General features: G+C 66.2%; 64 protein-coding genes and 1 tRNA gene. 48 read left to right on the top strand and 17 right to left on the bottom strand.

Features of this window, described 5'->3' with window-relative positions; translation table 11 throughout:
- Positions 1 to 560 (bottom strand): protein-disulfide reductase DsbD domain-containing protein (locus GJ693_RS00725; RefSeq protein WP_268893140.1); only part of this gene is annotated, 560 nt, incomplete at its 3' end.
- A gap of 122 nt (positions 561 to 682) precedes the next feature.
- Between GJ693_RS00725 and GJ693_RS00720 the strand changes: the two genes are divergently transcribed.
- A complete protein-coding gene (locus tag GJ693_RS00720) occupies positions 683 to 1,777 on the top strand; it encodes a DUF4268 domain-containing protein (RefSeq protein ID WP_156254415.1) in 1,095 nt (364 codons plus the stop codon).
- Positions 1,778 to 1,858: 81 nt separating this feature from the next.
- Here the strand turns inward: GJ693_RS00720 and GJ693_RS00715 are convergent, their stop codons facing one another.
- The 7 genes from GJ693_RS00715 to GJ693_RS00685 all read right to left on the bottom strand — a co-directional run bounded on the left by GJ693_RS00715 (position 1,859) and on the right by GJ693_RS00685 (position 7,479).
- A complete protein-coding gene (locus GJ693_RS00715) occupies positions 1,859 to 2,620 on the bottom strand; it encodes an outer membrane protein (protein WP_197041846.1) in 762 nt (253 codons plus the stop codon).
- 234 nt (positions 2,621 to 2,854) lie between these two features.
- Complete coding sequence (gene rpsI, locus GJ693_RS00710) at positions 2,855 to 3,364, bottom strand: 30S ribosomal protein S9 (RefSeq protein WP_156254413.1); 510 nt, start codon at positions 3,362 to 3,364, stop codon at positions 2,855 to 2,857.
- Positions 3,365 to 3,375: 11 nt separating this feature from the next.
- Entirely contained in the window at positions 3,376 to 3,852 is a 477-nt protein-coding gene (gene rplM / locus GJ693_RS00705; protein WP_156254412.1) for a 50S ribosomal protein L13, read from the bottom strand.
- A 140-nt stretch (positions 3,853 to 3,992) separates the two neighbouring features.
- Positions 3,993 to 4,424 (bottom strand): NUDIX domain-containing protein, encoded by a 432-nt coding sequence (locus GJ693_RS00700; RefSeq protein ID WP_156254411.1) that lies wholly within the window; start codon positions 4,422 to 4,424, stop codon positions 3,993 to 3,995.
- Positions 4,425 to 4,434: 10 nt separating this feature from the next.
- Positions 4,435 to 4,794, bottom strand: coding sequence for a DUF2237 family protein (locus GJ693_RS00695; protein ID WP_156254410.1), 360 nt, complete (start codon positions 4,792 to 4,794; stop codon positions 4,435 to 4,437).
- Positions 4,791 to 5,828 (bottom strand): COX15/CtaA family protein, encoded by a 1,038-nt coding sequence (locus GJ693_RS00690; RefSeq protein WP_156254409.1) that lies wholly within the window; start codon positions 5,826 to 5,828, stop codon positions 4,791 to 4,793. Before GJ693_RS00690 ends, GJ693_RS00695 begins: the two co-directional genes overlap by 4 nt.
- Before the next feature lie 52 nt (positions 5,829 to 5,880).
- Positions 5,881 to 7,479 (bottom strand): M20/M25/M40 family metallo-hydrolase, encoded by a 1,599-nt coding sequence (locus GJ693_RS00685; RefSeq protein WP_156254408.1) that lies wholly within the window; start codon positions 7,477 to 7,479, stop codon positions 5,881 to 5,883.
- A 122-nt stretch (positions 7,480 to 7,601) separates the two neighbouring features.
- Between GJ693_RS00685 and GJ693_RS00680 the strand changes: the two genes are divergently transcribed.
- The 6 genes from GJ693_RS00680 to GJ693_RS00655 all read left to right on the top strand — a co-directional run bounded on the left by GJ693_RS00680 (position 7,602) and on the right by GJ693_RS00655 (position 13,448).
- Positions 7,602 to 7,970 carry a MerC domain-containing protein gene (locus GJ693_RS00680; RefSeq protein WP_156254407.1) on the top strand — a complete coding sequence of 123 codons (369 nt, stop codon included), beginning with the start codon at positions 7,602 to 7,604 and terminating at the stop codon, positions 7,968 to 7,970.
- Positions 7,971 to 8,026: 56 nt separating this feature from the next.
- Positions 8,027 to 8,494 (top strand): Fur family transcriptional regulator, encoded by a 468-nt coding sequence (locus GJ693_RS00675; protein WP_156254406.1) that lies wholly within the window; start codon positions 8,027 to 8,029, stop codon positions 8,492 to 8,494.
- Positions 8,495 to 8,627: 133 nt separating this feature from the next.
- Positions 8,628 to 10,559, top strand: coding sequence for a 1-deoxy-D-xylulose-5-phosphate synthase (gene dxs, locus GJ693_RS00670; protein WP_156254405.1), 1,932 nt, complete (start codon positions 8,628 to 8,630; stop codon positions 10,557 to 10,559).
- 50 nt (positions 10,560 to 10,609) lie between these two features.
- Positions 10,610 to 11,323, top strand: coding sequence for a hypothetical protein (locus GJ693_RS00665; protein ID WP_156254404.1), 714 nt, complete (start codon positions 10,610 to 10,612; stop codon positions 11,321 to 11,323).
- A gap of 83 nt (positions 11,324 to 11,406) precedes the next feature.
- Complete coding sequence (locus GJ693_RS00660; protein ID WP_235902518.1) at positions 11,407 to 12,561, top strand: multidrug effflux MFS transporter; 1,155 nt, start codon at positions 11,407 to 11,409, stop codon at positions 12,559 to 12,561.
- Positions 12,558 to 13,448 (top strand): EamA family transporter, encoded by an 891-nt coding sequence (locus GJ693_RS00655; RefSeq protein WP_156254402.1) that lies wholly within the window; start codon positions 12,558 to 12,560, stop codon positions 13,446 to 13,448. The genes GJ693_RS00660 and GJ693_RS00655 overlap by 4 nt, the downstream gene beginning before the upstream one ends.
- On the opposite strand, the gene GJ693_RS00650 is transcribed toward GJ693_RS00655, so the two are convergent.
- Entirely contained in the window at positions 13,424 to 14,056 is a 633-nt protein-coding gene (locus GJ693_RS00650) for a glutathione S-transferase family protein (protein ID WP_156254401.1), read from the bottom strand. The genes GJ693_RS00655 and GJ693_RS00650 overlap by 25 nt on opposite strands.
- Positions 14,057 to 14,096: 40 nt before the next feature.
- On the opposite strand from GJ693_RS00650, the gene arfB reads away from it, so the two are divergent.
- Together arfB and GJ693_RS00640 are read left to right on the top strand one after the other, a co-directional pair.
- A complete protein-coding gene (gene arfB, locus GJ693_RS00645) occupies positions 14,097 to 14,504 on the top strand; it encodes an alternative ribosome rescue aminoacyl-tRNA hydrolase ArfB (RefSeq protein WP_156254400.1) in 408 nt (135 codons plus the stop codon).
- An 85-nt stretch (positions 14,505 to 14,589) separates the two neighbouring features.
- Complete coding sequence (locus GJ693_RS00640) at positions 14,590 to 14,949, top strand: DUF883 family protein (protein WP_156254399.1); 360 nt, start codon at positions 14,590 to 14,592, stop codon at positions 14,947 to 14,949.
- 112 nt (positions 14,950 to 15,061) lie between these two features.
- On the opposite strand, the gene mce is transcribed toward GJ693_RS00640, so the two are convergent.
- A complete protein-coding gene (gene mce, locus GJ693_RS00635; protein ID WP_156254419.1) occupies positions 15,062 to 15,508 on the bottom strand; it encodes a methylmalonyl-CoA epimerase in 447 nt (148 codons plus the stop codon).
- A gap of 67 nt (positions 15,509 to 15,575) precedes the next feature.
- On the opposite strand from mce, the gene GJ693_RS00630 reads away from it, so the two are divergent.
- The 5 genes from GJ693_RS00630 (at position 15,576) to GJ693_RS00610 (ending at position 20,184) form a co-directional block, all read left to right on the top strand.
- Positions 15,576 to 15,947, top strand: coding sequence for a hypothetical protein (locus GJ693_RS00630; protein ID WP_156254398.1), 372 nt, complete (start codon positions 15,576 to 15,578; stop codon positions 15,945 to 15,947).
- Positions 15,948 to 16,059: 112 nt separating this feature from the next.
- Complete coding sequence (gene prsK / locus GJ693_RS00625; protein WP_156254397.1) at positions 16,060 to 18,171, top strand: XrtA/PEP-CTERM system histidine kinase PrsK; 2,112 nt, start codon at positions 16,060 to 16,062, stop codon at positions 18,169 to 18,171.
- Positions 18,168 to 19,529 carry a PEP-CTERM-box response regulator transcription factor gene (prsR, locus tag GJ693_RS00620; RefSeq protein ID WP_156254396.1) on the top strand — a complete coding sequence of 454 codons (1,362 nt, stop codon included), beginning with the start codon at positions 18,168 to 18,170 and terminating at the stop codon, positions 19,527 to 19,529. The genes prsK and prsR overlap by 4 nt, the downstream gene beginning before the upstream one ends.
- A gap of 45 nt (positions 19,530 to 19,574) precedes the next feature.
- A tRNA-Pro gene (locus GJ693_RS00615) sits at positions 19,575 to 19,651 on the top strand.
- A gap of 119 nt (positions 19,652 to 19,770) precedes the next feature.
- Positions 19,771 to 20,184, top strand: a complete 414-nt coding sequence (locus tag GJ693_RS00610; RefSeq protein WP_156254395.1) for a holin family protein — start codon at positions 19,771 to 19,773, stop codon at positions 20,182 to 20,184.
- Positions 20,185 to 20,186: 2 nt separating this feature from the next.
- Here the strand turns inward: GJ693_RS00610 and GJ693_RS00605 are convergent, their stop codons facing one another.
- The 3 genes from GJ693_RS00605 to argC are packed head-to-tail and all read right to left on the bottom strand — an operon-like array spanning position 20,187 to position 22,275.
- Positions 20,187 to 20,702, bottom strand: a complete 516-nt coding sequence (locus GJ693_RS00605; RefSeq protein WP_156254394.1) for a gamma carbonic anhydrase family protein — start codon at positions 20,700 to 20,702, stop codon at positions 20,187 to 20,189.
- Positions 20,699 to 21,241 carry a GNAT family N-acetyltransferase gene (locus GJ693_RS00600; protein ID WP_156254393.1) on the bottom strand — a complete coding sequence of 181 codons (543 nt, stop codon included), beginning with the start codon at positions 21,239 to 21,241 and terminating at the stop codon, positions 20,699 to 20,701. The genes GJ693_RS00605 and GJ693_RS00600 overlap by 4 nt, the downstream gene beginning before the upstream one ends.
- The gene (gene argC, locus GJ693_RS00595) at positions 21,238 to 22,275 is read right to left on the bottom strand and encodes an N-acetyl-gamma-glutamyl-phosphate reductase (RefSeq protein WP_156254392.1); all 1,038 of its coding nucleotides are present in this window, start codon (positions 22,273 to 22,275) and stop codon (positions 21,238 to 21,240) included. Before argC ends, GJ693_RS00600 begins: the two co-directional genes overlap by 4 nt.
- Before the next feature lie 110 nt (positions 22,276 to 22,385).
- On the opposite strand from argC, the gene GJ693_RS00590 reads away from it, so the two are divergent.
- Complete coding sequence (locus GJ693_RS00590; protein WP_197041845.1) at positions 22,386 to 23,030, top strand: dioxygenase family protein; 645 nt, start codon at positions 22,386 to 22,388, stop codon at positions 23,028 to 23,030.
- A gap of 5 nt (positions 23,031 to 23,035) precedes the next feature.
- Complete coding sequence (locus tag GJ693_RS00585; protein ID WP_156254390.1) at positions 23,036 to 23,515, top strand: GNAT family N-acetyltransferase; 480 nt, start codon at positions 23,036 to 23,038, stop codon at positions 23,513 to 23,515.
- Positions 23,516 to 23,575: 60 nt separating this feature from the next.
- Here the strand turns inward: GJ693_RS00585 and GJ693_RS00580 are convergent, their stop codons facing one another.
- The gene (locus tag GJ693_RS00580) at positions 23,576 to 23,830 is read right to left on the bottom strand and encodes a YjhX family toxin (protein WP_156254389.1); all 255 of its coding nucleotides are present in this window, start codon (positions 23,828 to 23,830) and stop codon (positions 23,576 to 23,578) included.
- A gap of 425 nt (positions 23,831 to 24,255) precedes the next feature.
- On the opposite strand from GJ693_RS00580, the gene GJ693_RS00575 reads away from it, so the two are divergent.
- Positions 24,256 to 25,386, top strand: a complete 1,131-nt coding sequence (locus tag GJ693_RS00575) for a sensor histidine kinase (RefSeq protein ID WP_197041844.1) — start codon at positions 24,256 to 24,258, stop codon at positions 25,384 to 25,386.
- A gap of 18 nt (positions 25,387 to 25,404) precedes the next feature.
- Here the strand turns inward: GJ693_RS00575 and GJ693_RS00570 are convergent, their stop codons facing one another.
- The gene (locus GJ693_RS00570) at positions 25,405 to 26,142 is read right to left on the bottom strand and encodes an outer membrane protein (RefSeq protein WP_156254387.1); all 738 of its coding nucleotides are present in this window, start codon (positions 26,140 to 26,142) and stop codon (positions 25,405 to 25,407) included.
- A gap of 221 nt (positions 26,143 to 26,363) precedes the next feature.
- Here GJ693_RS00570 and GJ693_RS00565 point away from each other — a divergent pair, with 221 nt between their 5' ends.
- Positions 26,364 to 26,999: a LuxR C-terminal-related transcriptional regulator gene (locus tag GJ693_RS00565; RefSeq protein ID WP_197041843.1), complete on the top strand. Its 636-nt coding sequence runs from the start codon at positions 26,364 to 26,366 to the stop codon at positions 26,997 to 26,999.
- Here GJ693_RS00565 and hemB read toward each other — a convergent pair.
- On the bottom strand, positions 26,986 to 27,981 hold the full coding sequence (gene hemB / locus GJ693_RS00560) for a porphobilinogen synthase (protein WP_156254385.1): 996 nt from the start codon (positions 27,979 to 27,981) through the stop codon (positions 26,986 to 26,988). The genes GJ693_RS00565 and hemB overlap by 14 nt on opposite strands.
- A 96-nt stretch (positions 27,982 to 28,077) precedes the next feature.
- Positions 28,078 to 28,749: a PEPxxWA-CTERM sorting domain-containing protein gene (locus GJ693_RS17425; RefSeq protein ID WP_235902515.1), complete on the bottom strand. Its 672-nt coding sequence runs from the start codon at positions 28,747 to 28,749 to the stop codon at positions 28,078 to 28,080.
- Between the two features lie 174 nt (positions 28,750 to 28,923).
- Here GJ693_RS17425 and GJ693_RS00550 point away from each other — a divergent pair, with 174 nt between their 5' ends.
- The 30 genes from GJ693_RS00550 to GJ693_RS00405 all read left to right on the top strand — a co-directional run.
- Entirely contained in the window at positions 28,924 to 30,048 is a 1,125-nt protein-coding gene (locus GJ693_RS00550; RefSeq protein ID WP_156254384.1) for a CaiB/BaiF CoA transferase family protein, read from the top strand.
- Between the two features lie 10 nt (positions 30,049 to 30,058).
- Positions 30,059 to 31,225: a deoxyguanosinetriphosphate triphosphohydrolase gene (locus GJ693_RS00545; protein ID WP_156254383.1), complete on the top strand. Its 1,167-nt coding sequence runs from the start codon at positions 30,059 to 30,061 to the stop codon at positions 31,223 to 31,225.
- Positions 31,222 to 32,355 carry a serine hydrolase domain-containing protein gene (locus GJ693_RS00540; RefSeq protein WP_156254382.1) on the top strand — a complete coding sequence of 378 codons (1,134 nt, stop codon included), beginning with the start codon at positions 31,222 to 31,224 and terminating at the stop codon, positions 32,353 to 32,355. The genes GJ693_RS00545 and GJ693_RS00540 overlap by 4 nt, the downstream gene beginning before the upstream one ends.
- Complete coding sequence (locus GJ693_RS00535) at positions 32,352 to 33,764, top strand: serine hydrolase domain-containing protein (protein ID WP_156254381.1); 1,413 nt, start codon at positions 32,352 to 32,354, stop codon at positions 33,762 to 33,764. The genes GJ693_RS00540 and GJ693_RS00535 overlap by 4 nt, the downstream gene beginning before the upstream one ends.
- An 87-nt stretch (positions 33,765 to 33,851) precedes the next feature.
- Positions 33,852 to 34,427: a hypothetical protein gene (locus tag GJ693_RS00530; RefSeq protein ID WP_156254380.1), complete on the top strand. Its 576-nt coding sequence runs from the start codon at positions 33,852 to 33,854 to the stop codon at positions 34,425 to 34,427.
- 64 nt (positions 34,428 to 34,491) lie between these two features.
- The gene (locus GJ693_RS00525; protein ID WP_156254379.1) at positions 34,492 to 35,805 is read left to right on the top strand and encodes a DNA-packaging protein; all 1,314 of its coding nucleotides are present in this window, start codon (positions 34,492 to 34,494) and stop codon (positions 35,803 to 35,805) included.
- 25 nt (positions 35,806 to 35,830) lie between these two features.
- Entirely contained in the window at positions 35,831 to 36,946 is a 1,116-nt protein-coding gene (locus GJ693_RS00520) for a phage portal protein (protein ID WP_408014517.1), read from the top strand.
- Positions 36,943 to 37,248 (top strand): DUF6127 family protein, encoded by a 306-nt coding sequence (locus GJ693_RS00515; protein WP_156254377.1) that lies wholly within the window; start codon positions 36,943 to 36,945, stop codon positions 37,246 to 37,248. The genes GJ693_RS00520 and GJ693_RS00515 overlap by 4 nt, the downstream gene beginning before the upstream one ends.
- Complete coding sequence (locus tag GJ693_RS00510; protein WP_156254376.1) at positions 37,245 to 37,682, top strand: HK97 family phage prohead protease; 438 nt, start codon at positions 37,245 to 37,247, stop codon at positions 37,680 to 37,682. Before GJ693_RS00515 ends, GJ693_RS00510 begins: the two co-directional genes overlap by 4 nt.
- The gene (locus GJ693_RS00505; protein WP_156254375.1) at positions 37,663 to 38,667 is read left to right on the top strand and encodes a phage major capsid protein; all 1,005 of its coding nucleotides are present in this window, start codon (positions 37,663 to 37,665) and stop codon (positions 38,665 to 38,667) included. Before GJ693_RS00510 ends, GJ693_RS00505 begins: the two co-directional genes overlap by 20 nt.
- A 124-nt stretch (positions 38,668 to 38,791) precedes the next feature.
- The gene (locus GJ693_RS00500) at positions 38,792 to 39,370 is read left to right on the top strand and encodes a hypothetical protein (protein WP_156254374.1); all 579 of its coding nucleotides are present in this window, start codon (positions 38,792 to 38,794) and stop codon (positions 39,368 to 39,370) included.
- Positions 39,370 to 39,600 carry a hypothetical protein gene (locus GJ693_RS00495; RefSeq protein WP_156254373.1) on the top strand — a complete coding sequence of 77 codons (231 nt, stop codon included), beginning with the start codon at positions 39,370 to 39,372 and terminating at the stop codon, positions 39,598 to 39,600. The genes GJ693_RS00500 and GJ693_RS00495 overlap by 1 nt, the downstream gene beginning before the upstream one ends.
- Positions 39,600 to 42,386, top strand: coding sequence for a hypothetical protein (locus GJ693_RS00490; RefSeq protein ID WP_156254372.1), 2,787 nt, complete (start codon positions 39,600 to 39,602; stop codon positions 42,384 to 42,386). The genes GJ693_RS00495 and GJ693_RS00490 overlap by 1 nt, the downstream gene beginning before the upstream one ends.
- Positions 42,387 to 42,398: 12 nt before the next feature.
- Complete coding sequence (locus GJ693_RS00485; protein WP_156254371.1) at positions 42,399 to 42,581, top strand: hypothetical protein; 183 nt, start codon at positions 42,399 to 42,401, stop codon at positions 42,579 to 42,581.
- A 31-nt stretch (positions 42,582 to 42,612) separates the two neighbouring features.
- Positions 42,613 to 42,981: a hypothetical protein gene (locus tag GJ693_RS00480; RefSeq protein WP_156254370.1), complete on the top strand. Its 369-nt coding sequence runs from the start codon at positions 42,613 to 42,615 to the stop codon at positions 42,979 to 42,981.
- A gap of 57 nt (positions 42,982 to 43,038) precedes the next feature.
- Complete coding sequence (locus GJ693_RS00475; protein ID WP_235902513.1) at positions 43,039 to 43,320, top strand: phage fiber-tail adaptor protein; 282 nt, start codon at positions 43,039 to 43,041, stop codon at positions 43,318 to 43,320.
- Entirely contained in the window at positions 43,320 to 43,865 is a 546-nt protein-coding gene (locus tag GJ693_RS00470) for a head-tail connector protein (RefSeq protein ID WP_156254417.1), read from the top strand. Before GJ693_RS00475 ends, GJ693_RS00470 begins: the two co-directional genes overlap by 1 nt.
- 5 nt (positions 43,866 to 43,870) lie before the next feature.
- Positions 43,871 to 44,203 (top strand): phage head completion protein, encoded by a 333-nt coding sequence (locus GJ693_RS00465; RefSeq protein ID WP_156254369.1) that lies wholly within the window; start codon positions 43,871 to 43,873, stop codon positions 44,201 to 44,203.
- On the top strand, positions 44,200 to 44,424 hold the full coding sequence (locus GJ693_RS00460; protein ID WP_156254368.1) for a hypothetical protein: 225 nt from the start codon (positions 44,200 to 44,202) through the stop codon (positions 44,422 to 44,424). The genes GJ693_RS00465 and GJ693_RS00460 overlap by 4 nt, the downstream gene beginning before the upstream one ends.
- Positions 44,421 to 44,807, top strand: a complete 387-nt coding sequence (locus tag GJ693_RS00455) for a DUF3168 domain-containing protein (protein WP_156254367.1) — start codon at positions 44,421 to 44,423, stop codon at positions 44,805 to 44,807. The genes GJ693_RS00460 and GJ693_RS00455 overlap by 4 nt, the downstream gene beginning before the upstream one ends.
- Positions 44,808 to 44,824: 17 nt before the next feature.
- Positions 44,825 to 45,232 carry a phage major tail protein, TP901-1 family gene (locus GJ693_RS00450; RefSeq protein WP_156254366.1) on the top strand — a complete coding sequence of 136 codons (408 nt, stop codon included), beginning with the start codon at positions 44,825 to 44,827 and terminating at the stop codon, positions 45,230 to 45,232.
- The gene (locus tag GJ693_RS00445; protein WP_156254365.1) at positions 45,229 to 45,531 is read left to right on the top strand and encodes a GTA-gp10 family protein; all 303 of its coding nucleotides are present in this window, start codon (positions 45,229 to 45,231) and stop codon (positions 45,529 to 45,531) included. The genes GJ693_RS00450 and GJ693_RS00445 overlap by 4 nt, the downstream gene beginning before the upstream one ends.
- Positions 45,531 to 45,722 (top strand): phage tail assembly chaperone, encoded by a 192-nt coding sequence (locus GJ693_RS00440; protein WP_156254364.1) that lies wholly within the window; start codon positions 45,531 to 45,533, stop codon positions 45,720 to 45,722. Before GJ693_RS00445 ends, GJ693_RS00440 begins: the two co-directional genes overlap by 1 nt.
- A complete protein-coding gene (locus tag GJ693_RS00435; protein WP_156254363.1) occupies positions 45,712 to 46,284 on the top strand; it encodes a tail tape measure protein in 573 nt (190 codons plus the stop codon). Before GJ693_RS00440 ends, GJ693_RS00435 begins: the two co-directional genes overlap by 11 nt.
- Positions 46,284 to 48,644, top strand: a complete 2,361-nt coding sequence (locus tag GJ693_RS00430) for a DUF2460 domain-containing protein (protein ID WP_156254416.1) — start codon at positions 46,284 to 46,286, stop codon at positions 48,642 to 48,644. The genes GJ693_RS00435 and GJ693_RS00430 overlap by 1 nt, the downstream gene beginning before the upstream one ends.
- 3 nt (positions 48,645 to 48,647) lie before the next feature.
- The gene (locus GJ693_RS00425; protein ID WP_156254362.1) at positions 48,648 to 49,448 is read left to right on the top strand and encodes a DUF2163 domain-containing protein; all 801 of its coding nucleotides are present in this window, start codon (positions 48,648 to 48,650) and stop codon (positions 49,446 to 49,448) included.
- Between the two features lie 10 nt (positions 49,449 to 49,458).
- Positions 49,459 to 49,881, top strand: a complete 423-nt coding sequence (locus tag GJ693_RS00420) for a peptidoglycan endopeptidase (RefSeq protein WP_156254361.1) — start codon at positions 49,459 to 49,461, stop codon at positions 49,879 to 49,881.
- A 357-nt stretch (positions 49,882 to 50,238) separates the two neighbouring features.
- On the top strand, positions 50,239 to 52,038 hold the full coding sequence (locus GJ693_RS00415; protein WP_197041842.1) for a phage tail protein: 1,800 nt from the start codon (positions 50,239 to 50,241) through the stop codon (positions 52,036 to 52,038).
- A gap of 16 nt (positions 52,039 to 52,054) precedes the next feature.
- Complete coding sequence (locus GJ693_RS00410; protein ID WP_156254359.1) at positions 52,055 to 52,543, top strand: DUF2793 domain-containing protein; 489 nt, start codon at positions 52,055 to 52,057, stop codon at positions 52,541 to 52,543.
- 149 nt (positions 52,544 to 52,692) lie between these two features.
- Positions 52,693 to 53,474, top strand: a 782-nt coding sequence (locus tag GJ693_RS00405) for an outer membrane protein (RefSeq protein ID WP_156254358.1), incomplete at its 3' end; no start/stop codon positions are given.

Genomic DNA, 53,474 nt, shown 5'->3' with positions numbered 1-53,474 from the left:
GCCCAGCTGGCGGTGGCGGCGAGCGGGCGCGGCAGCGCGGCGCGGCCCTCGGCGATCTGCGGCGCCATGGTGGCGTCGTCCGCCCCGTCGCCCACCACCAGCGGCAGCGTCAGCACCGCTTGTTCCGGTACGCATTGTTCGTGGCTGCACACCAGCCAATCGACCTGCACCTCGATGGGCAAGGCGCTGCCCGGCACCATCCCGGCCGGCACGGCCAGCTCGGTCAGCAGGATGTTCCGCTTTTCATAGACATGGTTCATCAGGCCCGACACCACCAACGTGCCCGGCACCGGATATTTCAGCTCTGGCGGGGCGGAGACGCCGGCCGGCAGTTTCCATTCCACCCGCGACGGCGCGCCGGCATCACCGGGGTTCAGCCAATAGGTGTGCCAGCCCGCCCTGGGGGTGAGCACGATGCCCAGCGGCACTGGCTTGCCGGGCGCCGGCGTGCGGCTTTGCGCAATCAGTTCCACCCGCGTGTGCGGCTGGTCGCTGACCGGCGCGGCGAGTGCCGGCACGGCCAGCAGGGTGAGGATGATGGAGAGCAGGGCGCGAATCATTGCCGGCCTTTTGACAGCCTGCACGCCCAAGGGGAAGGCCAGCGCCGATTGGCCGCCCCCAAGGCCGGCTTTTGGTCACGCGCAGCCTTGCCAGCCAATGTTGGCCCGTGCAGTCTGTAATCATGTTCAAGATTGATCGCAGCGCCAACCGAATCCAGCCGCTTTCCGGGCGCAGTTTTTCCGAACTTGGCTTTCGCGAGCGCGAACATCTTCAGGAATGGATAGTTCAGCAGCCGGATTGCCTTGGTGAACCACTGCTGATCATCCAGAAGGAATTTTCCGGCTTCGATGGCACGTCGGAACGGCTGGACGTGCTGGCACTGGATCGCAACGGCCAGATTGTCGTGATCGAGAACAAGCTTGATGATTCCGGCCGTGATGTTGTCTGGCAGGCGATGAAATACGCGTCCTATTGCTGGGAACTGCGAACCGATCAGATCGTCCAGGTTTATCAACGCTTTCTGGACACTCAGGGTGGAGGCGATGCCCGTGCGCGCATCGCAGAATTTCTGGATGCCAGTGATGTGGAACAATTGCTGCTCAACAAGGGCGCTTCGCAGCGTATCATCCTGATTGCCGCGCGGTTCCGCCGCGAGGTGACATCCACCGTGTTGTGGCTGCGCAACTTCAAGCTGCAAATCCAGTGCATCAAGGTGACGCCGCATGCTTTGGGTGACGACCTGTTCCTCAGCTTCGATCAGATCATTCCAGTGCGCGATACCCAGGACCTGATGATCGGGCTGGTTGGCAAGGCCGAGGAGGAATTGGAAGTTTCAGGCAATGAACGCCAGAGGGAGCAGATTTATCGCGCCTTTTGGGGCCAACTCGTGCCCGTCTTGCGGCAAAGATCGTCACGATTTACCAACGTAAACACGTCAAATCAGAATTGGATCAGCTCCAATAGCCGGGGTATTGGTCACAATCTCGCTGTTTCGGGCAACTATGGTCGGGCAGAGATATATATCGACACGCAAAATGGCGAATTGAATAAAATGATATTCGACCAGTTATTTGCAAGTCTGGCCTCCACGCCGGAGGCATCGGGTTTGGTTTGGGAGCGCCTCGATCATCGGCGTGCATCGCGCATCAAGCTTGAAGGCCCGGGCAACATCTATGACCGGGAGACATGGCCCGACATGATCAGCTTCATGGTTGAAGCCATGGTGAAGCTCGAAAATCTGGTTGTAGAACCCTTGCGCTCGATCCATCGCAGCTGATTTCCCCTTAAGGCGATTGGCATAGGACGCTGCCGGGAGCGGCTCCGGGCTGGACACAGCCACCCAGAGCCGCTGCGCCGATCAGAACCTGGCGATCAGGGCCACGCGGGCGGTGCCGTTGCGATAGGGCAGGCCCACCTGGTAATCGACACCGTTCAGGGCAGCGATGCCGCGCACGTTGCTGTTGCCGGTGGCCAGCACCGACTGGCGGCCCAGATCGGTGTAGAGATATTCGCCGCGCAGGCTGATGGCGCTGGTCAGCTTGAACTCGGCGCCGGCGCCGATCGTCCAGCCCCAGCGCGCCTGGTTGCGTTCACCGGTCCAGGCCACGGTGGGGGCGCCGTTCACCACCACATCGGCATTGCCGCGCGTGTCGGCCACGGCCACGCCGCCGGTGGCATAGAGCAGCAGGTCTTCACCCAGGGTGGTGCCCAGCCGGGCGCGCAGCGAGCCACTGGTGCGGATGCGGCGGCTGGCGCTGGTGGTCAGGCCGTTGGGCGCCAGATCCGGGATGGCCGCGCCGGAGAAGCTGGCGCCGCCACGGGTGGTACCGAACAGCACGTCGGCTTCGAGGCCATAGACCAGCGTGCCCGACGAGCCGTTCCAGCCGGCGAGCACGCCGCCCCGGAAGCCTTCATTGTCGTCGAGCGACAGCGATGACGGCACGGTGCCGGCCGGCAGCGCCTGGAAGGCAGCGGTGCCTTCGGTCGGCGCGTTCTTGGAACCGTGCAGCTGCAGGCTGGCCACGGCGCCGGCATAGACGCCGTCGAACTTGGTTTCAGCCAGAGCGGGGGTGGCGGCCAGTGCCAGTGCGGCGATGGCCAGTTTCGAAACATTGTTCATTGTGAAGGACATGAGACGCTCCAAATGGGGGGTTGGAAATGCGCCCGTGACCAAATTTTCCTGAAGCCCAGATGAACCGAAGAGGGCGTGCGACGAACCGATGATTTTGAACGACAAGCCGTTGTTAATGAACATAATATCAGTATTTCTGAACGGCCTGTCGCGTACCGGAGGCACAATGAAAAACGCCGGGGTGTTGCCACCCCGGCGTTGATCTTGAACCGATGATCCGGATCAGCGCTTGCTGAACTGGAAGCTGCGGCGGGCCTTGGCCTTGCCATACTTCTTGCGTTCGACAACCCGCGGGTCGCGGGTCAGGAAGCCGGCCTGCTTCACCGGGGTGCGCAGGGCGGGTTCATACTTGGTCAGCGCCTGGGCGATGCCGTGCTTCACGGCGCCGGCCTGGCCGGAGAGGCCGCCGCCAACCACGGTGGCGACCACGTCATACTGATCACGGCGCTCGGCCACGTCGAACGGCTGGTTGATGACCAGGCGCAGCGACGGACGGGCGAAATAGACGGTCTGGTCACGGCCGTTGACCGTGATCTTGCCGGTGCCGGGCTTCAGCCACACGCGAGCGATGGCGTTCTTGCGCTTGCCGGTGGCATAGGCGCGGCCCTGTGCATCGATTTCCTGCTCGCGCAGCGGAGCGGGCGGGCCGCCACCACCGGTGTGCGCGGTGTTGACCGGGGCTTCGGCGTCGAGATTGCCGAGATCGGCGAGGGACTGGCGATTGTCAGACATGCTCTACTTCCTCAACCAGCGATCGTGGTGTTCTTGCGGTTCATCGACTTGACGTCGAGGACTTCCGGCGACTGGGCGACATGCGGATGTTCGGTGCCGGCGAAGACGCGCAGGTTGCGCATCTGCTGGCGACCCAGCGGGCCGCGCGGCACCATGCGCTCGACCGCCTTGATGATGACGCGTTCCGGGAAACGGCCTTCCAGGATCTTGGCCGGGGTGGTTTCCTTGATGCCGCCGGGGTGGCCGGTGTGGCGATAATAGACCTTGTCGGTGGTCTTCTTGCCGGTGAAGCGCACCTTGTCGGCGTTGATGACGATGACATTGTCACCGCAATCGACGTGCGGGGTGTAATTCGCCTTGTGCTTGCCGCGCAGGCGGTTGGCGATGATCGAGGCGAGGCGGCCGACAACCAGGCCTTCCGCATCGATCAGCAGCCACTTCTTTTCGACTTCCGCCGGCTTGGCCGGCGCCGTGATACGGGTGAGCATGGCGTTGATTCCGTTCTTCAAAATGCGAAACGGCCGAGGCATTGCGGCCCCGGCGTCGGGCTGCCATATGGTGGAGAGCGGACTGCAGGTCAAGGAAAAACCGGGGTTTTTGGCCTATGGTATCCTGATACCGTATCGGTTCAGGCCCGATCCAACACCAACTTGAGCCGTTGCTGGAGCGGCGCGATGGCGTCGCTGGCGGCCAGAAATTCACCAACGGCAAGCAGTTGCGGGCTGTGGCCTTCATCCCCGAAGCGGATAGAGGCGACCTCGGCCCTGGCAATATGGGCGGCGAGGAACCAGCCGGTGCCGCCGGGCGGGTGCAGGGAGGGAAACGGCCGCGCCCACCACAGGCGCGATTCGGGCAGCCGGAGCCCGAACTCCTCGTGCAACTCCCGCAAAACGCAGCCAGCCGGGCTTTCATCGCCCTCGCGGCCGCTGCCGGGCAGATCGATCAGGCCTGGCCAGGGGATGCCGGGCTTGTGGTCACGCCGGTAGGTGAGGATGTGGCCGTCAACCAGGGCGGCCAGCTTGGCGCCGGCGAAATCGCCGCCGTCCCACTGTTGAATCACGGGGAAATGATCACAGGCTGTGGGCCTGAAGGTGGCCGAGCATCGTCACCTCGAGCGTCTTCTCGTGTGTCGCCTCCAGCACCACCTCCGGCGCGAAGCCGGCCACGCGCGCCTCTTCCCAGCGGCCGGCACACAGGCACCAGCGGTCGCCGGGGTTCAGGCCGGGAAAGCCATATTCCGGCCGCGGCGTCGAAAGATCATTGCCGACCGACCGGCTGAAGGCCAGGAACTCTTCGGTCACCACCGCGCAAACCGTGTGAAGGCCGCGATCGGCTTCATCAGTGTTGCAGCAGCCGTCGCGATACCAGCCGGTCAACGGGTCTTGGCTGCAGGCGGCGAGCGGCCCGCCCAGCACATTCCTGGCGGTCATGCCCGGCCCCTTCTTGCCCAATGCGCGGCCCAGACCGTCGCCATCACCAGCAGCGCCGCGCCGGCCTGGTGGGCAACGCCAAGCCAGACCGGCACGTGATTCAGGATCACCGAAACGCCCAGAACGAACTGTGTCAAAACCAGGCCAGCCAATGTTACAGCCGGCCACCCGCCGCCCGCTCGCCAGACACGGCCAGCCACCAAAAGGACACCAAGGGCAACGAACCAGGCCAAACTGCGGTGGATGAACTGCACGCTCACCGGATCGGCGACCGCGTCCATGGCGCCATTGAGGATGCCCGGCGGCACCAGCGCGCCCAACATCAAGGGCCAGGTGTCGCTGGCATGGCCGGCCCGCAGGCCAGCCGTGAACGCACCCCAGATGATCTGGACGGAGAGCAGCGCGGCGAGCGGCCAGACCCAGGCGCGCGGCCGGTCGTGGCGGGGTTCATCGCCGTCAATGAGATCGAGCGCGGTCCACAGGCAGCCGGCCATGATGATGAAAGCATTGCACAAATGCACCGCCAGCCGCTCAGGCGCGACCTCGGTGCGATCAACAAGGCCGGAAGCGACCATCCACCAGCCGATCGCCCCCTGCAGCCCGCCCAGCGCGAACAGCGCGAGCAGTCGCGGCTTGTAACCGGCTGGAATCTGGCGACGAATCCAGAACCAGAAAAGCGGCAGTGCAAAGGCCAGCCCGATCAGGCGGCCGAGCAGCCGGTGGACATACTCCCAGAAAAAGATGTTCTTGAACGCGGCCAGGCTCATGCCGCGGTTCATCAACTGATACTGGCTCGACTGCTGGTAGAGCGCAAACTGCTGATTCCACTCGCTTTCCGTCAGTGGCGGCAGCGTGCCGGACACGACATCCCAACGCGTGATCGAAAGGCCGCTCTCGGTCAGCCGGGTGATGCCGCCGACCACGACCATGGCAAACACCAGGGCCGCAATGCCGATCAGCCAAGCGGCAACGGCGCGTTGCCCTGCCTTGGGGCGGGTATCAGAACGGGGAAGGGAGGCGGCAAGACTGGCCATGCCGCCTCCCTAATCGCAATGGCGCCGCCGGCCAAGCCCGCGCGGCGTCGCATCAATCCTTCTTGTCGGGATCGACGTAACGGAACGGGTCGGTCATTTTCGGCTTGGTCGGCAAGGGCTTGGCTGGCAGCGGCTTGTCGGCATTGGCCGCTTCCCACAGCAAGCTGGCCAGGATCACCGAGGCTTGGCGCAGGTCTTGCGGGCGCAGGTGATCAAAGGTGTCGACGCTGCTGTGGTGGACAGTGGTCTCGTAATCGAGCGGGTCCTGGATGAACTGGAACGCCGGCAGGCCCATGGCGGCCATGAACTCGTGATCGGTGCCGCCGGTGGGGCTGGCAACCACCTTGTCGGCCCCCATGCTGGCAAACGGCGCCAGCCATTCCTGCAAGGTCGGCACGGCGGCAAAATTGCCCTCGGCGTGGATGCCGCGCACCTTGCCACCGCCATTGTCGATGTTGAAATAGGCTGCCAGCAGGTTGTAATCGGCTTTCTTTTCAATCGGATACTGATTCATCCGGAAATCATAGGAAAGCCGAGCCTTCACCGGATCCGGGTTGGCCGGCCGGCTGGCAAGGTGGCGCTCGATATAGTTGGAAGAGCCCCACAAGCCCTGCTCCTCGCCCGACCACAGCGCAAAGCGGATCGTGCGCTTGGGCTTCACCTTCAGCGCGGCGAGGATGCGTGCCGCCTCCATCACCACGGCCGAGCCGGCGCCATTGTCGGCGGCACCATCGGCGGCCACCCAGCTGTCGAGATGGGCGCCGGCCATCACGTAGCCAGCCTTTGGGTCACTGCCCATTATGTCGGCCAACACGTTGTAACCATTGGGATCGCTATCATCGAACTTGACCTGCGAATTGATGGTCAGCGTTACGTCACCCGTCTTGGCCAGGCGGGCGAGGCGGCGATAATCCTCGGCGGTCAACTCCAGCCCAGTCAGCTTTGGCGTGTCGCGATGCTGATAGCCTTCGCCGTGCAGCAGGCCATTGTCGCGATAGCTCATGCGCACCCAGCCCAAGGCGCCTTCCTTGGCCAGGAATTCGTCCAACTGCTTGCCGAACTGGATATATTTGAACCAGCCATCGCCATCATCCGGCGAGGTCACTGGCTGCTGATATTCGTCGAGCTCGCCGATCGCCTTGTCGTCCAGCCGCTCGAAACCGGGCTTGGTGGCATCGGCCGGCGTCCGTGGGAGGCTGATGGCCACGATCTTGCCTTTCAGCTTGCCGGCCCACTCAGCAAAATGCCGCGGCTTGCTCATCGGGGCGACCACCAACGGCGCAGTGATGCCGCCGGTCGGCGTGGCCGGCGTCCACGCCACCGGAATGGTGCGCAGGCTCATGCGGCGCGGCGATTCAAGCGTGACACTGGCGCCTTCGATCGACCAGCCACGGCCAAAATCAAAGCCTTCGGTGCGCACGTTGCTCAGGCCCCAGGTCTTGAACTTGTCCTGGGTCCAGCGTTCGGCCATCCGCATGCCGGGCGAATTGGTCATGCGCGGGCCGATCCGGTCCGTCAGGTAGGCAATGGTTTCGACCACTTCGCCGCGGTTCATGCCTTCATCCGTGATGCGCGCCACCATGGCGAGATCGGGGGCGGCAGCAGCAGGCATGGCGGCACTGGCCAGCATCAGGGCAACGAAAGCGCGCATCAGTCGGTCTCCAAGCGGTGATGCGCTTGGTCTAGGCCGGCGCTCCTGGCATGGCAACGGGGCCGGAATGCGTAACCGAAATGGCTTGCACGATACAATGTGATAATGTTACATCTCTTGGCATGACGAAGCTCGCCTCCAGCCTGCTCGACCGAATCGCCATCGGGCTGTCGGGCCTGTGCCTGCTGCACTGCATGGCGGGCTTCGTGCTGCTCAGTCTGTTCGCGCTCACCGGTGACTGGCTCGATCACAGCGTCCATGTCGTCGGCCTGGGTCTTGCCATGCCGCTGGCTGCGGTGGCGCTGTGGCGCGGCTGGCGTCGTCATGGTCGCCTGCCAATCGGCGCCTTGGGATTTCTGGGCCTTGCCATCATGGCCGCATCGCTGGCTGTGCGCCATGGCCAGATGATCGAAATGCTGGTCTCCATGGCAGGGGTCAGCCTGTTGGCCGCGGCGCACTGGCAGAATCTCAAGGCGCTGCGCACCGCCTGAGCCATGGGCTGACGCACCATCTTGCGCCGGCGGGGCACAAGCCTGATATGAACAGCATGGCACATCCCGCCCACAGCCACGGCCAGCACCACAGCCGCGCCGATCTCGCCGCTGCCGCTCAAGCCCGCCTGACCGGCGCCGGCGAACAATGGACCCCACTGCGCGCAACCGTGTTCGACGCGCTGGCGCGTTTTGACCGCCCGGTCTCGGCCTATGATGTGACCGATGCGGTCTCGTCGGCCGCCGGCCGGCGCATTGCGGCGAACAGCGTCTATCGGATCCTCGATCTGTTCGTGGCCAACAATGTCGCGTCGCGGGTTGAGAGCGCAAACGCCTTCATCGCCAATGCGCATCCTGATTGCCCGCATGATTGCATCTTTTTGGTTTGCGATCGGTGCGGCGGGGCGACTCATGTCGATGATGACCGGATTACCAGCGAAGTGCGCGCTGCAGCGCGGGCAGCGGGCTTCACACCGGTGCGTCCGGTGATTGAGGTGCGCGGCATTTGCGCCAATTGTGCCTGATTTCAAGGCGATATCGAACGAATGCTGGCATTGGACGGCGCCGCTGTCAGGCCAGCATGACAGTCTTGATGACAGCGCCTGCCATAATCGCTAAGGGCAAACCCTTAAGTCTTTCAGCACGCGAGCCGTCCTCATGAAGCTTGAAACCCCGCTTCTCGACCAGGTCAACATACCGGCCGATCTGCGCCGGCTGGAGCCTGGCCAGTTGCGGCAGCTGGCCGATGAATTGCGGCAGGAAATGATCCACGCCGTCTCTGTCACCGGCGGGCATCTGGGCGCGGGCCTGGGTGTGGTCGAGCTGACGGTTGCCCTCCATTATGTGTTCAACACCCCGGACGACAAACTGGTGTGGGACGTCGGCCACCAGGCCTATCCGCACAAGATCATCACTGGCCGGCGCGACCGGATTCGCACCCTGCGCCAGGGTGGTGGCCTCAGCGGCTTCACCAAGCGCAGCGAGAGCGAATTTGATCCGTTCGGTGCCGCGCACAGCAGCACCTCCATCTCGGCGGCGCTGGGTTTTGCCATCGCCAACAAGCTGCAGAACAAGCCGGGCAAGGGTATTGCCGTCATCGGTGATGGCTCCATGTCGGCCGGCATGGCCTATGAAGCGATGAACAACGCCCGCGAGGCCGGCAACCGGCTCGTGGTCATCCTGAACGACAATGACATGTCGATCGCGCCGCCCGTGGGCGCGCTTTCGGCCTATCTGTCGCGCCTGCTTTCCAGCCGCAAGTTCCTGGAATTGCGCGAATATCTGAAGCAGGTTTCGGGCAAGGTGCTGCCGCCGCCGTTGAAGAAGGCCGCTGCCCGGGTTGATGAATATGCGCGTGGTTTCGCCCAGGGCGGGGGCACGTTGTTCGAGGAACTGGGGTTCTATTATGTCGGCCCGATCGACGGTCATAATCTCGATCACCTGCTGCCGGTGCTCGAAAATGTCCGTGATGCCGCCGAAGGCCCGATGCTGATCCATGTCGTCACGCAAAAGGGCAAGGGCTATGCCCCGGCCGAGGCGTCGGCCGACAAATATCATGGTGTCGTCAAGTTTGACGTCGTGTCAGGCACCCAGCACAAGGCTCAGCCCAAGGCGCCGGCCTATCAGAACGTGTTCGGCGACATGCTTATCGAGGAAGCCAAGCGCGACCCGAGCATCGTCGCGATCACGGCCGCCATGCCGTCGGGCACCGGTGTCGATCGCTTCGCCAAGGCCTTCCCGGAGCGCAGCTTTGACGTGGGCATCGCCGAGCAGCACGCTGTCACCTTCGCGGCCGGCCTCGCTGCCCAGGGCATGCGGCCGTTCTGCGCGATTTATTCGACCTTCCTGCAGCGTGCATACGACCAGGTGGTGCATGATGTCGCCCTGCAGAACCTGCCGGTGCGCTTCGCCATTGATCGCGCCGGCCTGGTTGGCGCGGACGGCGCGACCCATGCCGGCTCGTTTGATGTCACCTATCTTTCGACCCTGCCCAACATGGTGGTGATGGCCGCCGCCGACGAGGCCGAGCTGGCTGATATGGTGCACACCGCTGCCGTTTATGACGCTGGCCCGATCGCCGTGCGCTATCCGCGCGGCGAAGGCACCGGCGTTGCCATCCCGGAAACCCGCACCCGCCTGGAAATCGGCAAGGGGCGAATCGTGCGGCAAGGGAGCAAGGTGGCGATCCTGTCGCTGGGCACGCGCCTGGCTGAAGCGTTGGCGGCTGCGGGCACGCTCGACGCCAAGGGGCTTTCGACCACCGTGGCCGACATGCGCTTTGCGAAGCCGCTCGACATGGCGCTGATCCGCAAGCTGGCAGCCACCCACGAAGTGCTGGTGACGATCGAAGAGGGCGCCATCGGCGGCTTTGGCGGCCATGTGCTGACGCTGGCCAGCGACGAAGGCCTGCTCGATGCCGGCCTCAAGATCCGCACGTTGCGCCTGCCTGATGTCTATCAGGACCATGACGCCCCGGCGAAGCAATATGCCGACGCCGGGCTTGATGCCGCCGGCATCGTGCGTTGTGTGCTCGACGCGCTCCGGCACAACAGCGTTAACGCCGTGGATGAGGGCGCGGTCCGCGCGTGATCCGCACAGCCGTCCTGGCCCTGTTGCTGGCAACACCAGCAGCGGGACAGGTGGACCGAACCTGGCACTATATCCGCAGCAATGACGATGGCAGCCTGCCCGAGGCTGTGCATGTCCATGTGCCCGCGGCAGGCCAACTGGCGGTGATGAAGGCGGTTTCGCGCTGCACACGCGCCGCGCTGGTGACCGCGAGCATCGATCAGGCCACCGGGCAAGCCAGTGAGCTGGTCGGTGGGCAACAGGGCCGCGATGGCAACCAGCAGGCCTTTGCCTGGTTCCGCGAGGATGGTGCCGGCCAGCTCACCGCCCGCGCCGCCCTGCCGGATGGCGAGCTCCGGCTGGCAACGCTGGTCGGCACGCGGCCCTGGCATTTGTATGATTTCGATTTCGCCAGCCTCACCCTGTGGCTGGCCAGCCGGCCTGACCGGCGGGCGGGCTTCCGGATTGGCCTGCCGCTGCTGCTGATTGCCCCTCGGGGACCAACTTTGGCAGACCTTGGGGCAATGGATGGACATTTTCTGGGCGAGACGCAGGCGATGGGCCGGCCGGCGCTGCTGTTCCAACTGCGCGGTCCGGCACTGGCCGGCAAGACCGGTACGCTGCTGGTGGATGCCGGGCAGGGCCATATCATCGAAGCTCGCCTGCCCATCCCCAACCATGATGGCTATCGCGATTTCCGCCTGCGCCTGACCGGTGTCAGCGACGGCGCGGCAGCGTGGGCGGAAACCCGTGCGGCGCACTGGCGCGGCTGCAGGGCCGGTTGAAACTCCCCTCGACCGGAACGCCGCCAACCCGTAAAGCCCGGCGCGTGCACGCACCCGCCGCCCCTTCATCGCGCCAACCGAGCTTGGGCGAGATCCTGCTCCTGGGATCACTGACCGCCTTTGGCGCGGTGACGATCGATCTTTATCTGCCAACCCTGCCGGCCATCGCGCGCGATTACGGCACGTCCGCAGCGGCGGTGCAGTTGACGCTCTCCACCTTCTTCGTTGGCATGGCACTGGGGCAGCTGTTCTTTGGTCCGCTCAGTGATCGGATCGGACGCCGGCCCACCATCTTGATCGGCTGTATCGTCTATGTTGCCGCCAGCCTGTTCTGCGCCTTGGCACCCAACATCGAGGCGCTGGTTGCCGGCCGCTTCTTCCAGGCGTTGGGCTGCTGTGCCGCCATGGTCACCTGCCGGGCGATTGTGCGCGACCGTTATGACCATCGCGATTCAGCCCGTATTTTCAGCCTGTTGATGCTGGTCCTGGCGATCGCGCCGCTGCTGGCGCCCAGCATCGGCGGCTGGATCGCGATAGCGGCTGGCTGGCATGCCGTCTTTTACGTCTTTGTTGGCGTTGGTCTCGCCATTGCGGCCGCGGTCGGTCTGCGGCTGGAGGAAAGCCGCTCCATCGCCACGGCCCAGGCGGCGCGCGGGCAGGATGTGCTGTCTGGCTATGCCAGGCTGCTCGGCCAGCGGCGCCTCATCGGCTATCTGCTGGTCGGGGCGGCCAATGGTGCCACATTGTTCAGCTATATCGCCGCCTCGCCGGACCTGGTGATCAATGTGTGGGGCTTTTCCGAAGGCCAGTTCGGGTTGGTGTTTGCCGCCATCGCTGTCGGCATCGTCGGGTCGAGCCAGGTCAACCGGGCGCTGCTCAAGAGGCGATCGCCCGATACCATTCTGGCCTGGGCAACATTGGGGGCAGCCGTGGCCGGGGCGGCGCTGTGGCTGGTTGTCGACGCACCGCTGGTGATCTTTCTGCCGGTGCTGTTCGTGGCGCTGTCGTCGAACGGTCTTATCGCGGCCAATGCCTCGGCCGGCGCGCTGAATGTCGATCCCCTGCGGGCTGGTGCCATTTCCGGTCTGATGGGCGGCGTGAACTTCGGCATCGGCGCCCTGGCATCAGCCTTGGGCGCTGCCATGCATGATGGCACTGCACGGCCGCTGGCGTTGAACGTTGCCGTGGCCTTGCTGGTTGCTGCCGTGGCGTATCACGGCCTCGCCAAGCCGCGATGAACGGCCAGGCGCTGAGCCCACGCGCGCTGTTGCTGGCGCTGGCGGTGGTGACCGTGTGGGGCAGCAATTTTGCCGTGATCGGTGCCACCTTGCACAGCCTGCCGCCGCTGCTGTTTGCGGCACTGCGCTTTGCCGCGGTGGTGTTCCCGCTGATCCTGTTTGTGCCGCGGCCGGCCGTGTCGTGGCGCATCCTGGTTGGCTATGGCCTGGCCATCGGCGTGGGTCAGTTCGGCCTGCTGTTCATCGCCATCAACGGTTATATTGCTGCTGGCCTCGCCAGCCTGCTGATCCAGTCCCAGGTCGTTTTCACGATCGCGATGGCAATGATGACCAGTGGCGAACGGCTGAAGCCCTTGCAGGTGGCTGCCCTGGTGCTGGCGCTGGGCGGCGTCGCGGTGATCGCTGGAAACACCGGCGGCGAAGTTACCGTTACGGGCATCGCCCTGGTGCTGGGGGCCGCTTTCGGCTGGAGCCTGGGCAACATGGCCCAACGTGCGGCCGGCAAGGTTGATATGCTGGGCTTCATCACCTGGTCGTCACTGTTTGCCGTGCCGCCGTTGGCCGGCCTGGCACTGTGGTTTGAGGGCTTGCCAGCAATCGAAGCTGCGCTCCATGCTACCACGCCAACGATCTGGGCTGCGATCGCCTGGCAGGCGGTGGGCAACACGCTGTTCGGCTATGGCGCCTGGGGCTGGTTGCTGGCCCGTTATCCGGCGACCAGTGTCGCGCCGACGTCGCTGCTGGTGCCAGTGTTCGGCATGGCCTCAACCGCAATCTGGCTGAACGAACCACTGCCGCCGTGGAAGCTGCTGGCCGCCGCGCTGATTATTGGCGGCCTGGCGCTCAACCTGTTGGCGACCCGTCAGCCCGGCAAACGGAAGTTGTAAGGCTCGGTCTTCGCTGCCGCGGCAATCCACGCCGGGCGCGACTGCAGGCGCTTGGCATAGGCCGCCACATTGGGGAAATGCGCGCCCAGGCCCTGCACCGTGGCGATTTCCGCAATAAAGCTCATCATGATGTCGGCGCCGGACAATTCGTTGTTCACCAGCCAGTCGTTGCCGCCCAGGCATTGACTGAAATAGGCGACATGGGCGCCAATCTGTTCCTGGATGCGCGGCTGCAGCGGCGCTGCAGCCTCGCCCAGGCGGGCCGTGTAAAGCGCCAGCAGGAAGGGCGTCATCGCCGAGCCTTCGGCAAAGTGCAGCCACATCAAATAATCCTCATGCGCGTCCGTGCCTGGCGTGGGCATCAGACGGCCATTCCCGTGCTTGCGGATGATCCAGTCGGTGATGGCGGCCGATTCGAAGATGATCTTGCCGCTCTCTTCAATAACCGGGCTCTTGCCGAGCGGGTGCACCGCCTTCAGTTCGGGTGGGGCCAGATTGGTTACGGCATCGCGGCTGTAATGCTTGATTTCATATGGCGTGCCCAGTTCCTCCAGCAGCCACAGGATGCGCTGGGAGCGGCTGTTGTTGAGATGGTGAACGATGATCATGGCAATGGCCTCCGCAATCGAATCGGGTTAGGCGCACATCATGGCGATAAGCATCCCGGAAGACGAACTGGTTGAATCGTTCGTGCGCTCGAGCGGACCGGGCGGCCAGAACGTCAACAAGGTGTCATCGGCCGTGCAGTTGCGGTTTGACGTGGTGGCGTCTCCCAGCCTGCCGGACGAGGTGAAGGAACGGCTGCTGCGGCTGGCCGGTCGGCGCGCCACTGGAGACGGGGTGATCGTGATCAGCGCCAACCGCTTTCGCGACCAGGTGCAGAACCGGGCAGATGCGCGGGCGCGGCTGGCGGAACTGGTGGAAAAGGCCTGCATCCGGCCGGTCGTGCGGCGGCCGACACGCCCAACGCTGGGCTCGAAGCAGCGTCGGCTGACTGCCAAGACAGTGCGTGCCGGCATCAAGGCAGGCCGAGGCAAAGTGACCCCCGATGCGTGACCGACAGGGAATCTACGCTCTTCAAATTGCCGCGGGTGCGCACTAACTTGGGCTTGCTGCCCCGATTGCCCGAAAGGAATTCCACATGGCCGACAACAGCGAGAATCTCGAGACTCTGCCGACCGTCACTGAATCCGTTGAAGCTGCCGCCAGCCGGATCGAAAAGCTGAAGGGCGAGCTGAAAGACCAGGCCGACAAGGCCATCGGTAAGGCCAAGGAAACCGCCACGGCCGCTTATGACAAGGCTGCCGCAAAGGCCAAGGAACTGGCTGATATCGCGCCGGAAAAGGCGCGCGAGGTCAAGGAACGCGCCCAGAAGGTCGCCGAGGAGGGCACCGCAAAGGTGCGCGCCACCGTGCAGGAGCAGCCGCTCGCCGCCCTGGGCGCCGGTATCGCGCTGGGTTTCGTCGTCGGCTGGCTGCTGAGCGGCCGCAAGAAGGACTAAGCACGCGAGCGCCGTATCGGCGCTGCTGATGGGGCCTGATCCAGCTCAAGGCGAACATGTCGGAGTGCGTGCCGACACGTTCGCCTTTGCCTGAGTGACGTTTGCTGCGGGCTTAGTGATGCCCTTCCGGCGGCTCCTGCATGAGCTCGACCAGAACGCCCCCCGTATCGCGGGGGTGAACGAAGATCACAGGCACGCCGTGCGCACCCATGCGCGGTTCGCCTGTGCCCAGCACCGTCGCCCCGCGCGCCCGCATCGCATCGCGCGCGGCAATGATGTCCTTCACTTCGAAACAGACATGATGCTGCCCGCCATTGGGGTTCTTCTTGAGGAAACCATGGATCGGCGAGTCCGCCCCCAGCGGCTCGATCAACTCCAGCTGGCTGTTGGCAACATCGATGAAGGCGACGCGCACACCTTGGGCCGGCAGGTCGAAAGCGGCACTGGAAACGGTGGCGCCGAACAGCCGGCCGTACATGTCGACGGCATCTTCAATCGACGGGCAGGCGATGCCGACATGGTTCAGGCGGCCCAGCAGCAGCGGCGACAGATCGGACATTTCGCGCAGTCTCCTCGATGGATCGGCTCCCCCTTGCACGGCCGCCAAAAGCCGGCAAGCTGGGGATATGGTCTATATTGTCATCAACGCCGTCCCCATCGGCCTTGCCACCTTGCTCGCTCTGCTGATCGCCCAATTCGTTGATCGGCCCAAGGGGCCGGTCAGCTGGATGGTTGCCTTCATTGCCTCTGCTTGGTTGGGCGCGATCCTGGCCGGCGCGTTGATCCTGGCGCCGCCCAAGGCGCCATTGTGGGTTATGACCATCGGTTCAGCAGTGGTGATCTGGGCCGGCTTTGTGGTGCCGGCGCTTGCGACGTCGCTGTTGATGGCCGGCCAACGCTGGGGCCGCGTCGGCCGGGCCAGCCTGTGGTGGCTGCTGGTGATGGTGGCGCAGGCCGTGGTGATGCGGCTGGTGGGCCTCACCCCGCCGCCTGGCTAAGCCAGCGGTGAGGGTAGCGCATGGCCGCCAACGGGTTTAGGTTGCGGCCCAGAATTGGGGGACCAGCCGTGTCGGTGGCGAGGGCAAATCGAATGGCGAAGGGGGCGCAGGCGTGATCGCGCTGAACGACGTCGGCCTGTTCAGCCATCTGCTCGCGCTGGTGGCCTATAGCGTCTTGTTCGTGGCGGCGCTGACCAAGCAGCGTCGTGGCGCCAATGTCTGGTTGGCCGGTGCGGCCCTGGCCACAGCCTTGTGGGCTGGTTCGTTCGTTGCCACGCTTCTCTTTGATCCCGGATTGCAGCCATGGATTTCACGGTTGCAGACGATCAAAGTGGGCGCCTGGATCTGCCTGTTGCTCTATCTGTTACGGCCCACCTGGCTGGGCGGCGAAGGCGAAGCGCGCTCGGCTTTCTGGGTGGGCGGCGTGCTCGGCTTTGTCATGGCCCTGCAGTTCGTCATCGATGTCACCGGTTCCAGCCAGGGAGCGCTGGTGGGCGAAGGCGGGGTCGTCTCCAGCCTGTTTCTCGTAATCCGTATTGCGGTGTCGGTCACCGGTTTGGTGCTTAGCCACAACCTCTATGCCGCGTCCGGCGGCGGCCAGCGCTCCGGCTTCCGCTTGCTGGCCATCGGCCTGGGCGGCCTGTTCATATATGATCTGAATTTCTACACGCTGGCTTTCCTGCTGCCACCGGCGTCGCCTGATCTCTACAACATTCGTGGTGCCGTGAATGCGGTCCTGGTGCTGTTGTTCCTGTTTGCCACACGTGACAGCTGGGTGAAGGGTGCCCGCGTTTCGCGCAATGTGGCTTTCCAGACCGTCGCCTTCTCCGGGGTCGGTTTCTACCTGATCGCCATGTCGCTGCTGGCCTATGCCCTCAAGCTGGTGGGCGGCGACTGGGGCACACTGCTGCAGGTCACTTTCTTGTTTGCAACCATCATGTTGGGCATGGTGGTGCTGGTGTCGGACCGGTTCCGGGCCTGGCTGCGCGTGACGATTGCGCGCAATTTCTATCGTTACCAATATGATTACCGCAACGAGTGGCTGCGTTTCATCGCCACCGTTTCGGCCCCAGGCGATGCCGAAGGCCTGCCCGAACGCGTGGTGCAGGCGGTAGCCAGCGTTCTCGATGCGCGCGGCGGCTGCCTGCTGGTGCCCGATGATGACCGTCTGCTGCCCATCGCCACCTGGCAGATGGCCGATGGTCCCCCGGAAGCGCTGGCGGCGGACAGTCCGCTCGTGGCCTGGGTCCGGCAGGACCGGGTGCTCGATCTGGACCTGCTGCGCGAAGGCGAACTGGCCGACGCGCCTGACTTGCCAGCCTGGCTGGCCACTGACCGGCGTTACTGGCTGGTGCTACCGGCTTTCAACCGCGATGCCCTGGCCGGCGTGCTGCTGATCGGCCGCAGCCTGGTGCCGCGCCGGCTGGGCTGGGAAGACGAGGAACTGCTGAAGACCCTTGGCCGCCAGGTCGGTTCCTACGTCGCCGAAAGCCGCGGCCAATCCGCGCTTGAGGAGGCCCGCCGCTTCGAGGAGTTCAACCGGCGCTTTGCCTTCATCCTGCACGACATCAAGAACCTCGTCAGCCAGTTGTCGCTGCTGGCCCGCAATGCCGAACGCCATGCCGACAATCCCGAGTTCCGCGCCGACATGGTGGCGACGCTGAAGGAATCGGTCGGCAAGATGAATGCGCTGCTGGCCTGGCTGTCGCAGCGGGCGCAAGGCACGCCAACCAGTGACAGTGACGTGGCGGTGGCGCGCCTGCTCTCCACCCTGGTGAAGGCGCGGCAGGGCGCCTGGCCCGCGCTCAGCCTGCACCTGCCCGATCTGGCGGAGCGGCTGCTGGTGCGCGGCGATGCGGCCCGGCTGGAACAGATGTTTGCCCACCTGCTGCAGAATGCCATTGATGCCTCGCCGGCCGGCGCACCAATTCGCATCGATCTCGCTGTGGCAGGACCCGACCTGGTGATCACCCTGGCTGATCGCGGCCACGGCATGTCGGCCCGCTTCATCCGGCAGGAATTGTTTCAGCCGTTTACATCAACCAAGCCCGGCGGGTTCGGCATCGGCGCCTATGAAGCGCGCGAGATCGTGCGCGCCCACGGCGGACGGCTTGACGTGGCCAGCCGCGAAGGCGAAGGCACAAGCTTCACCATCACCCTGCCATTAAGTGGTCAGGACATGCCCGGCGAGACCGCGCTGCTGGTGGAAGGGGGACAGGCGTGAGCGACAAGCCGAAGCTGCTGGTGGTGGAAGACGATACCGGCCTGCAGCGCCAGCTGAAATGGAGTTACGAGGACCAGGAGGTGATCCTGGCCGGCGACCGCGAAGCGGCGCTGGAAGCGCTGCGCACCCATCAGCCGGCGGTGGTGACGCTTGACCTGGGGCTGCCGCCCGATCCCGACGGCGTGTCCGAAGGTTTTGCCACGCTGGAAGCCATCCTGGCCACCCGCCCGGCCACCAAGGTGATCGTGGCGTCGGGCCACGGCGCGCGTGAAAGCGCCCGCCGCGCCATCGCGATGGGGGCGTTCGATTTCTATCACAAGCCGGTCGATATCGACGAGCTCGGCCTGATCGTGCGCCGCGCCTATCACGTCGCCGAACTGGAAGCCGAGAACCGCCGCCTGGCGGAGGCCGGCAACACCGGCGACAAGGTGCTGGGCGGCATCGTCACTGCGGCGCCCGAGATGATCAAGGTTGCCCGCATGGTCGAACGGGTGGCCACGGCCAATGTGTCGGTGATGCTGCTCGGCGCGTCGGGCACCGGCAAGGAGCTGCTGGCGCGCGGCCTGCACAATGCCTCGGCGCGGGCGGACGCAGCCTTCGTCGCCATCAACTGTGCCGCCATCCCGGAAAATCTGCTCGAATCCGAGCTGTTCGGCTATGAGCGCGGCGCCTTCACCGGCGCGGTGAAGACCCAGCCGGGCAAGATCGAGATGGCCGAAGGCGGCACGCTGTTCCTCGATGAAGTCGGCGATATTCCGCTGCCCTTGCAGGTGAAATTGCTGCGCTTCCTGCAGGAACGGGTGATCGAACGCGTCGGCGGCCGCAAGGCCATCCCGGTCGATGTGCGCATCGTCTGCGCCACCCACCAGGATCTGGATGCGATGATTGCCAGCGGCCGCTTCCGCGAGGATCTCTTCTATCGCCTCGCCGAAATCGTCGTGCGTATCCCCAGCCTGAAGGAACGGCCCGGTGATGCCGTGCTGCTGGCGCAATATTTCATGACCCGTTTTTCGCGTGAAAATGGTCGTGAATTCAAGGGGTTGATGCCAGACGCCATTGCCGCCATCACCGATTGGCACTGGCCGGGCAATGTGCGCGAGCTGGAAAACCGCATGAAACGCGCGGTGATCATGGCTGAAAGCGCCCGGTTGACCGCGGCCGATCTCGACCTCGTCAACAGCATCGATGAAGCCAGCCTCACCATCAAGTTTGCCCGCGAGGCGGCCGATCGCCAGGCCATCCGCCGCGCCATGGTGCGGGCCGATGGCAATGTCAGCCTGGCGGCCAAGCTGCTCGGGGTGAGCCGGCCGACCCTCTATGACCTGCTCAAGCAGTACGGCATGGAAAACGCCGCCTGAGGGGGTTGCATCGGGCAGCAATAGCCCCTAAGCCCCGCCACGGCTCGGAGCGTAGCGCAGCCTGGTAGCGCATCAGACTGGGGGTCTGGAGGTCGCAGGTTCGAATCCTGTCGCTCCGACCATTTTTCCAAAGACCCTTTTCATACCAGTCATTGGCCGACGGCGGCCGCCACGCTGCTCTGTCCTACAGGAACCTATTTGGTTATTCTCTTGCCTTCCCTCACACCGGAAGGCCCCTCCCATGTCGATTCTCAACGCCCTGATCGCGCCGGTTGCCGGCCTGCTCGACAAGATCATTCCCGATCCCAAGGCGCGCGATGCCGCCAAGCTGGAACTGGTGAAGCTGCAGAACAGCCAGGAACTGGAGCTGCTTTCCACCCAATTGTCCGCCATCGTCGCCGAAGCCGGCAGCAATGATCCGTGGACCAGCCGGGCGCGGCCCAGCTTCCTCTATGTCATGTACGCGCTGCTGATGTGGTCGATCCCGATGGGCATCATCGCCGCGGTGCGGCCGCAGATGGCCAATGATATCGCCACCGGCATGACCCGCTATCTGAATGGCCTGCCCGAACCGCTCTATGCGCTGTTCGGCACCGGCTATCTTGGCTACACCGCCGCCCGCCAGTGGGGCAAGGTCAAGGGCGTGGACAAATAGGCTTACGCGCCAGCGCGATAGACCTGCGCCAGCCGGGCATATCCCGAGGCGCCGGCGCGGTTGCCGGCGATCTCGCCTTGCGTCAGGCTGCGCAGAAATTTCGCTGGGCGCCCGGCCCACAACTCGCCGGTCTTCACGGTCTTGCCGGGCGTGAGCAGCGCGCCCGCGGCCAGCATGGCGTCCCCTTCGACCGTTGCCCCATCGAGGACCACCGATCCCATGCCGATGAAGGCCCGGCTTTCAAGGCGGCAGCCGTGAATGATGCAGCCATGGCCGATCAGCACATCGTCACCAATCTCGGTGTCAAAGCGGCCACCGGTAACGTGAACGATGCTGCCATCCTGGATGTTGGTGCGTTGCCCCACGTTGATGCGGCCAACATCGCCACGCAGCACGCAGTTGAACCAGACCGAGCTGCTGGCGCCGATCGTCACCCGGCCGATCACCTGCGCGCCGGGGGCGATGAACACGTCATCGGCCAGCTGTGGCCAGTCCGAACCAAATGGGTGCAGGCTCACGGCGTTTTCACATAGACGATGTGCGGCCGCAGCCGGTGGCCAGGGGGCAGTTCGGGGTGATCGAAATCGAGATCGCTGCGCCGTTCCATGCCCAGCCGCTCCATCAGGCCCCAACTGCGCGTGTTGTCGGGCACGGTGAAGCTGGTGATCTGCGCCAGGCCCAGCACGCCAAAGCCGTGATCGAGGCTGGCCTGCGCTGCTTCATGGGCATAGCCCTGACCCCAGTGCGCATGCGCCAGCCGCCAGCCGATCTCGATCTCGCCTGCGATCGGGCAGGGGAAGCTTACCGTCTTCAGTCCGCAAAAGCCGAGGAACTGTCGGTCCGATTTGCGCTCCACCGCCCAGAAGCCAAAGCCGTGCTCGCCAATATGGTTCATGGCGCGGACGGCAGTGGCCTTCGATTGCGCTTCGTCGACCAGTGCCGGAAAATGCGCCATCACCCGTGGATCCCTGCCCATCGCGGCAAAGGGCGCGAGATCGGCATCGATCCACGGCCGCAGCCACAACCGCGCGGTTTCGATGGCCGGCTTCACCGTCATGGGAACAATGGCGCCTGTTCCAGCCCCATGGTTTCGGGCAGGCCGAACATCAGGTTGAAATTCTGGATGGCCTGGCCGGAGGAGCCCTTCACCAGATTGTCGATGGCGGCAATCACGATGGCGCGGCCCGGCACGCGATCGGCAAAGACGTTCAGCACCACATGGTTGCTGCCGCGCACCATGCGGGTGGCGGGCGCGACGCCGCTGGGCAGCAGATGGACGAACGGCTCATCGGCATAGGCATCGGCGAGCAGCTCGCGCAGATAGTCCGGCCCGTGCGCCGTATCGACGATGCAGGTGACCAGCTCGCCGCGGTTCATCGGGATCAGGTGCGGGGTGAAGCTGATCTTCACTGGGCGGCCGGCGCGCAGCGACAATTCCTGCTCCATCTCCGGCATGTGGCGGTGATGGCCGATGCCATAGGGATGCACGGCTTCGGCCACCTCACCAAACAGGTTGGCTTCCTTCAGGCTGCGGCCGGCGCCAGACACGCCCGACAGCGCGTTGACGGTGATCCTGTCGGCCGAGATGGCGTGTGCGGCCACCAGCGGCAGCAGCGCCAGCAGCACGGCCGTGGGATAGCAGCCAGGGCAGGCGGTGATCCGCGCTGTGGGCAGTGCGGCCCGGGCAAATTCGGTGAGGCCATAGACGGCTTCGGACAGCAGGGCGGGCGCCGGGTGGGCACCACCATACCATTCGGCATAGGTGGCGGCATCCTTCAGCCGGAAATCCGCCGACAGGTCGATGATGCGTGGACCCGTGATGGTGGAGAGCAGCTCCGCCGATGCCGCGTGCGGCAGGCAGCCGAACACGGCATCGATGCGGCCAAAGTCGATCGCGTCGGCCTTCACCAGCGCCGGCAGCTGCGGATAGGGCGCGAAATGCGGCCAGATCTGCGCCATCGTCTGCCCGGCCTTGGCGTTGGCGGCCAGGGCCGCGATCTCCATGCGCGGATGGGTCAGCGCCAGGCGCACCAGATCGGCCCCGGTGTATCCCGAAGCCCCCAACACCGCGATGCGCAGCCGTTCCGTCATGCGCGTCGGTTACGCGGCTGCGCCCGGCGGCGCAAGTCGGCCGGTGCTTGACGCGCTGGCGCTGCAGGCGCAGCCTTGGCCCTTCACTCGGGGGAGAGGATCAGATGGAGATGACGCGGCGTCGCCTGCTGGGGCAGGCGGGAGTGTTGCTGGTGGGCTCAGGCCTGGCAGGGCGAGCACTGGCTGCCAACCCGACCATGCCGATGGCGATGGGGCCGTTCTATCCGGTGCAGCAGCCAAGTGATGCCGACGCCGATCTGGTGCAGGTGGCCGGCCGGCCCGGAAAGGCGACTGGCAAGCTGATCGAGGTGTCGGGCCGCGTGCTCAACATGAAGGGCGAGCCGGTGCCGGGCGCGAAGATCGAGGTGTGGCAGGCCAACGCCGCTGGCCGCTATGCCCACAAGAGCGACACCAGCAAGGTGCCGCTGGATCCCAATTTCGAAGGCTTTGCCCGGTTGGTGGCGGACAAGGATGGCGCCTATCGCTATCTCAGCATCGAGCCCGGCGCCTATAATGTCGGCCGTAGCTGGCGCGCCAAGCATATCCATTATCAGGTCGATGGGCAGCTGAACCGGCTGGTGACCCAGATGTATTTCAAGGGCGACCCGCTGCTGGGGCAGGACGAGACACTGGCGCAGGATCTGAACCAGAAACTGAATGGCCCGATGCCGCCGCTGATCTTTGGCCAGGCGCTGGGCAGGCGCGCCGATGGCGTGGAGCGGTTGGGATTTGACATCATCCTGATCGACGGCTGAGGCGCGTGGTTGTCAGGCTGATCCCGGCCAGCCCGGCCGACATCAATGATCCGCCGCCGGCCCTGCAGCGCGGGGTGGAGCGTTTCTATCCGGATGTCGCCGCCGGCTTCACGCATCTTGACGCCGTACTTGCCATCATGGGGGCCAATCCGCGGCCGTCGCCCTGGGCGGACTGGTGGGCGCTGGACAGCAGCGACGCCATTGTGGGCCTGTGCGGTTTCAAGGCATCGCCGGATGCCGATGGCGTGGTGGAGATCGGCTATGGCAGTTTCCCGCTGGTGGAAGGCCGCGGGGTTGCCACGGCCATGGCCGGCGGGCTGATCGCGATCGCCCAGGCCAACGGCGCCCGCTGCGTGATCGCCCACACGCTGGAGCGCGACAATGCTTCGGCAACCGTGCTCACGCGCAATGGCTTTGCCCTGATCGGCAGGGTGATCGACCCGGAAGACGGCGAGGTTTGGCGCTGGGTGCGGCGCTTCGACTGACCGGCGTGCGCCGGCGTGATGAGCACCCCGGCAGGCCAGCGGCCCGCCGGGGTGAGGTCTTCAACGATTGTCGAGCTGGCTGCGCACGCGGGCGAGGCCGAGCCGCGAGATGCGGTACGGCGCCCCGCCGCGTGATTCGACATAGCCGCGCCGTTTCAGCCGCTTGAACAGGGAGAGGCTGAGACCGGCGAAGCAGGCGCCATCGCGGGTGAAGCACAGGACGTCGACGATGTGGCCGTCTTCCCGGCGATGGTGAATGCTGCCGCCCTGGGCAAGCAGGTGCAATATGCGCTGTTCGCTGCGCGAGATATCCATGGTGTCTGGCTCTTCTGCAAAATGTGCAGGACGCCGCGCCGAACCCGGCGGGGCGATGGCGAACCAACAGCTGCGGTGCAGCTATCGGTCAGCAGCCAGAAACAATCTCGCGCATATCCACTCCAGAAGTGGACGTTGCCTTATCACGGCGAGGCGGCAAGGCCAACCGCCCGGCTGCCATTGACATTGCACCGCAAAGCGCCGCTGGTATCTGCCAATCTGCCAAAAGGAAATTCGTGGCAAGAAATCTGGCAGTCGATTCAGCCGATGAAGCAGAAATAGCGGTAAGGGCGGCAGCAATCCGTTACGGCGGCCGCGTTGGAACGCCCGGCGTCATCATCATGGGCGTCGTGCTGGTTTTCGTACATTTCTGGTTCCGGACGCGGGTCCAAACCCATTGGCATCTTGATGCCTGGGTGCTCTTCATGGGCGGTCTGGTCTTGTTGTTTCTTGTCGCCATGGCCGCCTTTACATGGGTGCGGCCGAATGATCAGGACACCGTGTCCTACTGGTACAAGTTCGGCAAATGGACCCAGACCGGTTTCAACGTCGGGATTGCCGCCAGCCCCTGGGTGTTGCTGCCGGGCGGCGATGTCGCCCTGCAATATTTCACCACCATGATGTATGTCTGGTACATCGGCGTCGCCACGCTGACGAGCAATGCCGGCGTGCCGATCGGGCGCTGGGAAGTGGTGCTGATGACGGTGTCATTGGCCGTCTTCGCGCTCAGCCAGGACACGTCCTATCGCATCCCGGTCGCGATCCTGATCAGCGTGATCGGTCTGACCATGCTGGGCCTGCGATCGCTCGTACAGCGCGCCCTGGGCGCCGCCCTGGAGGCGCAAGCGCAGAGCGCCCGGTCAGAGGCTGCCACGCAGCGCGCCCTGGCCATCGTCGCGGCCGAGCGCGATTCCAAGACGCGCTTCATCGCATCGGCCACGCATGATCTGCAGCAACCGCTGGCTGCTGCCGGTTTCCATTTTGAATCAAGCCTGCAGCTTGGCCCACAGCAGGATCGCGCCGTGGCGGGCGTGCGCTCCTCGCTGGCATCGGCCAGCGAATTGATCGGCCTGATGCTCGATTATCTGCGGCTGGACGCCGGCGCCGTGAAGCCGCGGCCGCAGCCGGTGCCGCTGGGTCCGTTGATGCGGGCGGAAGCGTTGAACCTGGAACCAGCCGCTGCAGCTGCCGGTATGACCATCCGTATTGCACCAAGCAGTGCCATCGTCGTGGGTGATCCGGCCATCCTGGCACGGGCGATCGGCAATCTGCTGGCCAATGCGGTGCGCCATTCCGGCGGTCGTCACGTGTTGATCGGCACGCGCCGGCGCGGGGCGCTGGTTGATCTGTGGGTGATTGATGATGGTCGCGGCCTGCCCGACGGCTGGAGCGCCTGGCTGTTCGCCGATTATGGCACCGGCGCGGTGGCCACGGCACGCATGGGCCTGGGCCTGGCGTCCGTGCGCCGGCAAAGCGAATTGCTGGGCGGTTCCGTTGCGCTGGAACCGCGCTGGCGACATGGCGCGGCGTTCAGGCTCTCGTTGCCAAGGGCCTGATCCGCCGCGCCAATCGGGTCAGAAGGTGAAACGCAGGCCAGCGCCGAAGCTCTGGCTCTTCTGCCGGCCGATATCAAAGCCCGACGCGGCATCATATTCGATGCGGGCGCCGCTGGCGTTGCGGAAGCGGTAATCGAGGGTGATGGCCACCCCGTTCGCAACATGGAAGGCCGCACCGGCACCCAGCTGCCAGGCAAAGCTGGCCTTGCCTTCGCCATCCACTTCAAATCCGGCCACGCCGATACCACCGCCAACATAGGGCGTGATGCCCTTGGCGACGGGGAAATCGACCCACAGATTGGCCAGGCCCGAGGCTCGGCGCACCTTGCCACCATCAAAGCTGATGGTGTTGCCGGTGCCGCCGCACGAAGCGGCTTCGAGATAATCGCAGATGTCGGCGATGTCGCCGGCGTCAAGCGTGACCGGGCTGCCGTTCAGGGTCAGCACTTCCAGCGACTTGATCGAATTGCGCGTGTAGCTCACCTGCACGTCGAAGCGCACGCGACCGAAATCATAGCCCAGCGTGGCGCCGAATTCGGCCGCGGACTTGAAGCGCAGCTTGCCGTCAACGCGGTCCTGTGCACCCGTGCCGCCGAACGTGCCGCCGGCATCATAATAGCCGATGTCGGTGCTCTGAAGCGTGGCAACGCCCACGCCGCCAGCGATATAGAAGCCCTTCTTGTCAGTATCTTCGGCAGCGGCGGCGGTCGCCACCATCGAAACGGCGAACGTCGCCAGCAACATCTTGGTACGCATGCAATAATCCCCCAATTGGTGGCCCGGCCGCCCGTGTTGCGCCGGATGTGGCCCTTCTAGGCGGGCAGCGGGGGCGACACATCGCCCGTCTGGTTCGCCCAGATGGGCGATGGCTGAGCCACCACAACCCGCCTATAGAGCGACGTGAATGAGCCAATCGGGCGGGTCGGGAGTGTGAATTGCCGCAAAATTCTTCGGATCCCACCCCCACCTCCAGACCATTGAACCGCTGCCTGATTGCCGATGATCACCCGCTGCTGCTCGATTCCCTGGCGCTGCTGATCGGCGCGCGCTGGCCGGCGGCCGAACTGTTCACTGCCGGCAATTTCCCGGAGGCCGTGGCCCAGGCGGCGCGAGCGCCCGATCTGTGCATCGTCGATCTGATGATGCCTGGCGCCGAACCGCTGGCCGGCGTTCTGGCCTTGCAGGCCGCCGCGCCAGACGCCCGGCTGCTGATCGTGACCGGCAGCGACGATGATGCCCTGATGCTGGAACTGGTGGCCAAGGGCATTGCCGGCTTTGTGTCGAAACGCTCGCCCGCACCGCTATTGCTGGCGGCCGTCGAGCTGGTGCTGGCTGGTGGGCGCTATCTGCCGGATCGGCTGGCCACATTGGCGGTGACGACCGCCAATCGCCGCCAGGATGGGCAGGTGACGTCACGCCAGATCGAGGTGTTGGTCCTGATCGCGGCGGGCTTGACCAACAAGGCCATCGCCAAGGAACTCGGCCTGTCTCCGGCCACGGTGAAGACCCATGTCGCCATGGCCATCGCCGCCGTGGGCGCGACAAACCGGACGGAGGCCGCCATCCGGGCGGCGGCGGCCGGGTTGATCCAGCCCGTGGTTACGCCCCCATGAGCCGCGCCGCCAGGGGCGCGTGATAGGTGAGCACGCCGTTGCAGCCGGCGCGCCGGAAGCTCATCAGTGCTTCCAGCACGCCCTTGTTGCGATCGAGCACGCCGGCCGCAATGGCGGCTTCCAGCATCGCGTATTCGCCCGACACCTGATAGGCGAACACCGGTACGTCGAACGCGTCGCGGATGGCGCGAATGATGTCGAGATAGGGCATCCCCGGCTTCACCATCACCGAATCCGCGCCCTCGGCGATATCGAGCGCTACCTCGCGCAGCGCCTCGCGGGCGTTGGCGGGATCCATCTGATAGGTCTTCTTGTCGCCCTTCAGCACGCCGCCTGACCCGACCGCGTCGCGATAGGGGCCATAGAAGGCCGAGGCATATTTTGCCGAGTAGGCCATGATCTGGGTGTTGTGGAAACCATCGGCCTCCAGCCCGGCGCGAATGGCAGCGACACGGCCATCCATCATGTCCGAAGGCGCGATGATATCGCAACCGGCGCGGGCCTGGTTCAGCGACTGGCCGACCAGCATCTCCACCGTGGCATCGTTCAATATCTCGCCATCATGGCCGAGCAGCCCGTCGTGGCCGTGGCTGGTGTAGAGATCAAGCGCCACGTCGGTGAGCACGCCGACTTCGGGCGCGGCGTCCTTGATGGCGCGGATGGCGCGGCAGATCAGATTGTCGGGGTTGAGCGCTTCCTTCGCATCCTCGCTGCGCCGATCCGGGCTGGTGTGCGGGAACAGCGCGACGGCGGGAATACCCAGGCTGGCGGCCTCTTTCGCCGCCTTGGCCAGCCGGTCCACCGAAAGGCGCGACACGCCGGGCATGGTGCCCACCGGCGTTTCCACGTCCTGGCCTTCGGTCGGGAACAGCGGCCAGATCAGATTGGCCGGCGACAGGCTGGTTTCGCGATGCAGATCGCGGCTCCAGGCGGTCATGCGGGTGCGGCGCAGGCGGGCGGCGGGGAAGCTGGCGTGAGTCATGCCGGTGGATTAGCCCGCTGTGGTCGCGCTGTCACCCTCTCGCCCCTGCCATCGCCAGCAGTCCGGCCCCGGCAGAAGCGATATGGTGCCGGCTTGTCAGGCGATGACGTGAGCGCGCCGACGGCGATTGGCCGCGCCGGTCAGGCCGAAGCCGGCGATCAGCATCGCCCAGCTGGCGGGTTCGGGCACGCCTGTGCCTTCGCCTTCGCCGATGAAGCTGTAGCGCACGTTCTGAACGCCACCGTTATAGGCATCCGGCCCGAAGATCAGCACGATCGGCTGGTTGAACCCGGCGCTGATGTTGAAATTCACCGTCGTCAGGCCCGAGGCCTGGGTAACGACCGTCCCCGTGGCGAAGGTGACGCTGTTGTTGAAACGACCCCACACTTCCCAATCAATAGGGACCTCGGCATTGGGCCAGCCGCCGAAATCGGCCGACAGCAGGGTGATGGTGCCAGGGCGGTTGACGAACAGTGCCACCGCGCCGCGGGTTTCCAGCGACGCATCCTCGACATAGGCGGCCGAACTGCCGCTGTAATCCCGATTATAATAGTTCAAGCCACCATCAACGGGGACATATCCGGGCGCCAGACGCAAATTCTGCACCGTGACGTCGGCATTGCTGCCGAACAATTCGCTGATCGGGTCACCATCGTTGACGCAGCCGCCGGCGCAGGACGCAGCGGAGTAGGTGAGTGTGTAAATGGTGCCGGTGGCCGGCGCCGCCGCGGCCATGCCGATGGCGGCGGCCAGAAGAGTGAAGCGCATGATGTCCCCCTGATGCAACGTTTACTCATTGGCAGCTAAACGTTAATCTTGGTTACGTCAAACGGCGTTTTGCGCCGGAAGGCTCGGCTGGCTGCAGCCCCTGCCACCCCCGACAGCTTGACCTTCTGTGCCGCCGTGGCACGGGTGGGTCATACAGGAAGGGGAGTGACGAATATGGCCGGGCCGCTGCAGGGGATCAGGATCATCGAGCTGGCCGGGATCGGGCCGGGGCCATTTGCCGGCATGATGCTGGCCGATCATGGCGCAGAGGTGATCCGGGTCGATCGGCCGGGGGCCCGGATCGATGCGCGCGATCCGTTGCTGCGCAATCGGCGGGTGATCGGCGTTGATCTGAAGAGCGCCGAAGGCAAGGCCCTGGTGCTGGACCTGGTGAAATCGGCCGATGCCTTGTTCGAAGGCTTCCGCCCCGGTGTGACCGAGCGCCTGGGGCTGGGGCCAGCGGAGTGCCATGCGGTCAACCCGAAGCTGGTCTATGGCCGGATGACCGGCTGGGGCCAGTTCGGGCCCTATGCCAATGCGGCCGGGCACGACATCAACTATATCGCGCTGGCCGGCGCCCTGCATGCCTATGGCCGGGCCGGCGACAAGCCGACGCCGCCGATCAACATGGTCGGCGATTTTGGCGGCGGCGGCATGATGCTGGCCTTCGGCATGGTGAGTGCGTTGCTGCACGCCAAGACCACGGGCCAGGGCCAGGTGATCGATTGCGCGATGACTGATGGGGCTGCCGCGCTGATGGCGATGATCTGGGGCTTCCGTGCCAACGGCATCTGGAAGGACGAGCGCGGGGTGAACCTGCTCGATACCGGCGCGCACATGTATGACACCTATGAATGCGCCGACGGCAAGTGGATCAGCATCGGCAGCCTGGAACCGCAATTTTATGCGCTGCTGCTGGAAAAGACCGGACTGAAAAATGACGCCGATTTTGGCCAGCAGATGAATTCGGCGCAGTGGCCGGCGCTGAAAGAGCGACTGACCGCGCTGTTCAAGACGCGCACCCGTGATGAATGGTGTGCCGATATGGAGATGACCGACGTGTGCTTCGCGCCGGTGCTGAGCATGAGCGAGGCGCCGCACCACCCGCACAACGCGGCGCGGCAGACCTTCGTGGAAGCCGACGGCGTGATGCAGCCGGCGCCGGCGCCACGCTATTCGGCGACAGTGAGCGACGCGCCGCGCATGACCAAGGCTGCTGATACCGACGCGATCCTGGCCGAGCTGGGCTATGATGCGGGCAAGGTGGATGCGCTGAAGGCGGCCGGGACGGTGAAATGAGGGTGAGGCGTTGACCCTCGCGCCGTTCGCCACGCACTGGCAGATCTCGCGCGGCCGCCTTCACCCGGAGGCGCCCTCGGCGACGCGCAGCCCGTTCGCGCGCGATCGCGATCGGATCATTCACAGCGGCGCGTTCCGGCGGCTGCGCTACAAGACGCAGGTGTTTGTCGCGCCCGATGGCGATCATTTCCGCGTGCGGCTGACCCACAGCCTCGAAGTGGCGCAGATCGCCCGCAGCCTGGCGCGGGCGCTGAACGTGGACGAGGACCTGACCGAGGCGCTGGCGCTGGCGCACGACCTGGGCCACCCGCCGTTCGGCCACAGCGGCGAGGATGCGCTGGAGCGGGTGATGGCGCCGTGGGGTGGCTTTGATCACAACGGCCATGCCCTGCGCATCGTGACGAAACTGGAATGCCGCCACCCGGGCTTCGACGGCCTCAATCTGACGTGGGAAACGTTGGAAGGGCTGGCCAAGCACAACGGCCCGATCTTTGAGCCCGGCTGGGCGCTGGCCGGCGTGGATGCAGCCTGGCCGCTGGACCTGGCCAGCCACGCCGGTCTGGAGGCGCAGATTGCCGCCATCGCCGACGACATCGCCTATGACAATCATGACCTGGACGACGGCATCCGTGCCGGACTGTTCGAGATTGACGAGGTGGTGGCTGCCGTGCCGTTCGTTGCGGATTGCTGGGCAGCCGTCACCCGGCGATGGCCCGGCATTTCGGCGCGACGGCGCCTGGTGCCAGAACTGGTGCGCGAGCAGATGGGGCGGATGGTGACCGACTTGCTGGCCACCACCCGCGGCCGGTTGGCGGCGATCGACGCCCAGCGAGTCGAGGATATTCGCGGTGCCGGCCACACCATCGCCGGCCTGTCCGCAGCGCTGCAATCCGAGGTGCAGTTGCTCAAGACGTTCCTGCGCGAGCGCATGTATCGCGCGCCGGCCGTCGCCCGGCTGCGCGACCCGTCGGAAGCGGTGGTGGAAGGGCTGTTCGCCGCCCTGCACGCCGATCCGGACCTGTTGCCCGGCGACTGGGCTGCGACCTGTCCGCCCGGTGAGCCAGCCCGCGCCCGCCACGTTGGCGATTTTGTGGCTGGCATGACCGATCGTTACGCCCTCAAACTGTACGAGGAGATGCTGGGGCCATCTCCGCTGCCAAAGGAAATGGTGACATGAGCGTCGAAGGCTGGACCCACCCCAAATTTGCCCATGTGAAGGATGCGCTGGCCGCCGCCGTGGCGCGCGGGGACGATATTGGCGCCAGTTTCGCCGCCACTCTGAATGGCGAGCCGATTATCGACATCTGGGCGGGCTGGGCCGACGAAAGCCAGACGCGGCCCTGGACCCAGGACACCATCGTCAACGTCTATTCCACCACCAAGACGATGACGGCGTTGACCGCGCTGTGGCTCGCCGATCAGGGCCAGCTGCGCTTCGAGGAGCGGGTCAGCCATTATTGGCCGGAGTTCGCCGCGGCCGGCAAACAGGGCGTGACCGTGGCCCAGCTGATGAGCCACAGCGCCGGCCTGTCCGGCTTTGCCGAACCGATGCAGCCCACCGATATTTATGATTGGGATCTGTGCTGCGCCCGGCTGGCGGCGCAATCCCCCTATTGGGAGCCGGGCACGGCCGCCGGCTATCACGGCCTCACCCAGGGCTGGCTGGTTGGCGAAGTGGTGCGGCGCATTACCGGCAAGTCGCTGGGCACCGTGTTTGCCGAACAACTGGCCGGGCCGCTGGGCGCCGATTTTCACATCGGGCTCGATGCCGCCCACGATGCCCGCGTCGCCGATCTGGTGCCACCGCCCAAGGGCGCCAGCATCACCGACGGTCCGCAATCGGATCTCGCCAAGAACATGGGCGGCAACCCGCCTGTCGATCCGCTGGAAACCCGCACCCGCGCCTGGCGCGCGGCCGAAATCCCCGCCGCCAACGGCCACGGCAACGCCCGCTCGGTGGTGGCGGTGCAGACGCTGATGGCGAACGGTGGCGTCGCCAATGGCAAGCGCCTGCTCAGCGAAGCTGGCGTGCGCAAGGCGCTGGAACTCCAAATCGAAACCCCGTCCGACCTCGTGCTCGGCATGCCCGTCCGCTACGGTATGGGCTATGGCCTTTCCAGCCCGGCCCGGCCGCTGCCCAACCCCAACACCGTGTTCTGGGGCGGCTATGGCGGCTCCCTCGTCGTCTGCGACATGGATGCCAAACTCTGCATGTCCTATGTGATGAACAAGATGGCCGGCACGACCTTGGGCGACATGCGCGCCGGCATGCTGATGGCCGGCGTGTGGGGAGCCTTGATGGCATGAGACAGGCTTTCATCGCGCTGGCATTGCTGGCGGCACCGGCAGCCGCGGGGGAAGATCCACACAAGTTGGCACTGGCGGCGGGGTACAAGGCGGCGTTTGTCTGTTCGGGGCGCTGGAATGCCGGGCAGGACGACGCCAGCATCACGCGCGATGATCTGACCGGCATCTATCCCGAATATCAACCGCTGGTGGGCGGGTTGAAGGCCGAGGTGGACGAGGGCGCGCGAACCGTTTCGGTGAGATATGCGCCGGACATGCCGCCGCGCATTGCAGTATGGCGGCCGTTGCTGGGGTGCGCACAACTGCCGCCCGGCGCCGGTGCCGAAGCGCTGGCCGCCGTGCCGCGCCTGGTGCCGGGCTTGACTGCGCCTGACCTGGTGGCGACGGATGCGAAGCCGTGGCCGCTGGGTGATGCCGGCGCGGTGCAGCCGCTGAAGAAGCGCAAGGCACGGGCGGCGCTCGATGCAGCGGTGGAGACAGCCTTTGCCAGCGATCGCACCACGGCGGTGATCGTGCTGAAGGACGGCAAGATCGTTGCCGAGCGTTATCGCGCCGACTGGACAATGCACACGCCGCAGCGCACCTGGAGCGTGGCGAAATCGCTGACCGCGACGCTGGTGGGGCGGGCGGTGCAGAAGGGGCTGGTGGACGTGGCGCTTCCAGCACCGGTGCCGGCCTGGCAGCAGCCGGGCGATCCGCGCGCCGCCATCACCTGGAGCCAGTTGCTGCGCATGAAGAGCGGTTTGTGTACGGCGGGGCCGGGCAATCGCACTGATGAAGTGTATCTGGGCGGCGCCCAGGTGGCGCAGACGGCAGCAGCGATGCCGCTGGAGCATGCGCCGGGCAGCCACTTCAATTACAGCAACAATGACATCTTGCTGGCGGCGCTGGCGCTGTCGCGCACGTTGGCCAAGGAGGGTGGGCGCCACGCGGCGCTGGCCTTCCCGTTCACCGAGCTGCTGTGGCCGTTGGGGATGACGCGCACCACGCCGGAAACGGACTGGCGGGGCGATTTCGTGCTGTCGAGCCAGGTGTGGATGACGGCGCGCGATCTGGCACGGCTGGCGCTGCTGTATCAGAACGGCGGCAAAGTGGGCCTTGGGCAGGGTGGCCAGCAACTGCTGCCGCCGGATTGGCCGGCCTTCGTCGAGCGCGCCGATGGTCCACAGCCGGTCAATCGCCCGGAAGGCTATGGTGCCGGCTTCTGGCGCTGGGGTGGGTTGGGTGGCCACGACGGCGTGTCGCCGCTGCCCGCCGGCACCTACGCGATGAACGGCAACCGCGGCCAATATGCGGTGATCGTGCCGGGGCAGAACATCATCGTGATCCGGCGCGGATTCGATCTGCCATCTGCCCCATTCCCCATGACGCGCTTTGCGGCCGACGTCGTGGCGACGCTGCGTGAATAACCAAATAGGCACTTTTGTAGTTGACAAGCGTGACGCTTTTGGTTATCAATACGGCATGCCTGCGGAATCGGCCACGGAACATCCGTGATGCTGGCCAGCCGCGGCCCCTGCTGGACCAATTTCATGTGCGATGCGTCTTCGGCGCCGGCGATGGCTGGCGACACCTCTCTGGCGGTTGAACTGGCCGCGCCGGCGCCGGCTCGCAAGTCGCGCGACTATTCGTCGGAACGGCAGCGGGTGCGCTATCGCCCTGGCACGCGCGAGGCCCGGCGGCTGGTGGGCAGCAAGAAGGACCGGATGCTGTTTCTGGAGCAACTGGCGCGGCATGGCGATCCGGCCATTGTCGCCGATCAGATGGGCTTGCCTCTGCTGGTGCTGCTGCGCCAACGCGATGCTGATCCGGCCTTTGCCGCCGAATGGCGGGCTGCGGTCAACTATGCCTGGGAACGGGTGGAATGCCGGGTGCTGGCGTTCCTGCTGGGCCAGGGCGGGGATGACGAGGCAAAGCGGGCCGGGCCGATCGACACGCGGCTGGTGCTGGCGATCCTGACCCGGCGCGATCGGCCGGTGGTGCATGGCGGCGCCACTCGCCCGCTTGAAGGCGCCAGTGTGGAGCGCATGCGGGCGGAACTGCGCGCGCTGGCCGGGATGAGCGGCGGCTGAGACAGGACAAGTCTCTGAGTTTCAATGACTGATCACCTGCTGGGGGCAGCCGGAGTGCCTGCGCATGACCGATGCCGACCAGGGCGAGCCCCTGATCGATCTGTTCCGGGGTCTGGACATCAAGGACCGCCGGAAGTTTGTGTTGAGGCATGGCGAGGCGTTGGTGTTGGACCGGTTCCTCGGCGCCGGCAGCCTCCGGGCGGCACAACAGCCGCCACCGGGTGACTGGGGGATCTGGGTGATCCTGGCCGGGCGCGGCTTCGGCAAGACCCACGCCGGGGCGCACTGGGTCCATGCGCGCGCGCTGGGCCCACGCCCGCGGCGCATCGCGCTGGTGGCGCCGACGGTGGATGTGGCGCGTGCGGTCATGGTGGAAGGCGAGTCCGGGTTGCTGGCGCGGCTGCCGCCTGGCGAACAATTGACCTGGCAGGCCAGCGCCAAGCGGCTGCGATGGGGCAATGGCAGTGAGGCTCGCCTTTATTCCGGGGCTGAGCCCGATGCCTTGCGCGGCGGACAGTTTGATTATGCCTGGGGCGATGAATTTGCGCATTGGGCCGGCGGGGAAGATACGCTGATGAACCTGCGGATGGCCACCCGTCTGGGGGCGGCGCCGCAATTGTTGCTGACAACGACGCCGCTGCCGCTGGCCTGGCTGAAGGCTCTGATTGCCGAGCCCGACGTGGTGGTGACACGCGGCACGACGGCCGACAACAAGGCCAACCTGCCACGAACCTATCTGGCGCGAATGGAGCGCCGCTTTGGGGGCACCGCGACTGGGCGGCAGGAACTGGCTGGCGAGATACTGGACGATCTCGATGGTGCCTTGTGGGGCCGGGCCCTGATCGATCGGCAACGGGTGGCGCAGGTGCCAGCGACCGTGCGGATCGTGGTGGGCGTTGACCCGCCCGCGGCCGGCGGCACCTGCGGGATCGTCACGGCCGCCCTGGGCGTTGATGGCCGGGCCTATGTGCTGGAGGATGCCAGTGTGACCGGCCAGCGCCCCGAACAATGGGCGCGGGCCGTGGTGAAGGCGGTTGATCGCTGGCAGGCTGACCGCGTGATTGCCGAAGTGAACCAGGGCGGTGCGATGGTCACGGCGATGCTGAAATCGGTGGACGCTGCCTTGCCGGTGCTGGCCGTGCGCGCCAGCCGGGGCAAGGTTGCCCGGGCCGAACCGGTCGCGGCGCTCTATGGCGAAGGCCGGGTGGCACATGCCGGGGTGTTCCCGGCGCTGGAAGACCAGTTGTGCGGCCTGCTGGCCGATGGCCGCTATGCCGGGCCAGGGCCTTCGCCCGACCGCGCCGATGCCTGTGTGTGGGCATTGACGGCGCTGCTCCTGGGGGATCGGGCCGGACTTCCGGCAATTCGTAACCTCTAACCCATAAGGTTATACAGTCATGCGATTGCCGTTCTTGCGGACCAAGTCCGCTGCGCCCGGCGCAGGGCCGCGCATTCCCAGCTGGGCGATGCCGCTGGTAGAGGAGGGCGGCAGCTATGCCGGCCAGGTGCAGGCGGCGTTCCTGGCCAATCCGGTGGCAGCGCGCGCCATCCGCATGATCACCGAAAGCGCTGGCGGCGCCCCTGTGGTGAGCGAGCCGCGCGCTCACCCGGCGCTGGCCCTGCTGCACAGCTGCGGCTTTGGCGCTTCGGGTCCCGGCCTGCTGGAAACGCTCGCTGGCCACCTGCTGCTGCATGGCAATGCTTATGTTGATGTGGCGGTGGGCGCCGATGGCCTGCCGGCGGCATTGTTTGCGCTGCGACCCGAACGGGTGAGCATCGAGGTGGACGGCGAAGGCTGGCCAGCGGCGCATGTCTATCGTGCCGGCACGGCCACGCGGCGTTATCCGGTCGGCGCCCATGGCGGCCTTTTGCATATCCGCAGTTTTCACCCGACCGATGATCATCACGGCGCCGGCTGCCTGGGCGCCGCATCAGCGGCCGTGGCCGTGCACAATGCGGCGACACGCTGGAACAAGGCGCTGCTTGACAATGCGGCGCGCCCCAGTGGCGCACTTGTGTACCAGCCTGGTGATGGCTCGGTGTTAAGCCCGGACCAGTTCCAGCGCCTGAAGACGGAAATGGAAGCCGCCTTTGCCGGCGCCGCCAACGCCGGGCGGCCGATGCTGCTGGAAGGTGGGCTGAGCTGGCAGGCGCTCAGCCTGTCGCCGGCGGAGATGGATTTTGCCGGCATGCGCGAGGCGGCAGCGCGGGATATCGCGCTGGCCCTGGGTGTGCCGCCGCTGCTGCTGGGCATGAAGGGCGACAACACCTACGCCAATTATCGCGAGGCCAATGTTGCCTTGTGGCGGCTGACGCTGCTGCCACTGCTCGGCCGGCTGCTGACCGCCCTGGCGGCGCATCTTGGCTGGTGGTGGCCTGGCCTGGTGCTGAAGCTGGATCGCGATGCAGTGCCCGCCCTTTCGGAAGACCGGGAACGGCTGTGGGCGCAGGTCAGTGCGGCCGATTTCCTCGATGACGCTGAAAAGCGGCGCATTCTTGGGCTGGAGAACAGCCAATGACCGGCATCCTGGAGGGCCTTGTGGCCCAAGCCGAGGCGCAAGGCGCCGCTCGAGTCACGCTGCAGGCAATTGTTGAAGAGGCTGCCGATGCGGGCGCAGCGCGTGCATTGAAGCGGCTCGGACTGATGGACGAGCGGGCCGGTGACGATATTCAGGAACTGCGTGAGCTGGTGCAGGGCTGGCGCGATGTGAAGAAGTCGGCGCTGCGCAGCCTCGTCGGCTGGGTCATGCGCACGCTGGTGGCGCTGCTGCTGCTGGGGCTGAGCTTCAAGATCGGCCTGTTGCAGGGCGAAAAGCCATGAGCGCGGCCGTGACAGAAAGCTTGCGCATTGCCGGCTATGCCAGCGTGTTCGCTGTGCCCGACAAAGGCGGCGATGTGGTGGTGCCGGGCGCTTTTGCCGAGGCCGCCGCGCCGATCCCGTTGTTGTGGCAGCACAAGCCAAATGAACCGATCGGGTTCGTGGACAGCCTGAAGGAAGATGGTCGCGGGCTGCGGATCACGGCGCGCATCGTCGCTAACGGGCGCGGCGCCGAAGCGGCTGCCCTGGTGCGGGCCGGTGCCATCGATGGCCTGAGTTTTGGTTACCGGGTCAAGGCGGCCAGCCCGACCCGGGGCGGCCGCCGCCTCGAGCGGCTCGAACTTGTTGAAGTGTCACTGGTGACCTTCCCGATGCAACGGGAAGCACGAGTGCTGGGCTGGCAGGAGGAGCAAAGTGATGCTGGAACTGAAGACTGATCCGCTGGCCGCGGTGTTCGAAACGGCTGAAACTGGCGCTGCCGCGGTGGAAACACCGCTTCCGCGCCCGGCGCTGGAGGCAAAGGCGGCCACCATCGCCACGCCCGGCAAGGGCGGGCTGGGCGTGCCGCTGGCGATCGATGACGTGATCAACCGTGTGCTGCTGGCCGCCTCGCCGATCCGCAGCATTGCCCAGGTGGTGGATATCGGTTCGGCCAATTATCGGCGCCTGATCACCACCAGCGGCGTGGTGTCGGGCTGGGTGTCGGAAACCCAGGCCCGTCCGGAAACGGAAACGCCGAACTTCTCCGAAATCGCGCCGCCGATGGGCGAGCTCTATGCCAATCCGGCCGCCAGCCAGGCGATGCTGGATGATGCCGGCTTCAATGTGGAAGCCTGGCTGGGCGAGGAGATCGGGCGCGAGTTTGCCCGGGCCGAGGGCGTGGCCTTCGTGACGGGTGATGGCGTCAACAAGCCGCGCGGGTTCCTCAATGCACCCAATGCAGCGACAGCGGATCTGACGCGTCCGTTCGGCACCCTGCAGTTCATCACCTCGGGTGCGGCCGGCGCTTTTGCCGCGACCAACCCGCAGGACAGGCTGATCGACATGGTGCATGCGCTCGCCAGCCCCTATCGCCAGGGCGCGGTGTGGGTGATGAACAGTGCCACGCTGGCGCGCATCCGCAAGTTCAAGACCACCGATGGCGCCTTCATCTGGCAGCCGGGCCTGGGTCCGGACCAGCCGCAGACGCTGCTGGGCTATCGTGTGGTCGAAGTCGATGCGATGCCCGATGTGGCCGCCGACAGCCTGTCGATCGCCTTCGGCAACTTCCAGGCCGGTTACCTGATCAGCCAGCGGCCGGACACGACCGTGCTGAAAGACCCCTACAGCAACAAGCCCTATGTCCATTTCTATGCCACCCGCCGCGTTGGCGGCACCGTGCTGGACAGCCGGGCGATCAAGCTGATGCGCTTCGCCGTCTGACGACGGCTGAAGGGGCGCTGCCGCCGGCAGGTTTCACCCCCGCCCGCGCCAGCGGCAGCGCCCACCTTCGCTTCGCACAAGGATTTACAGGGTTCGGCGGATCACCGCCGGGCAGGAGATCGCCATGCCCAACAACATCACCGCCCCGGCCGGCGGCATTGCCTTTGCCACCGACGAGATCGCCGGCGTGCATTTCCCTTATGCCAAGCTGGCGTTTGGCGCCGACGAAACGGCGATTGCCGTGGCCGATGTGGCGGGTTCGCGCCTGCCGGTCAGCCTGGCCGGCACGGTGGCGATCAGCGCGGCGGCCCTGCCATTGCCGGCTGGCGCCGCCAGTGAAGCCAGCCTGGCTGCGGTCAACGCCAAGCTGGGTGCGCTGGAAGCCGGGCGGGCGCCTGTGGCGGTTCAGACGCTCGCCACCACCACCCGCAGTTATGATTATGCCAGCGGCCAACGGCTGACGACGGCCGGAGCCGGCCAGGTACGCTCCACGGCAATCGTGGCGAGCGAGGTGTTGCTGCACGCATCGGTGCGCGGCTTCTTTCGGGTGGGGGACGGCACGGTGAGTGCCAGCGTGGGCCCCGGATCGATCCCGCTGGCGGCGGACGAGAAATTCCACCTGCGGATGTCCAGCGGCCAATTCGTCAGCTTCATCCGTGACGGCGCCAGCGATGGCAGCCTCACCATCATGCCGGTGGCCTGATGATCGGCGCGACCGGCAGTGTTGGCCGCGTGGGCAGCGGCCGCTTTGTGCCGCCCGTATCGGGCCAGCCCGATTTTGCCCTGACTGCCACCAGCGTCACGACGGTGTGGGGCGTGCAGACGGTTGGCACGCTGACGCCGGTCAACGCCCCGGCCGGGGCCTATTTCGTGATCGTGGAAGATAGCAACCCGTCGGCAGATTATGCCGGCCTGGCAGTGGTGAACGGCTGATGGCGATCAAAGTCGCAATCCAGGGTGGGCGCGATCTGCGCATCCCCGGCAGCAATCAGGGCACCGGCGCCGGCAAGCGCAATTACCTGACCGCCCTCGGCGGCGCGCCGTTCAGCGGTTCGGACGTTGTTGGCCACTGGCGTGCAGCCTGGGTGCGGCTGCCGACCAGCTATGCCGGCAACGGCGCGACCGCGATCCTGGGATATGACGCGGCCAATACCGCGGTGTTTAGTGGCACCACCGACACCAGCCTGCGCATCCCGCAGGCCGGCTACAGCACGGTCGCCGCCACACAGCGCCGACCCCGGATCAACTATGCCAGCGGCAGCAGCACGCCGGCCTATTCCGGCGGCTCGGGCGGCTCCAGCGCGGCGGCCAACGAAGGCGACTGGCCGTCCACGCAATCGCAGCTGCCGCTGGCTTCAGCCACGCCGCTGGCTTCGGAAGCAGTGCTGGTCATCGATGGCGTGATGAACGTGGGCAGCAATGCCAGCCCGTCGTGGCGAAACTTCATCTGCATCTGTCGCAACGGCGGCACGCCCGAAACCTATGTGGCGGCCACCGCGACCACGGCCAACTGGCTGACCAACACGACCGGGCGGCTGTTGACGCAGATCTTTGTGGCGCAGGGCAGCAGCGGTACGATCCGCACTGTTGTCGGCACAGTGCTGGAGCATGTCGCACTGGTGGTGGGGGATTTTCCCTGGGACACCGCCAACAATCCCAGCAGCGGCGCGGCTGGCGTTGGCCGCCCGCACCACGACGCCATCGCGGCGCTGGCGGGATCCGGCGCCAATGCCTTCAAGACCTATGCGACGCTTGTTAGCGACATGAATGCGGGGACACTGCCTTACAGCAACCTTCCCAGCAATCGCGGGCAGGGCAAGGCAGACGTTCGCTATTGGTACAAGCTGACCAATCTTGCCACCGGCCTCAGCAACAGCGGCTCGGTGGCCTCGGTTGATCTTGTGCCGACAGATGGCGGATCAGCCAACGCCGCGGGCCTGGTTGATGAAGCGACCATCGCGCCGGCGCATTGGACGGCGGGGGCAATCGCGCCGACGATCAATCCCTATGTGGTGAAGGGCATCGGCGGGCGCGGCACGCGGGCCAGGACGTTCGCCGGCACCTATGACGCGGTGAGCACCACGGCGCTGCAGCGCCGCTGGGAGGTGGAGGCGACAGGCACCGCCGTGCCGGGCTTTGATTGGGGCGGCAGTCTTACGCTGTCGTCGGGCAACTGGACCTGCAGCGACACGCTCCCAGAGGGCGGGCCGTACCGCTTGCGGGTGCGCGATGCCAATTTGACGACGCTGGAAGCGGCCAGCAGCGGCGACTGGCTGGTGGGCGTGGTTGTCTGGCTGCATGGCCAGTCCGGGATCGAGCAGTTTGCCATGGGTGAGCCTGATGCGGCGCCGGGCGTCAACCGGCTTGGCGTGGCGGCCAGTGCCGGTGTGCAGGCGGCAATGGTCAAGCTGAACGATCAGCGCGGCGGCACGTCCAGTGGCTATGTGCGGCCGACGCCGGGCTGGTGGCGGGTGGTCGGTGGCACCACGCCCGCTGTCGGGCAGGGCCTGGTGCGCATGGCCAATGAATGGAACGTCCATAACCCGGGCGTGCCGCTGATCGTCGTCAACATGGCGATCAATGGCGTGGGGCAGCAGAACTGGATCGACAACACCGCCGTGCCGTCTGGCCATGCCTCCTGGACGCTGATGGGGCCAACGACATTGGCCGAGCCCGGGGCCAGCGATGGCAGCGCCAGCGGTGTGATGAACTATTATGGCTATCTGATGGGTGGCCATGCCGACGTGCACCTGATGATGTGGCCCACCATCGTCACGACGCAGGCTGGGCGGGCGGCCTATACGGCGGCGATTGATGCGCGCCTGCCCAACGCGCCCAATGCGCCGTGGGGGATTTTCCCGATCTGGCGCATGTCGGTTGAGGCGGCCAGCTATGGCGCGATCAACTATCGCAGCCGCTGCCTTGATCTGGTGGACGAATTGGGCAGCCGCGGCGTGCTGATGCCCTGTTTCAGCGACCATCTGGCATCGAACAGCGGCAGCCTCCACCCGGCCTATCACAGCAACGCGACGGCGGGCGGTGGTGGCAGCCCGTCGAGCGATCAGAACGAAGTGGGACAGGCGCGCATCGGGCGCGGCTTGGGCCGCAGCGTGGCCTGGTTCTACAACCGCAAGATCAAGGCGCACGGCCCGCGCGTGATCGGGCCCTGGTTTACCGATGGCACGCGCACATCGATCCAGATCGAATTGGGCCGCAAGGTGCGCACGCTCAACGCCGCGGCGATTGCCGCCGAGCTGTTCTGGATCAGCCAGGACGGCGGCAGCACGTGGACCAACACCGGCTTTACGGTGGCGCTGGATGCGAGCGGGACGCGCGCGGTGCTGACCAGCACGGGCGCGGCGTTCAACGCCAGTGTGACCCGCGTGGATTATGCCCGCGACTGGCCGTTCGCCACAATCGCACAGCAGGCCGACGAGGCGACACTGAACGAACGACGCTTTGATGGTCTGCTTTATGACAACCAGAACCATCGCGGCGGCACCAACCTTATCGCCCAGGCCGGAAACCCACTGCAAGGCATCAACCGCCACCCGGCGACGGGCGGGATCACATCGGGCGTTGCAGTGACGACGCGGGGTGATGCCAGGTTGGTGGCGACAGAGAGGTTTGCTGGGGCGCGCACGGTCTCGGTTCGTTTGATGGCAGCTGATGGCGTGACGGTGCTGCGCGAGAAGGCGCTGGCGATCACGGCGAGTTGAGGGAGTGCGCCCATGATCCTCACCCATTTTCTCGTGCTGATGGCAAGCCCGACGTCGCTCGTCGCGCCGGCCGCTGCGCTGCTGCCGATGACCAGCGCGGACGCTGTGCTGCGCAGCGGTCGACTGAATCTGGCCCTGGTGCCTGCGCTGGCGGTGCGGGCGGCCCCGCCCGTGCTGCCAGTCCGCGAACGCTGAATCTGCAAACTTTGTCCAAGGAGCAAGGCCAATGGCGAAATTCGCCAGCAACGATGTGCTGGATGCGGCGCTGGCCGTGGTGGCCGACGCCAACCGCATGCTGCTGCTTGCCGGCCAGCCGGCCAGCTATGCAGCCGCGGTGGCCGGCGCATTGGCCGAAGCGGCCATGGCAGCGACTGATTTCAGCCTGGCCCCTGGCAGCGCCGGCACCCGCCGGCTGAGCGTGGCGGCGCGCACTGGTCTGGTGGCGCAGGCGGCGGGCACGGCTGATCATGTGGCCCTGGTCGACGGCGTGGGGCAGCGCCTGCTCTATGTCACCACCTGCCCGGCGCAGCCGCTGCTGGCCGGCAGCCCCGTTCAGGTGGCCAGTTGGCAGGTGGAGATTGGAGCGCCGCTGTGAGCGGGCGGCTGGCCGCACGCCGCTGAACTGCCGCCAACCCTCAGCCACATCGAGGTGATGATGACCATCTTCCTGAAGGACCCGGGCGGCGTGATCGAGCACGCCGTCGACTGGGATGCCGGCTATCTGGCCGGGCGGACCATCAGCCAGTCGAGCTGGCAGGTGGTGCCGGTGCAGAGCAGCTTGACGCTGTCTGGCGCGCGCCTTGAGGGCGGCCGCACGGCCGTCACGCTTTCGGGCGGCGAGGCAGGCTGTGTCTATCGCGTCACCAACCGGGTGACGCTGTCGGACGGCAGCAGCGATGAACGCACATTGCTGGTGCGGGTGGAGGAACGGTGATGGCGGTCGTGACCGGGGACGTCGGCCCGCTGGTGGTGGGCCTGGCCGAATGCAAGGCGGCGCTCAGGCTTGAGCGCGATGACGAGGATGCCGTGCTGGCCGGGCATATCCGCACCGCCATGGCGCTGTGCGAGGCCTTCATTGGCCAGTGGCTGATCGAACGCAACGGCGAGCAGCGGCTGGCCTGCGATCTGGCCTGGCAGCGGCTGCAGGCCAGTCCGGTGCAGCAGATCAGCGGGTTGTTCCTCGCCGGTGAGGCGCTGGCAACGGGGTGGGAAAGCGACATTGGCGCCGATGGCACCGGCTGGGTGCGGCTGATCGGCCAGATTCCCATGGCTTCGACGACGGCAACGCCGGTCAATCTGGTGGCGCGGTTTCGCGCCGGGATTGGCGTGGATTGGAATGGCGTGCCCGAACCGCTGCGCGCCGGGATCGTGCGCCTGGTCAGCCACTTGTTCAGCCATCGCGATGCCGCCGATGCCGGCCCGCCGCCGGCTGCCGTGGCCGCGCTGTGGCGGCCGTGGCGGCGGATGCAACTGGGGTGAGCGCGATGGATGGTGAACAGGCAGGCGCGCTGGACGAGCGCGTGACGATCGAGCGCTGGCAGGCGGCGCGCGATGCCGCGGCCGACGATGTTGGCCGCTGGATGGTGGTGGAAACCGTGTTTGCCCAGGTGAACCGCGATGGTGCGGCGGCACGGCAAGTCGCCGGCGAAGCGGTGCGGTCAGATCGCCGCTGGCAGGTGGTGCTGCGCGATCGCGATGATCTTGGCCTGACCGTCCGGCTGCGGTGGCGCGACCAGATCCTGACGGTGCGCGTGATCGACCGCGAGCCACGGCGGCGGGATTTTGCCACGCTGTGGTGTGACGGGCAGCCGGCATGAGCGATGATCTTGTGGCCCGCCTCAGCGCACGCGGCCGGCAAGTGGCGCTGGCGGCGGCAGCCCGGCTGCGGCGGCGGGTGGAGCAGCGTTGGGATGGATATGGGTCGCTGACCAACGAAAGCGGCGGCGTGCGTCTGTCGGGGCCGGGTGTCGCCAGCCGGCGGCGTGGCAGCCGCATATCGCTGCCTGACCCGCAGCTGCTGTGGCCGGGAGACGAATGATGGCGGCAGGACTTGCCATGCAGAAGGCGGTGGTGGCCGCCCTGGCCGACATGCCCGGCCTGACCGGCGTGTTTGATGGCCCGCCCATCGATGCAGCGGCGCCCTATGCGGTGATCGGGCCGGATCTGGTGACCGATGCGGGCACCAAGACCGAGGTGGCGCATGACACCCGGGTGCTGGTGACGATCTGGGATGACCGGCCGGGCGGCGCGCGGTTGCAGACGCTGTTGGGGGCTGCCGAGACGCGGCTGCGGGCGTTGGCCGGCGTGTGGGATGGGCATCGCATCGTCAATGCCCGGCTGGTGCGCGCGGGTGTGAATGCGCCGGCCGATGGCTGGCGCCCTGGCGTGATCGAGATGCGGCTGCGCACCGAGCAGATTTGACCAAGAGGAGCCAAGACATGGCGATGGAAAAGGGTGCCGCCTTCCTGTTGAAGGTGGGCAATGGCGCTGCGCCGCCGGTGTTTGCCACCGTGGCCGGGCTGCGCACGACGCAGCTGACCGTGAACACCGAAACCGTGGTGGTGACCAATCAGGGCAGCGGTGGCTGGCGCGAGCTGTTGTCGGGGGCGGGTGTGCGTTCGGTGTCGCTGTCCGGCTCCGGCGTGTTCACCGGTTCGGGTGCGGAACAGCGGGTGAAGGCCACCGCGCTGTCGGGCCAGATCGATGATTACCAGGTCCAGTTCGAAAGCGGTGAGACGATCACCGGCCGCTTTCAGATCGCCCGGTTGGATTATGCCGGCGATTTCAACGGCGAGCGCACCTACAGCCTGCAGCTGGAAAGCAGCGGGCCGGTGGTGGCGGCATGAGGCCGGCAAACCCGGTGCGCGGCGAAGCCGAATTGGTGCTGGGCGGCCAGGCTTATCGCCTGCGCCCCAGCTTTGCGGCGCTGGTGGCGGCCGAGGCGGAACTGGGCCCCTTGTTTGCCCTGTGCGAACGGGCGGCGGCGGGCCAACTGACCCTGACCGAGATGGTGGGCCTGTTGTGGCACTGCCTGGCGGAATCGCAGCCGCGCGACGCCTTTGCCGAGGCGCTTGTGGCTGGCGGCCTCGCCAACGCCACACCGGCCTTGCGCGTGCTGCTGAGCCAGATCCTGGCCGGGCGCTGATGTTTGCCGATGCTGCCCGCCACGCCGCGCATGTGGCGGCGCGCGTGCTGGGCTGGCGCCCGGAAGAATTCTGGGCCGCGACGCCGGCCGAGCTGGTGACGGCGCTTGGTCTTGATGCGGCGCGGGCCAATGCGCCGGTCGATGCCGGTCTGCTGGCCGGCCTGATGGAGCAATATCCCGATGGATGCTGAACCGATCGAGGATCTGGTGGTGCGCGTGCGCGCCGATACCGGCGGCTTCATGGCCGGCGTCAACGACATCCAGCGCACGCTGGATGGTCCGTTCGCCGCCGGACTGGACCGGGCGGGCAGCGGCCTGTCGCGGGCATTGGGCCGGGCCTTGTCGGATGGCAAGCTCGGTTTTGATGATCTCAAGCGACTGGCACTGTCCGCGCTTGGCGATATTGCACAGGGCGCGCTTCGGCTCGATCTGGGCGGGTTGTTCGGCGGTGGCGGGCTGGGTGGCGGCGGGGGTCTGCTTGGCGGCCTGGTTGGCAGCCTGCTGGGCCTGCCGGGCCGCGCAACCGGCGGGCCGGTATCCGCCGGCCGGGCCTATATGGTGGGCGAGCGCGGGCCGGAATTGTTCGTGCCGACCGCCGCAGGACGCGTGGAAGCTAATGGCGGTCCTGGTCGGATGGTCAATGTCACCGTCAACGTCGCAGCCCCGCGCGACGCGACGCCGGCCACCATGCAGCAGACCGGCAACCAGGTGGCGCGCGCTGTGGCGCGCGCGCTCGAACGGGCGCGGACATGATGCGCTGGTGGCTGGCGGGCCCGGCCGATCAGGGCCGAACGCGCTGGGTGCGCCGGTTCGATCCGCGTTGGTGGCTGGTGGATTTCCCGCGCCCGATGATGGCCAGCGTAACCACCGACGGGCCGGAAAGCGTGGTGGTGGACCTGGAATTTCAGCGCCGTGCCGATCTGGCGGGGCTGATCTGGGAGTCAGCAGATCGCTGGAGCCATCCGTTGTGCGCGCTTGAGACGCGACAGGATTATCGTGGGCTGCTGTGGCGCTTCCGTTGGCAATCGTCGGGCGCAGTGTTGCCGCTGGATGCCGTCAATGGCCCGGTGCTCACCATCGAGGGCCGCGATGCCGGCGGCGTCCCGCGCACCTGGTATGTGCGGCTGTGGAACTATGCCGCCGGCAGTGCGACAGATGCCGAAATCACGCTGGATTTCGATGCGCTGAGCGGCGGATTCCTGCTGCCAACGGAGGCCGATCCGGTCTGGGCCGGCGATATCGACCGGCTGTTCATCAGCCTGGTGCCGCCGGGCTACGACGGGGTTGATGCGCCGCTGCCCGTTGTGGCCAGTGGCCAGGTGCGGCTGACCACTCTGCTGCTTGATGGCGCCGGTGCCGTGCTCAAGGCCGGGCAGCCATTGGTGCCGCCGCAACCGCTGCGCCTGTGCATGGCTTATGACGATCTCTACAACCAGACGCCGGAGCGCATCCTCGAACAGGCGTTGCTGCTCGGCTGGCGCGGAGCCATTACCCATTATCTCGGAATGAGCCATTTCATGGCGCTGCTGCCCGACGGGCTGGGCGGCTACGTTGCTGATCCGGCGCGGCCTTTCTGCGGCCCGGCTACGGCATGGCATCGGGATTTCCTCGCCCGCGCCGGCGCCCTGGGATTTGCACCAATCCTGTCGCTGTCTATGGAACTTCTGGCCCAGCATTGCCCACCGGCCTGGGCGCAGCGCGATGCAGACGGCGCGATCGGGTTGACGGGTTGGTCGCCACCATCGGCCCTGCTGTCGCCCTGCCAATCCGCCGCGCAGGCCTGGCTGCGCGCGGTGGCAGGCGCTGCGATGGAACTGGCGCTGGCGGCGGAGATTGATCCGGCTTTTCAGGTAGGGGAGCCGTGGTGGTGGGTGGGTCCGAACAACAAGCCCTGCCTTTATGATGCGGCCACCACTGCACGCTGGCAGGCGGAGCGCGGCAGTGCGGCGCCGGCGATGACCGATATCCGCGGCGCAAAGTCCGCTGCCGACCGCGCCTATCTCGATTGGTGCGGGGAACGGCTCGCCGAAGCGACGGCCGGGCTGACGGCGGCGGCAACGGCGGCAGCGCCAGGCACTGTCACCCACTTGCTGTTCTACACGCCGCAGGTGCTGCTCGCGGATCGGCCTGATCTGGCCCGGGCCAACATGCCGGCGGCCTGGGCATTCCCCGCCTTCGATGTGCTTCAGCTGGAGGATTACAGCTTCGTCACGGCGGCCAATCAGGCCGGGCAAGCCCGCGGACGGTCGCTGGTGGAGACGCAACTCTCCTATCCCCGCGCCCGCCAGCACTATCTCGCCGGCTTTGTGCTCAGCCAGGATGATGCTGCCGTGCAGTGGCCGTTGGTCGCTGATGCCGCTGCCAACGCACTTGCCTTGGGCGTCGCAGAGACCTTCGCCTGGGCCTGGCCGCAGGTGGCCCGTGACGGCTTCACCCCGTTCCAGATCGATGACGCCGGCCCGGAGGATGACATGGCCAGTTTCCACGACGTGCGCTTCCCGCTTGAGCTCGGCTTTGGCGCTGCCGGCGGCCCGGCCTTCTCCACCCAGGTGGTGGTCACCGGGTCGGGTGCCGAGCAACGCAACGCCGAATGGAGCGATGCAAGGCTGGAATATGATGCCGGGCTGGGCATCCGTTCCGAGGCCGATTTGCAGCTCCTGATCGCCTTCTTCCGTGCGCGGCGCGGGCAGGCGCACGGTTTCCGCTTTCTCGATCCGCTCGATAATTGTTCGGCCGCAGCCGGCAGCGACCCGACGCCGTTCGACCAGCGTCTGGGCACCGGCGATGGCGGTATCACCCGCTTTGCGCTGATCAAGACCTATGGCGATGCCGCGCTGCCCGACGAGCCCCCACAGGTCCGTCGCATCACCCGCCCGTGGCCAGAAACGCTGACAGTGGCTGTCGGTGGTGTCGCCCAGGCTGGCGGCTGGCGGCTGGCACCGGGCGGTCATATCGATTTCGACGACGCGCCGGCCATTGGCGCGGCGGTGACAGCTGGCTTTCGCTTCGACGTGCCGGTTCGCTTTGCCACCGATCGCGTCGAGGTCTCGATCGCTGGCTGGCGCGCCGGCGAACTGCCGTCTGTGCCGTTGATCGAGATCCGGGAGGCGTGATCCATGCTGGCGGAAGATCTCACTCACCTGGCGCTGTGCTGGCGACTGGTGCGCCGCGATGGCGTGGCACTGGGCTTCACCAGCCATGACCAGCAACTGTTGGTCGATGGTCTGCGCCACGCGCATCGCCCGGGCATGTCGGCCTCGGCCGTGGTGCTGGGCGATGCGGTGGCCGCGGATGACATGGAAGTGTCCGGCGCCTTGTCGGCCGGGTCGCTGACGGCGACCGACTTGCTGGCAGGGCGTTGGGATGGCGCGCGGCTGCAGCTGTACCTGGTCGATTGGCGTGATCCGGATGGTGGGCGGCACCTGCTGGCGCAGGGCACGCTTGGTGATGTGTCCGTCGGCACGGGGGCCGATGCCGGCTTTCAGGCGGAATTGATCGGGCCGGGTGCGGCGCTCGCTGCCAGCGCGGTGGAAACCTGCTCCCCCGAATGCCGGGCCGAGTTGGGCGATGCCCGCTGCCGGGTCAGCCTGCGCAACCGCGAGCGGCTGGTAACCGTGTCGGCGTCTGCTCCCGATCGGGTGCAATTGGCGGGAATCGTCGCGGGCGATCACGTGCAGGGCGAACTGGCGGTCATGGATGGTCCACAAGCCGGGCTCGTGCGCCGTCTGCTCGCCGAAGACGCCGGTTGGCTGTTGCTCGATGAACCGCTGGAGTTGGCGCCGGGCACGCGGGTGATGGTGCGGGAAGGCTGCGACAAACGCTTTGCCACATGCCGGGACCGCTTTTCCAATGCCCGCAATTTCCGCGGCGAACCACATGTGCCGGGCGGCGACCTGCTGACTCGCTATGCCATCTGAGGAAGGGGCCATGCTTGTGGCGCGGCTGACCCGACGGCGGCAGGCGGCCATTGCCGCTGCGCGCGCCGGATTGGGCACCCGCTTCCACCCGCAAGGACGCAACGTCGGCATCGGGCTTGACTGCATTGGCGTTGCATTGCTGGCCGCAACTGGTGCCGGACTGCAGCTCGGGCCGGTGCCGGCCTATGCCCTTGGCGGCGATCATGATGCCCTGTTGGCAGATGCCCTATGCCGGCTTGGCCTGCGCCGGGTGCGGCGCGTGCAACCAGCAGACCTGATCGAATATGCGCTGGCACCCGGTCATCGCCACCTCGCGCTCGTCACGGATCGCGGCATATTGCACGCCCATGCGGGTTTGGGCCGGGTGGTTGAGGGGCCAGCGCCAGATGATTGGCCCGTGGCGGCCTGCTGGGCGTTGCCCGGCCTGCGATAGGAACTCACCATGGCAACTCTGGTCTTGGGCTTTGTTGGCCGGGTCGTCTTGGGCCCGATTGGCGGCATCGTCGGCACATTGCTCGGCAGTGCCGTTGATCGCCGCCTGTTTGGCGGTGGCAGTCGCAGCGGGCCGCGCCTCGCCAATCCTGAAATCCAGGCGGCCAGCTATGGTGAGCCGATCCCGGTGGTTCGTGGCCGTATGCGGGTAAGTGGCAATGTCGTGTGGGCCGCACCAATCCGGGAGTCGACCACGCGCAGCGGCGGTGGCAAGCGCGGCCCAGCCACCACCAGCTACAGCTATTCAGCGAGTTTTGCCGTGCTGTTGGCTGGGCGCCCCATCATCGGCATAGGCCGGGTGTGGGCCGATGGCAAGCTGCTGCGCGACGCTGGCGGTCAATGGTTGCAGCCCGTGACGATGCGGCTGCACACTGGCAGTGAACGCCAGACCGTCGATCCGCTGATCGCAGCTGCTGAGGGCGATGCACCGGCATTTCGCGGCCTTGCCCATGCCGTGTTCGAGGATTTGCCGCTGGCCGAATTCGGCAATCGCCTGCCCAATCTGGCGTTTGAAATCATCGCCGATGATGGTCCCGTGGCGCTCGGATCGGCGCTGACCGATCTGGCTGCGTCGGTCGCCATCCCGCTGTCGATGCGTGGCGATTTTCCTGACGTGGCCGGCCTCTATGTCGGCGCGGCTGCCTCGCTGGCTGACGTGCTGGCCCCAACCTTGAAGGCAATAGGCGGCGTCGTGGCGGCTGGTCAGACGCTGGTCGGGCCGGGGCAGTCGCCGATGCTGATCGATCCTGCCGGCGCCGTCGACGCCCGGCCTGGCAACCGCCAGCAAGCGCGTGAACGCCAGCGTCGGGCCGCGGCCAGTGCGACGCCCGACGCCATCGAGCTGGGCTATTATGACATTGATCGCGACTACCAGCCCGGTCTGCAGCGGGCGCGGCTGCGGCCGGGCGTGCGGGTGGACGGTGATGGTCTGCCGCTGGCGCTGTCCGCCACGGCCGCCAAGAAACTGTGTAGCGACCGGATGTTGCGCCTGGCCGCAGAACGTCAGCGACGCACCCTGCGGCTGCCGTGGCGCTATCTTGGCATTGCCCCTGGCGACGTGCTGCGATTGGAGGGGCTGGACTGGCAGGTGCGTGAAACGCGCTTCGAAGCCTTTGTGCTGACGTTGGAGATGGCAAGGGTTGGTGCAGCGCCGCTGCAGCCACTGCCGAGCGACCCCGGTCGTGTGCTGGACCAAGGCGATCAGGCGCCCGGGCCCACCAGCCTGGCCGTTCTGGATCTGCCGCCGCTGCCTGGCGAGCTTCCTGACGGCCCCCGGCTGTGGTTGGCCGGCGCGGGCGCTATGCCCGGTTGGAAGCGGTCGGGGGTCGCGATCAGCTTTGACGACGGCGCCAGTTACGATCCGGTGGGCCAGTTGCAAGCACCCGTTCCGATAGGGACAGCCAAGTCCATTCTGGCGCCAGCCAGCGCGGCCGGATGGGATCGGTTTGGCCATGTCGATATCGAGATGCTGGCTGACACCATGTGGCTTGAGAGCCGCAGCGAAGCCTCGGTGCTGGCCGGCGCCAACATGGCTGTGCTGGGAACTGAGATCATCCAGTTCACCACGGCCCAAGCACTGGGCAGCCGTCTGTTCCGCTTGTCGGGACTGTTGCGAGGCAGGCGCGGAACGGAACAAGCAGCGGCCAGCCATGCGGTTGGCGAACGCTTCGTCTTGCTCGACCAGGGTGCGATGCTGGCGCTGCCAATGCCATTGGAACGACTGGGCCAGACCGTGCTGATCCGCGCTACAGGCGGAGGTGACGGCGCTACCCCGGCCGTGTCTGCCATGCTGGGCGGCGCCGGCATCTGTCCACTGCCGCCCGTTCATCTCTCATGGCGGCGACAGGGCGGTGAGCTGCTGTTGACATGGACTCCCCAAAGTCGCGCCGGGTTTGGGTGGCCCGACCTGGCGGATGTGCCCATCGGCGAGGCCCGGCTGGCGTTTCGGGTAAAGCTGCACGACGCGACCGGGGTGCTGGCTGAAGCAGAGATCAACGAGACCAGTTGGGTCGTACCCGACAGGCCCGGACCGATCTGGCTGGATGTTGCGCAGCTTGGTTCGACCCTGGGCCAGGTCGCAACCCTGCAGATTCCCTGAACCAGGAGGCTGACCGATGCCCGAGACTGCACGCCTTATTCTGCCGCTCATTGCAGCGGGGCAGGCCCAGAAGGACGTCACCCACAACGAAGCCATCATGGCGCTGGAGCGTCTTGTGGCGCTGGCTGTGGCGTCGCGCACGCTGGCCGAACCGCCGTCTTCGCCGCCATCAGGGCAGTGCCACATCGTTCCTGCGGCCGGTGTCGCGGCCTGGGGTCAACCCGCCGGCACCTTGATGCACTGGCAAGGAAATGGCTGGCTGGCGCAGCCGCCGATCGAGGGCCAGATCGCGCTGGTTGCCGATGAAGCGCTGGTGCTGGTGTACCGTGCTGGCTGGCAGTCGCTCTGGCCGGTGGCGGGCCTGTCGATTGCTGGCCGTTCCGTGCTGGCCGCGACGCCCGCCAGCGTGGCTGCTCCGTTGGGTGGCAGCACTGTTGACAGCGAAGCGCGAACGGCAATCGCGGCGCTCATCGCCGCGCTCCGGCAACAGGGCGTGCTGGCCTGACAAGCCGCGACATTTGGCCGATTTTCACGCCGCACCTGTTGCCCATCGGCCACAAACTTGCACACTCCAGACTTGCGTGACGGCAACATGCAGCGCTAAAGAACAGGCTGAGGCCAGAATTTTGCTGGTGCTGCATAAAGGGGAAGACGATGCGCAAGTTTGCGATCGGCCTGGCCCTCGCTGCGACGGCGCTCTCGGGCGCCGCGTCTGCGAAGGACAAGGCTTGGTATATTGGTTTGGAAGCGGGTGTGAACTTGCTGCAGAAGCAGCGCCTCGACATTTCGACCGCCAACGGTGCCACCACCACGCGTGACGCTATCGCGCATACCTATTTCCCCGGCTATGACGTCGGCGGGAACATCGGTTATGACTTCGGTGGCTTCCGCGCCGAATTCGCGCTCAACTACATCCGCGATCGCAACCGCGAATCGACGGTGCTGAACGTTCCGCCGCCGATCCCCTACACGACGGCTGCTGGCGTAAACGTTGTTGGCGGCCCGGGCCCGGGCCAGTATGCCAACGCTGGCGGCAATGCCAGCGCCCTGGCGTTCATGGTCAACGGCCTGTTCGACTTCGGTGGCAAGGGCAATGATTTCGGAGGCTACTTCGGTGGCGGCGCCGGTATCGCCCGCGTCAAGCAGTCGGCCGCCCTGCGCGTGCCGGGTGTGTCCTTCCAGGATGACTCGGACACTTCGTTCGCCTGGAACCTGCTCGCTGGCGTCTACAAGCCGATCAGCGATCATGTCGACATCGGCCTGAAGTATCGCTGGCTCAACGTCAGCGGCGTGAACACCTTCACGACCAATGGTCTGCCGGTGTCCAACAAGTTCCGCAGCCACAGCCTGCTGCTGACGCTGACCTACAACTTCTTCGAGGCCGCTCCGCCGCCGCCGCCGCCGCCGCCGCCGCCGCCTCCCCCGCCGCCCCCGCC

The sequence above is a fragment of the Sandarakinorhabdus oryzae genome (genome assembly GCF_009733735.1).
GTDB lineage: Bacteria > Pseudomonadota > Alphaproteobacteria > Sphingomonadales > Sphingomonadaceae > Sandarakinorhabdus > Sandarakinorhabdus oryzae.
This window is presented reverse-complemented; position numbering and strand designations above follow the sequence as displayed.

Bases quoted from the DNA above. Each gene is read 5' to 3' on its own strand.
- GJ693_RS00610 (WP_156254395.1), top strand. From the start codon at position 19,771: ATGTCGATTCTCAACGCCCTGATCGCGCCGGTTGCCGGCCTGCTCGAC.
- GJ693_RS00425 (WP_156254362.1), top strand. From the start codon at position 48,648: ATGCTGGCGGAAGATCTCACTCACCTGGCGCTGTGCTGGCGACTGGTG.
- GJ693_RS00570 (WP_156254387.1), bottom strand. From the start codon at position 26,142: ATGCGTACCAAGATGTTGCTGGCGACGTTCGCCGTTTCGATGGTGGCG.
- GJ693_RS00480 (WP_156254370.1), top strand. From the start codon at position 42,613: ATGGCGAAATTCGCCAGCAACGATGTGCTGGATGCGGCGCTGGCCGTG.
- GJ693_RS00410 (WP_156254359.1), top strand. From the start codon at position 52,055: ATGCCCGAGACTGCACGCCTTATTCTGCCGCTCATTGCAGCGGGGCAG.
- argC (WP_156254392.1), bottom strand. From the start codon at position 22,275: ATGACGGAACGGCTGCGCATCGCGGTGTTGGGGGCTTCGGGATACACC.
- GJ693_RS00690 (WP_156254409.1), bottom strand. From the start codon at position 5,828: ATGGCCAGTCTTGCCGCCTCCCTTCCCCGTTCTGATACCCGCCCCAAG.
- GJ693_RS00465 (WP_156254369.1), top strand. From the start codon at position 43,871: ATGGATGGTGAACAGGCAGGCGCGCTGGACGAGCGCGTGACGATCGAG.
- GJ693_RS17425 (WP_235902515.1), bottom strand. From the start codon at position 28,749: ATGCGCTTCACTCTTCTGGCCGCCGCCATCGGCATGGCCGCGGCGGCG.
- GJ693_RS00445 (WP_156254365.1), top strand. From the start codon at position 45,229: ATGAGGCCGGCAAACCCGGTGCGCGGCGAAGCCGAATTGGTGCTGGGC.
- GJ693_RS00695 (WP_156254410.1), bottom strand. From the start codon at position 4,794: ATGACCGCCAGGAATGTGCTGGGCGGGCCGCTCGCCGCCTGCAGCCAA.
- GJ693_RS00540 (WP_156254382.1), top strand. From the start codon at position 31,222: ATGAGCGTCGAAGGCTGGACCCACCCCAAATTTGCCCATGTGAAGGAT.
- GJ693_RS00590 (WP_197041845.1), top strand. From the start codon at position 22,386: ATGACGCGGCGTCGCCTGCTGGGGCAGGCGGGAGTGTTGCTGGTGGGC.
- GJ693_RS00450 (WP_156254366.1), top strand. From the start codon at position 44,825: ATGGCGATGGAAAAGGGTGCCGCCTTCCTGTTGAAGGTGGGCAATGGC.
- GJ693_RS00655 (WP_156254402.1), top strand. From the start codon at position 12,558: ATGAACGGCCAGGCGCTGAGCCCACGCGCGCTGTTGCTGGCGCTGGCG.
- GJ693_RS00525 (WP_156254379.1), top strand. From the start codon at position 34,492: ATGACCGATGCCGACCAGGGCGAGCCCCTGATCGATCTGTTCCGGGGT.
- GJ693_RS00715 (WP_197041846.1), bottom strand. From the start codon at position 2,620: ATGAACAATGTTTCGAAACTGGCCATCGCCGCACTGGCACTGGCCGCC.
- hemB (WP_156254385.1), bottom strand. From the start codon at position 27,981: ATGACTCACGCCAGCTTCCCCGCCGCCCGCCTGCGCCGCACCCGCATG.
- GJ693_RS00675 (WP_156254406.1), top strand. From the start codon at position 8,027: ATGGCACATCCCGCCCACAGCCACGGCCAGCACCACAGCCGCGCCGAT.
- GJ693_RS00640 (WP_156254399.1), top strand. From the start codon at position 14,590: ATGGCCGACAACAGCGAGAATCTCGAGACTCTGCCGACCGTCACTGAA.
- rplM (WP_156254412.1), bottom strand. From the start codon at position 3,852: ATGCTCACCCGTATCACGGCGCCGGCCAAGCCGGCGGAAGTCGAAAAG.
- GJ693_RS00500 (WP_156254374.1), top strand. From the start codon at position 38,792: ATGCCCAACAACATCACCGCCCCGGCCGGCGGCATTGCCTTTGCCACC.
- GJ693_RS00630 (WP_156254398.1), top strand. From the start codon at position 15,576: ATGGTCTATATTGTCATCAACGCCGTCCCCATCGGCCTTGCCACCTTG.
- GJ693_RS00475 (WP_235902513.1), top strand. From the start codon at position 43,039: ATGATGACCATCTTCCTGAAGGACCCGGGCGGCGTGATCGAGCACGCC.
- GJ693_RS00650 (WP_156254401.1), bottom strand. From the start codon at position 14,056: ATGATCATCGTTCACCATCTCAACAACAGCCGCTCCCAGCGCATCCTG.
- GJ693_RS00535 (WP_156254381.1), top strand. From the start codon at position 32,352: ATGAGACAGGCTTTCATCGCGCTGGCATTGCTGGCGGCACCGGCAGCC.
- dxs (WP_156254405.1), top strand. From the start codon at position 8,628: ATGAAGCTTGAAACCCCGCTTCTCGACCAGGTCAACATACCGGCCGAT.
- GJ693_RS00550 (WP_156254384.1), top strand. From the start codon at position 28,924: ATGGCCGGGCCGCTGCAGGGGATCAGGATCATCGAGCTGGCCGGGATC.
- mce (WP_156254419.1), bottom strand. From the start codon at position 15,508: ATGTCCGATCTGTCGCCGCTGCTGCTGGGCCGCCTGAACCATGTCGGC.
- GJ693_RS00680 (WP_156254407.1), top strand. From the start codon at position 7,602: ATGACGAAGCTCGCCTCCAGCCTGCTCGACCGAATCGCCATCGGGCTG.
- GJ693_RS00515 (WP_156254377.1), top strand. From the start codon at position 36,943: ATGACCGGCATCCTGGAGGGCCTTGTGGCCCAAGCCGAGGCGCAAGGC.
- GJ693_RS00470 (WP_156254417.1), top strand. From the start codon at position 43,320: ATGGCGGTCGTGACCGGGGACGTCGGCCCGCTGGTGGTGGGCCTGGCC.
- GJ693_RS00430 (WP_156254416.1), top strand. From the start codon at position 46,284: ATGCGCTGGTGGCTGGCGGGCCCGGCCGATCAGGGCCGAACGCGCTGG.
- GJ693_RS00685 (WP_156254408.1), bottom strand. From the start codon at position 7,479: ATGCGCGCTTTCGTTGCCCTGATGCTGGCCAGTGCCGCCATGCCTGCT.
- GJ693_RS00490 (WP_156254372.1), top strand. From the start codon at position 39,600: ATGGCGATCAAAGTCGCAATCCAGGGTGGGCGCGATCTGCGCATCCCC.
- arfB (WP_156254400.1), top strand. From the start codon at position 14,097: ATGGCGATAAGCATCCCGGAAGACGAACTGGTTGAATCGTTCGTGCGC.
- GJ693_RS00435 (WP_156254363.1), top strand. From the start codon at position 45,712: ATGGATGCTGAACCGATCGAGGATCTGGTGGTGCGCGTGCGCGCCGAT.
- GJ693_RS00575 (WP_197041844.1), top strand. From the start codon at position 24,256: ATGGGCGGTCTGGTCTTGTTGTTTCTTGTCGCCATGGCCGCCTTTACA.
- GJ693_RS00440 (WP_156254364.1), top strand. From the start codon at position 45,531: ATGTTTGCCGATGCTGCCCGCCACGCCGCGCATGTGGCGGCGCGCGTG.
- GJ693_RS00510 (WP_156254376.1), top strand. From the start codon at position 37,245: ATGAGCGCGGCCGTGACAGAAAGCTTGCGCATTGCCGGCTATGCCAGC.
- GJ693_RS00505 (WP_156254375.1), top strand. From the start codon at position 37,663: ATGCTGGAACTGAAGACTGATCCGCTGGCCGCGGTGTTCGAAACGGCT.
- rpsI (WP_156254413.1), bottom strand. From the start codon at position 3,364: ATGTCTGACAATCGCCAGTCCCTCGCCGATCTCGGCAATCTCGACGCC.
- GJ693_RS00720 (WP_156254415.1), top strand. From the start codon at position 683: ATGTTCAAGATTGATCGCAGCGCCAACCGAATCCAGCCGCTTTCCGGG.
- GJ693_RS00455 (WP_156254367.1), top strand. From the start codon at position 44,421: ATGATGGCGGCAGGACTTGCCATGCAGAAGGCGGTGGTGGCCGCCCTG.
- GJ693_RS00460 (WP_156254368.1), top strand. From the start codon at position 44,200: ATGAGCGATGATCTTGTGGCCCGCCTCAGCGCACGCGGCCGGCAAGTG.
- GJ693_RS00485 (WP_156254371.1), top strand. From the start codon at position 42,399: ATGATCCTCACCCATTTTCTCGTGCTGATGGCAAGCCCGACGTCGCTC.
- GJ693_RS00600 (WP_156254393.1), bottom strand. From the start codon at position 21,241: ATGACGGTGAAGCCGGCCATCGAAACCGCGCGGTTGTGGCTGCGGCCG.
- GJ693_RS00530 (WP_156254380.1), top strand. From the start codon at position 33,852: ATGCTGGCCAGCCGCGGCCCCTGCTGGACCAATTTCATGTGCGATGCG.
- GJ693_RS00420 (WP_156254361.1), top strand. From the start codon at position 49,459: ATGCTTGTGGCGCGGCTGACCCGACGGCGGCAGGCGGCCATTGCCGCT.
- GJ693_RS00580 (WP_156254389.1), bottom strand. From the start codon at position 23,830: ATGGATATCTCGCGCAGCGAACAGCGCATATTGCACCTGCTTGCCCAG.
- GJ693_RS00495 (WP_156254373.1), top strand. From the start codon at position 39,370: ATGATCGGCGCGACCGGCAGTGTTGGCCGCGTGGGCAGCGGCCGCTTT.